Origin of the sequence: Halorubrum lipolyticum DSM 21995, assembly GCF_000337375.1 — an archaeon.
GTDB lineage: Archaea > Halobacteriota > Halobacteria > Halobacteriales > Haloferacaceae > Halorubrum > Halorubrum lipolyticum.
On sequence record NZ_AOJG01000001.1, the window covers coordinates 1 to 53,622 of the forward strand.

The following is a 53,622-nucleotide window of genomic DNA, read 5'->3' on the forward strand; positions in this document are numbered from 1 at the left end:
TGGCCGCCGATGGCGGCCGCTCGCAGGCGCGCCACCGCCGTTCACTTATAAACGATCGTCGCCGTCGCTCACAGTTGTTTAAATACCCTATCGCCGTCACCGATCTGCAATACCCACTCTCGCCATCGATCAGGGGCAGGCTTCAGCGACCGGTTTTCCGCGAGTATCTCCGAACACACGATTACGACGGATCGCTTACGTCTCGAACGAGCGCCGTATACCGTTCCGGAGTCACTCGTCGAGCGAGCGCGCCACCATCTCGCCCCACCGCTCGAAGCCGTGGCGGTCGTAGAAGGCCTTCGCGCGCTCGTTTGCGGGGTCGACGTCGAGCACTATCCGGTCGAGCGGGAGGTTCTGATCGGCGGCGAGCGCGACGGCAGCGTCCATCAGGTCGTCTGCGACGTCGGTACCGCGGTGCGCGGGGGCGACGTAGAGCTCGTTGATCACCGCGGCGTCCCAGATCATCGCGAGGCGCTCGGGGAGAACGAACACGTAGCCGGCGAGGCCCTCATCGTCGACCGCGACCGTCACGCACCGCTCGTCGTCGGCGACGCAGCGGTCCACCCACGCGAGCCACCGTTCGCGGTAGTCGTCGGTGAGCTTCCCCTCGTAGGCGGCCGCCTTCCCCTCGCCGCCGGTCGACGCGCCGAGCCCGCGCTCGAAGGCGGTCTTCAGCTCGCACAGCGCGTCGGCGTCGGTCGCGGGGTCGTACGGTCGGAGGTCGGCAGTCATTCGTCGCCGGCGTGGGGGTGCCCGCCGTCCGCGCCGACGGCGACGTCTCCGTCTTCCCCCTCCAGCACGAACTCCGCGAGCGTGGGGACGAACGTCCCGATGTCGGTGACCATCCCGACCGCCTGCGCCGAGCCGCGGTCGAGCAGCTGGGTGACGGTGGCGGGGTTGATGTCGACGCAGACGGTCTTCGTCGTCGACGGGAGGCAATTCCCGACCGCGACCGAGTGGAGCAGCGTCGCGAGCATGAGCACGATGTCGGCGTCGTGGGCCTGCTCGCGGATCGCGTTCTGCGCCTCCACCGCGTCGGTGATCGTGTCCGGGAGCGGGCCGTCGTCGCGGATCGAGCCCGCGAGCACGGTGTCCACGTCGTTTCGCACGCACTGGTACATCACGCCCTCCGTGACGATCCCGTCCTCGACGGCGGCCTCGATCCCGCCCGCGCGGATGATCTCCGAGATGGTCCAGATGTGGTGTTTGTGTCCCTTCCGGGGGTGTTCGAGCGTCTCCACGTCCATCCCGAGCGAGGTGCCGTACAGCGAGCGCTCCAGGTCGTGGGTGGCGAAGCCGTTCCCGGCAGAGAGCGCGTCGACGTAGCCCGCCTCGACCAGCTTCGCGAGCGCGTCCCCCGCCCCCGAGTGAACGACCGCGGGGCCGGCGACGACCATCACGTTCCCGCCGGCCTCGGTCACCTCCCGGAGCTCTTCGGCGACCTCGCGTATCGTCGACTCGGAGGGGCGCTCGGAGGAGACGCCGCCCTGCATGAAGCCGAACGCGCCGCCCCCGCTCCGCGGGCGCTCGGGGGGTTTCACGCGGATCCCGGACTGGTCGGTCGCGACGAGGTCGCCCTCCTCGACCGCGTTGAGCACCTTCGTGTACGCTCGGGGGGCGCCGTTCGGACCTCCGTCCGGATCCACGATCAGCGCGCAGTCCATCTCGATCCGGTCGACCTCGATCCACTCGCCGTCGTACAGCACTTCAGTCGGGTGGTTCGTGGTGGAGTAGAAGTCCGGCGGGACGACTTTGTCCGCGGGCGCCGCCACGAGCTCCACGTCGGTCGGGTCCTCGAGCACCGCGCCGTTCTGGTGGAGCTCGTGGAGGATCGCCTGGAGGGTCTCCGGGTCGTCGGCCGAGACCGCCATCCGGCAGTACGACTCGGCCTCCTCGTGGGTCCCCACGTCGAACTGCTCGACGTCGAAGGAGCCGCCGAGATCCATCACCGCGCCGAAACAGCGCTGCATCGTCCCGCTGTCGATGATGTGGCCCTCGATCTCGACGGTGCGTGAGTGGCTCATACCTCACGGTTTCGCCCCGCGGAGAAACCCGTTTCCCATTCGGCGAACGTCGCGGAGCCGGATCTCAAGGTCCGAACCCGAACTAGAGCAGCCCGAGCGCTCCGAGGATCTGGTTGCCGAAGATCATCATGACCAGCCCGGCGAGCATGACGAGCCCGGAGGAGACCGTGATCGTCCGGACCGCGGCGTGCCGGTCGGAGACCGGGACCCGGCTGACCACCGCCTCGGCGACCATCCGGAGGATGCGGCCGCCGTCGAGCGGGAACGCCGGCAGGCAGTTGAACAGCGCCAGCTGGATGTTGATCCACCCGGTCCAGAAGAGGAGGTTCGCGAGCAGGAACGTCCCGCCCCCGAGCGCGGCGAACGCGCCCTCGACCGCGTAGAAGTTGGTCACCTCGCCGGTGAATCCCGCGAAGTTGAACGGGAGCCCGAACAGGCTGCCGAGCGGGAGGATGAGCGAGGCGAAGACGAGCCCGAGCGGGGAGTCCGTGAGCCCGCCGATCGCGAGGCCGTCGGACGCCCCCTCGCCGCCGTCGCCGCCGAGCAGCTCGAGGTACGCGCCGGCCGGGTACTCCGAGACGCCGAAGTCGTCGAGCGCGAGTCCGCTGGACCCGGGGAAGACGCTCACGCCGACGAACCCGCCGTCGCGGTTCGGGTGCGGGTCGAGTTCCACGTCGTAGCTGACGCGCTCGTCGTCGGGACCGTACGCGACGACCTCGACGGTCGTCCCGGGGTCACGCTCGCCGAGTACCGCCGAGAGCTCGTCGTTGTTCCGGACGCGCTCGCCGTCGATCGAGACGATCGTCAGCGGCTCACCGAGGGGCGCGCCTTCGGCGTGAAGCGGCCCGTCCTCCTGCGCGCCGAGCGCGTACGCCCCGATCGGGATCTCGGCCGTTTCGGCGTCGACCGTGGCGTTGGCCGCGTCGTCGATGTCGACGGTCACCGTCGCGCGCTCGGCGTCGCCGACGGCGTCGAGGAACTGCCCCTCGGTCGCCACGGGCTCGCCGTTGACCGACGTGATCGCGACCGGCTCCGACTCGATCGTCACGCCGAGCGGGTTCCCGCCGGCGGAGCCGATCACCTGGAGCTCTCGGTCCACCTCGGCGGTCCGCTCTCCGTCGCCGTCGTCGGCCGTGACGCTCACGGTCTCGCCGGCGTCGGCGAGCGCGGCCTCGAACTCCTCGGCGGTGTCGACGGAGGCGCCGTCCACCGCGACCAGCCGGTCGCCGTGCGCGATGTCGGCCGTCGCGGCCGGCGACTCCGGCGTCACCTCGCCGACGGCGTAGCCGGGCGCCGGCGCGATCGCGCCGACGACGGGGCCGAACAGCAGCGCGAAGACGAGGACCGTGAGGACCGTGTTCGCGGTGACGCCCGCGGCGAACATCCGGGCACGGGCGCCGCGGGAGGCCTCCTGTGTCGCCTCCTCGTTCGGCTCGACGAAGGCGCCGACCGGGAGGAGCGTGAAGAAGACGAGCCCCATCGACTCGATGTCGATCCCCTCGACGCGGCACAGCAGGCCGTGTGCGCCCTCGTGGACGACCATCGCGACCGCGAGTCCGGCGACGATTTCCGGCGCGACCGACAGGGGGAGGAAGTCGTTCACGCCGGGGATGATGAGGAAGTTCTGCGGCTGCTGGATCGCGGAGGGCTGGGCGGTGCGGATCGCGGAGAGCGCCGACGAGAGGATGAGGAGGAACGAGCCCACCATCGCGACCAAGGCCCCGCCGAGCCCGAGGTTCGCGACGGCTCGCCAGAGCCGCTTCGGCGCGGCGAGTCGGTTGAGGAAGACGCGGCCGCGGAGGGTGCGAAGGGTCAATACGGGTCCGGAGACGCGGACGGAGTCGGGGAGGACCCCGCGGTTCCGAAGCCAGATCGCGGCCGCGGAGTACGCGAGGACCCCCGTGAGGACCCACAACAGCGTGTTCTCGGCGAACAGGTCCGTCAGGGCGTTCATGACGGACAGGTCCGTGTCGGTCGGGTGTAAGCCGTTCGGTTGTCGGAACCGCGCTCCGGTCGCGACCGCCTTTTCAGCGCGCCCGAGAGACGGCCGCGAACTCAACGCCCAAGTACCCCCCGGTCCAACTGCCGGCCATGATCGCGCTCATCGACGTCGTCTCCCGTCTCGTCGGAGACGTGGGACGATTCGTGGACCTGTTCCTGAACGACCTGATCCTCGGCGCCGGCGACCCGATCTCGGCGCTCCTCGTGGTCATCGGTCAGGTGCTGCTCGTCGGCGCGCTGGCCGCGTTCGGCTACGCGGCGATCGGGGCGCTCCTCCAGGAGATCGGCGTGACGCTCCCCTCGCTCGGCGGTCGCGGCCCGGCGGAATAGCGCAGCCCGGCGGAATAGCGCAGCCCGGCGGAATAGCGCAGCCCGGCGGAATAGCGCAGCCCGGCGGAATAGCGCAGCCCGGCAGAATAGCGCAGGGCGGCCTCGACTCCGTCCTCAGTCGTCGTCCGCGCTCGCGGTCGTCGCTCCGAGGTGTTCCGCTTCCGAGCGCCCGGTCTCGGCGGCGAGGTCGGCGTCGGCGGCGCTCTCGGCGCTCTCGACGCTCTCGACGCTCTCGACGCTCTCGACGTCGCTCCCGGCATCCTCGGGGACCTCGAACTCGTCGAGCGTCGCGAGCAGCTCGTCCGACTGGTCCGAGAGCGCGTGGACCCGGCGGGTGACCTCGGAGACCGTCGCGGTCTGCTCCTCGGCCGCGGCGGCGGCCGTCTCCGCCTCGGCGGCCGTCTGCCGGCTGACCGAGGCGATGTCGTCGACCATGTCGACGACCTCCTGGGTCGTCCGCGCCTGGTCGTCGGTCGCCTCGCTGATCTCCTGGACCGTCTCGTCGACGGTCGTCACGTCCTCGACCACCTCCTCGAACTCCCGGAGCGTCGACTCGATCGTGTCGACGCCGTCCGACACCTGCGACTCCATCGCGTCCACGTCCGCGGCGGTCTCCGCGGACGCCGCCTGCACCTCGTCGATGCGCCCGGAGATCGCGGCGGCCTCCTCGCGGGTCTCCTCGGCGAGCGCCTTCACCTCGTCGGCGACGACCGCGAAGCCGTCACCGGAGCCGTCGGCCCGCGCCGCCTCGATGGAGGCGTTCAGCGCGAGCAGGTTCGTCTCCTCGGCGATCCCGTCGATGACGGAGGCGATCTCGTCGATCTCGCCGACCCGGTCGACGAGGTCCTCGACGGCCGTCGCCGTCTCGGCGATGCTGGCTTCGAGCGCCTCCAGCTCCCCGATCGCCTCGGTCGCCTCCTCGCGGCCGGCCCGTCCGCGTTCCGCCGCGTTTCGGGCGGTCGCCGCGGCGTCGTCTGCCGACGCCGCGATCTCCTCGACGGTCGCCGAGAGGGTGCTCATCTCGCCGGAGACCGACTCCAGCGCCTCGGTCTGCTCGGCCGCGCCGTCGCTGATCTCCTGGACCGAACGCGCGACCTCCTCGCTGGCGTCGTCGACCTCGTCCATGCTCGCGCGCACGTCGCCGCTCGCGTCCGCGACGTCGCCCGTGAACGACGCGACCTCCCCGACCGTCCCGCCGAGCGTGGTCACGAGCCGGTCGTAGTTCTCGACCAGCTCGACGTACCGGTCCCCGTCGGTCGCCAGCGCGTCGTCGTCGATCGTCGCGGTCAGGTCGCCGTCCCGCGCGCGCCCCGCCGCGTCGCCGAAGGCGTCGACGAGCGACTCGAGCTCCGTCGTGTGCGCCTCGAGGTTCCCCGCCATCTCGTCGAGCGAGTCGCCGAACGCGCCCGGCACGTCCTCGTCGAGCGCGGGAGCGTCGAACTCCTGGGCCGCGAGCGCCTCAGCCTGCGCCGAGACGGTCCCGAGGTAGCGCTCGACCTCGACGAACGAGTTCACGAGGCTCCCGATCTCGTCGGGCTGGTCGCTACCGGCCAACAGGGGTTCGGAGCCGTCTGCCGCACCGACCGCGTCGATCTCGCCGGCCGCGATCGCGTCGGCGCCGGTCTCTAACCGTGTGAGGGGCGCCACGAAGTCTCGGCGCACGATGAGGAGGGTGTTGTAGATCGCGACGACGGCGCCGAGAAAGAGGGCTCCGGTGAGGACGTACGAGAGCGTCCCGGACACCAGAAACGGCACGAGGAAGATACCGACGGTGACGAGGAACTGAATCCCGACGGCCGTGACGACCTTGCGCCCTATCGATTCGGAGACTCCCAAGCGGTCCATCGTTCCCCAGAGGAGGGCCTCGTACCGCCCCCGGAGCCCCGGGCGTCGCTGTCGTGTCGTCGACATGCACGGAACTCGACGCAAGCGGCTTATGAAACTCACCCCGGAGTTATCAGGCGCGATTCCCGATTTTCGGACGGCGAGAACCTCGCGAGAGATTTAAAACAGCCCGTCCACGGCCTCGGCGGCGAGATCGACCGCCCGCTCCAGGTCCGGGCCGAGCGGCGAGCCGACCACCAGCCCGTCGGCGTGCTCGGCGACGGCGGCGGCGCGCTCGCGGACGGTCTCGGGGGTGCCCGCCATGCAGAACGCGTCGATCATCTCGGGCGTCACGCGCTCGAAGGCCGCGGAGAACTCGCCGGCCGAGACGCGGTCGCCGATCTCGCCGGCGGCGGTCGGGTCGATCCCGTGCCGCTTCAGGACCGGCGGGGCGGCGCCCCCGGCGATGAACGCGACCGGCGGGCGGGCGGCCTCGCGGGCGGCCGCCTCGTCCTCGGCGACCGAGACCGCGGCGTAGGCGACCAGGTCGAAGTCACCGCGGTGATCGGGCCGATCCGCGAGCCCGTCGTCGACCTGCTCGCGGGCCCACGCGAGGTCCTTCGGGTGCGAGCCGTTGTACAGCAGGCCGTCGGCGTGTTTCGCGGCCATCCGACACATGTGCGGCCCCTCGCCGCCGACGTGGACCGGAATTGAGGCGCCCTGCGGGGGCTCGTAGTTGAGCCCGGCGCCCGCGGCGTCGAAGGTCCCCTCGTGGTCGACGCGCTCGCCGGCCCAGAGCCGCTGGGCGGTCTTGAACGCCTCCAGCACGGAACGGAGCCCGCGCTCCTCCTCGAGCCCGAGGTTCCGGAGCGTCGAGGGGTCGCCGGGTCCGAGCCCGAAGACGGCGCGGCCTTCGGAGAGCTCGTCCAGGGTGGCGACTCGCGAGGCGAGCGTCACGGGGTGGGTCTCGTAGGGGTTGGCGACGCCGGGACCGAGGCGGACGGAGTCGGTGGCGGTCGCGAGCTGCGAGAGGAACGCCCACGGGTCGCGGTTGTTGTAGTGACACGTCGAGTAGACGGCGTCGTAGCCGGCGTCCTCGGCGCGGACGCCGAGGTCGACGAGGCGGTGCAGGTCGTGTTCGGGGGTGAGTTCGATGCCGAGCATGGTTATCCGTCGAAGGTCCACTGCCGGAGGGCCTGCCGGACGAAGTCGCCCTCCGGCTCGCGGAAGTGGTTGTCCGAGCCGTCGTGGTCGCCGAACGCCCAGTCGCGGACGACGACGACCGGGGTGCCGCCGTCGCCCTCGCCGGCGACGAGGTTCGCCGCCGACGCGAGCTCGTCGATCACGTTCTGGACGGTGACGCCCATCTCGCGGCCGTCGCGGTCGCGCTCGCCGCGCCAGTCGCGGCTCGCCGGCATCCCGGCCCAGCCGATCGCGACCCCGCGCTGGCCGTGTCTGAAGGGCCGACCGCAGGTGTCGCTGACCACGACGCGGTCGGCCCCGAGCCCCTCCCGAATTCGCTCCGCGCTCTCGGAGGGGCGCTCCGGGAGCAACAGCAGGTCGCCGCCGGGGACGTTCGACCGGTCGATCCCGGCGTTGACGCCGATGTGGCCGAAGCGCGTCGCGGTGAGGAGGAACGGCGCCTCGGTGATCAGCTCCGTCGACTCCTCGATGACGGCCTGCGCGAAGCGCGGGTCCTTCTCCTCGCCGGCGATCTCGGCGAGCCGGTCGGCGATCGCCTCCGCGCGCTCGCTCGCCGGGAAGTCGTCGAGGTCGAAGACCCGGCCCTCGGCCTTGGAGACGACGGTGCTGGCGACGACGATCACGTCGTCTTCACGGAGGTCGACGCGCTCGTCGATCATGGCCGCCAGATCGTCTCCGTCCCGGATCTCCGGGAGGTCCGGAACGGCGAACAGCTCCATACGATCCACTGCGCGGCGACGAGGAAAAACCCCGCCGGTACCGGGCCGGTTTGACGGTATTCGGACCGACTCGACGGCGTCCGGACGCGGCGCGGAGCGACGGAAGAATCGTCGTCAGACATAACGGTCTGTCGGTCTATTCAGCTATCGCTGTACGATCATATCTAGTTATTCGTATTTAGCAAACATATATTAGGAGATCAGCCAGATAATGACTCTATCAGCCGAAACGTTTTATGCGGTGAAACGCGAGCGACGCCCGCGATGAGCGACCCAGCAACCGACGACGAATCGGCCCCGATCGCGACGCAGACGCGCGTCCCGCCGGAACGAGACGATCCCGAGCCGTTCGCGACGCGGACCCGCGTCGCGTGATCGGGCGCGGACGACGACCCCGAGCATTTTTCCGCTGCGTCCGTCCGCACGGCTTATAAACGGCTCTCGCGAACGCCGGGTGTGGACCTGCACGTCCGGTACGAGGGCGACGACGACCCCGACAAGTGCACGGCCCGGAAGCTCGCGCGGTTCGACCTCGCCGAGCTGCACCGCTCGGACCGCGCCACCCCCTACGGCGTCGTGCTCAATCCCCACGCCGAGCGCGCGCTCTCGCCGGCCGACGCCGACCTCGCCGCCGAGAACGCCTTGGTCGCGCTCGACTGCTCGTGGGAGTCGGCCGGCGAGAAGATGTTCTCGCTGCCGGGCGAGCACCGCGCGCTCCCGTACCTCGTCGCCGGCAACCCCGTGAACTTCGGACGGCCGATGCGGCTCACGACCGTCGAGGCGTTCGCGGCCGCGCTCGCCATCCTCGGCGAGCTCGACCACGCCGAGCGAATCATGGCGAAGTTCACGTGGGGCGAGACGTTCCTCGACCTCAACGAGGAGCCGCTCCGGCGGTACGCCGACTGCGAGGACTCGTCCGAGATCGTCGCGGTCCAACAGGAGTACCTCGACCGGGAGTAGCCCCTCGGGCGTCCCGAGAACGGGGGAGTCGATACCGGAACCGAACGTGAGCGCGACAAGCCTTTTGCGTGACTCGCACGTATCACCGACCGATGGTTTCCACCGGTGACACCGCGCCCGACATTTCGGCAAAGATCGGTACGAGCGACCACGAACCGTTCGAGCTCGACGACCACCTCGGCGACGGCCCGGTCGTGCTCGCGTTCTTCCCCGGCGCGTTCACGCCGCCGTGCACGAACGAGATGGTGGCGTTCCAGGAGCGCGCCGGCGAGTTCGAGGACGCGGGGGCGACGATCTTCGGCGTCAGCGCCGACTCCCCGTTCTCGCAGGGCGCGTTCCGCGAGGAGCACGGGATCGAGTTCGACCTCGTGAGCGACATGGGCGGCGACGCGATCCGGGCGTACGGGCTGGAGATGGACATCGCCGATCTCGGCCTTTACGGGATCGCGAACCGCGCCGTGTTCGTGGTCGACGACGACGGCGAGATCGTCTACGACTGGGTCGCGGACGACCCGACCAACGAGCCCGACTACGACGCCGTCCTCGACGCGGTCGAAAGCGCGTAGGACGTCGCTGATCGAGATTATTTATACGTAGTTGACCGCGGTCCGGTAGTGAACTCCACTGAGACGCTAGCTCTCCGTTTATAAGAATCAGGCAGCGGATCGACAGCGAACACCTCCAAAGCCCCAGCCGCTCGGCTATACGTTGTCGTTGGTGGGGGGGGACGGAAAAGACCTCCAAAGCCCCAGTCGCGAGGACTCGTGCGCCTTGTTGAGCTCCTCGCTCGTTCGCTTCGCTCACTCGCTGCGGTGCTTACTGCGGCGTGCTTCGCCCTCGCGACTGCCCCTTTGAGTCCCACCCGCCCGCAACCGCACCGCCGGAAGACGGTCGCCTCGCTCCGCTCGGCGCTGCGACTTCCGTGCTCCCGCTCGCTCCCTCCGGTCGCTCGCGGGACCGCAGCCTCACACCTCCCCAGCCTCGTCGCCGGCGGCGAAGCCGCCGGCTACCCGTGGCGCTCTGCGCCACGCTGTCACCGGCGCTACGCGCCGGTTGCAAGCGAGAGCTTCGCTCTCGCCCTGTCGGTGGTCCTCCGCTTCGCTCCGGACCACCGACTCCCTCGCGCGGTGCTGCTCGCGGGCCACCGGCCCGCTCGCAGGCACGCGCCGACAGCAGGTACACTCTCACGGAGTCTCCGATATCCAGATGACCTCAGAAAAACCGACTCAGTCCCCGAGCACGCCGCCGATCGCGCCCGCGAGCGCCGAGTCGATGGCGAACAGCAGCGTCAGGAACAGCCCGACGACCAGCACGCCGGCGCCGCCGAGCAGGCTGCCGACGGGACCGCCCGCGAGCCCCACGAGGCCACCGAACGCGGCCAGCAGGAGCGTGACGACGATCCCGCTCACGGAGCCGGCGAGCAGGCCGTGCCACGTCCCCGAGAGCAGCCCGCCGCCGGCGACGTAGCCGGCGACGAACCCCCCGATCAGCCCCGCGCCGATGTGGCCGACGACCGGGACGAACGTCGCGAGGAGCCCGGCGATCAACATCACGATGAACCCGTAGCCGACGGCGCGCCAATCGGTCATACGCCCTCGTACCCGGTCGGGAGGTAAATACTCGCCGCCGCTTCGATTTAAAAACCGACTGCCGAGCGCGACGGCGACGGCGCCGCCGGTCGCCGCCGAGCGGCGAGCACGCCCTCGACGACCGGAATTTAAGCCGTTACTGATCCAACAGCTGTCCATGCCCTCCGAATCCGGCGCGTCGAGCGACGGAGTACAGCCGCAGGCGGATCCGGAGCGTGAGACGGGTCCCGAGGCCGACGCGACCGCGGTTCCCGACTCCGACCCCGAGATGGCTCCCGTCGAGTGGGGGCCGGTCCGCTTCGAGCGCCTGCGGTCGCTGGCGTTCGGCGCGAGCGCGACCGCCGGCGTGCTCGTCCTCGCGGCGCTGCTGTTCGTCGCTGCCGGCGTCGTCGCCTCGGTGCTCGGGGGCGGGGCCTCGCCGTTCGAAGGCGGCGGCCCGCCGGCGTCGACGTGGGCGTTACTCGTCCTCCTCCTCGTCGGCGGCCCGGTGTCGCTGCTGTACTGGATCGTGGCGTACGATCAGACATCCCCGGAGCGGCGTCGCGAGCTCCGGTCGCAGTTCGGCGACTACTCGTTCGATCTCTCTGGGCTCCGGCTCGGCTGGACGCTCGCCGGGGCGGGAGCCGTGCTCGCCGTGCTGGCGGCTGCGGTCGCGTCCGACCCGTTCTCGGCCACGCTGTCGCTGTTCTCCGGGTTCGCCCCGCTGCTCGTCGCGTTCGCCACGCTCTTTCCGGTGCTCGCGGGCTCGCGCGGGACCGACGTGCGCCTCGACCCGGCCGCCGAGACGGTCGAGCGGACCTCCCGGAGCCACGACCGGACGCGCGCGGACGACCTCGGGTCCGCGATCCGGACGCGCCGGATCGACCTCCCGTGGACGACCGTGTTCCTGCTCGCGTACCGCGGGAACGCCTGGTACCGGTCGACGCCGTGGCTGTTCGTCCCGACCGACCTCGCCGACGAGGTCGAGCGGGGGTTAGACGCGACGCTCGCTCGGAGCGACGGCCCGGACCGGGCCAGCGTCCCGGAGCGCGTCATCCTCGCGATCCTCGGCTCCGCCTCGCTCGTCGTCGGCCTCGCGATGGCCCTCGCGGCCGGCGAGGCGGCGGCCGGAGCGCTGCTGGCGCTGCTGACGGCGCCGTTCAGCCTCCTCTTCCTCGCGCTCGCGGCCCGGCTGTGACCTCCCGCCGAGGCGGGGGCGCGGCGGGCTGTCGACACCGGACGTGCCACCCCCTACCACGCGGCTCATATACTTCGGCCTCATAGGTTCGCGCATGGACCGACAGCGTCTGGAGAAGGCCCTGGAGTCGGAGTTCGGCGGGACCGAGGCCGAGCGGCGAGCGGTCGCTCGGGCGGCTCACGACCTCGCCGACTCGGGGCGGCCCTCCCGCGACCGGGGACACGCCCTCACCGTGCCCGGCGTGCTCGACCACCTCGGGGACGCGCCTGACGGCTCCTCGCTCGTCGAGCGCTGGAACTGGTGGCTGGGTGCGCTCGACGCCGCCTACGGCGGCTACGACTACTTCACCGTGCGGTACGTCGAGGGCGACGAGGAGGCGGGGCTCCGACGGTAGGCCGCGGCGCCCCTTCATTCCCGATTTCCCGATCTCGCACCGCCGACGCCTCTACTTTCACTTTCACTCCGCGGATGGCTCGCTTATACGGGCGTTCCGGTCCGAGCCTGCGGTATGAGCGCGACGAGCCGCGATCGACCCCGATACGCGACGCCGACCCGCGTCGACGTCACCGAGTGCCGGACCGACCGGATCGCCGACCGCGTCCGACTGAACCGCGTCCGCGACAGCGAGGTCCACCTCGAACGTCGCGGCGGGCGCACGTTCCTCGTGACGACCCCTGCAGAGTGAGGCGAGGGAGGGATTTGGCGGGAAACGAGTTCGACCGGTCCCGCGAGTCAGTCGTCCGCGGCGACCTGATCGCGGGCGGTCCCGTCATCTGACAGCAGGCTGCCGAGTCCGACGCCGAGCGCCTCGTTCGTCCGCGCCAGCGACTCGGCCCGAGAGGTGTCGGTCACAAGCTCCCGGATCGCGTCGACGTTCTCCGGGACCACGTCGGCCTCCTGGTGGACGTTCTGGAACAGGTACAAGTCCCGGCCCTCGACGCTTATCGACTCCTCCCAGACGCAGTTCTCCCAGAGGTCGCTGCGAGGGCGCCCCACGTCGGCCGCGTAGTCCTTCAGAGCGCCCGCGCCGTCGATTCCGGCGCCCTCGGGGATCAGAAACAGCCGCGTCTCCGCGCGGAGCAGCTCGCGCACCTCCGCCGTGGTCGGCTTCCGCTCAAGCGTGACGTTGACGCTGTGGGTGTGCATGCCGGTGACCGGCGCCTTCAGCGCGGCCGTGTCCACGTCGACGTCCGGGAGGATCGTGTTCACGTCGGGACCGTGGTGAGAGGGGACCGTCTTCGGGTCCGGGACCACGTCGTTTATCGGGCCGCGGTCGGTCTCGCTCGGGTCGCCGCCGCGGCGCACGAGCGTCACGCGGGCCTTTTCGACGCCGTACGCCTCGTCGAGCGGGGCGAGGAGCCGCGAGAGCCCGGTGGTGTTACAGGAGACGACGCGGAGCGAGTCCACGTCACCTATCTCCCCGCTGGCGCGGGCGTTGAAGGAGTCGTCCGCGATCGCGGCGTCCTCGCCGCCCTGATAGATCGCGGGCGTGTCGTGGGCCTCGTAGGTGGCTCGATTGCGTTCGCCGATCCCTGCGGGCGCGCAGTCGACGATCACGTCGACGGCGTCGAGCAGGTCGCGGAGGGTCCCCGCGACGCCGAGGCCGGCGTCCTCGAACGCGGCGGCTCGGTCGTCGATCGCGGCGTACAGGTCGTAGCCGTGACGGAGCGCGGCCTCGGCGCCGTAGTCCGGACTCGTCTTCGTCACGCCGACGAGTTCCATGTCGGGTTGGGCCGCGACCGCGTCCGCGACGCGTTTCCCGATCGTTCCGTACCCGTTGACGCCCACGCGTATCATGGATCCCAGTCGCTCGGCGAACAGTATAATGTTTTCGAGGATTTTGGTGAGAAATTAACTACGCGGAGAGTAATCAGTCGGTTAATTCGCGCGCCGCGAAGATGAAACTGGATTTCGAAACGGAGTAAATTCGTCGCCGATGAGAAGGACTAACGCCCGGCGTCGCGGATCGGCGAGTATGTCGAGCGAACTCGCGGAAGCCGCCGAGACCGCCGTCGAGCAGTGCCTGCGCGTCGCGCCCGAGGAGTCCGTGGTCGTCGTCACGGACGATACGCGCGAACGCATCGGCGAGGCGCTCTACGAGGCCGCGAGCGCCGTCACCGATGACGCGACGATCCTCCGGTACCCGCCGGCCGACCAGCACGGGACCGAGCCGCCCGCGCCGGTCGCGGCGGCGATGGCCGAGAGCGACGTCTTCCTCGCGCCGACGGCGAAGAGCCTGAGTCACACGCGCGCTCGCGGAGCCGCCTGCGACGCCGGGGCGCGCGGCGCGACGCTCCCCGGGATCACGCCCGACGTGTTCACCACCGGGCTCGACGCCGACTACGCCGCGATCGACGCCGCCTGCGACGACGTGCTCGCGCAGGTCGCCGACGCCGACGAGGTCCGGGTGACCTCGCCCGCGGGCACCGACATCGCGTTCGGGATCGGCGACCGCGAGTGGCTCGCCGACACCGGGATGGTACACGAGCCGGGCGACTTCTCGAACCTCCCCGCCGGCGAGGTGTTCGTCGCGCCCGAGACCGCGACCGGCACCTACGTCGTCGACGGGACGATGATGCCTCACGGCCTGCTCGGAAAGGGCAAAGAGCTGGTGTTCGAGGTCGAGGACGGGCTCGTCACGTCGGTCAGCGACGACGCGGTCCGCGCGGAGCTCGAGACCGCCGCGGAGTCGGTGGGCGACGCCGCCTACAACCTCGCGGAGCTGGGGATCGGGACCAACGTCGGCGTCGACGAGCTGGTCGGCTCCGTCCTCCTCGACGAGAAGGCGGGCGGCACGGTCCACATCGCGATCGGCGACAACGCCGGGATCGGCGGCGAGACCGACGCTCCGGTCCACCTCGACGGGATCCTCCGGAACCCCACCGTCTACGCCGACGGCGAAGAGATCGAACTACCGAGCGCGTAGGGGCGGCCGGAGCGATCGACGACTCATTCAACGACCGCGAGCGCGACCCCAGCGACCCCTCGCACGCCGACGACCTGGTGGCGCCAGCCGTCGCCGGCGTCGACGCAGAGCGTGCCGGCGTCGGTGACCGCGACCGACACGCCGGGGCCGTAGCCGAGCGCGATCGGTTCCTCGTCGACCGGGAGCGCCGAGGGCCGCCACGTCTCCGCGTCCCACCCGTCGCCGTCGCGCTCGTGGACGAACAGCTCGCCGTCGACGACCGCCATCGCGTGCCCGTCGCCGTCGGCGGCGACCGCGGTCGCGTCGCCCTCCAGCGCCGTCATCCAGCCGTTACCGAGCCAGTAGACGCCGGCGGCGGTCGCCGCGAGGGGCATCCCGGACCCCGCTACGTCGCGGGCGTCGTCGAGGCCGACCGCGGTGAGCGCGCGGGTCGCACTCGCACTGTCGCCCCCGGAAACCTGATAGACTCCGTCCGCGGCGGCGACGAGGGGACCGTCGATCGCGCGCGGGTCCGACGCGGCTCCGATCGAGGACGCCGTCGGATCGGTATCCCCGTCACTGACCTCGACGCGGTCGATCTCGCCGCCCTCGCGAGCGACGAGGAACGCGCCGTCGTGGACGCCGACCGCGGCGAGCGGCTCCGACCCGACGGGGGCCGCGTCGACGCGCTCGAACTCGGGATCGTCGCCGACGGGCGCGGCCCGGAGCCCGTCCGGCGTCGCGACCCCGACGAGGTCGGGGGCGTCGTCGCGGGGGAGGACCGCCGCGTCGCGGGCCGGGTCGCGAGCGACCATGTCGAACGCGCCGACCTTGTCGGCGGAGAGCGCCACCCGGACGACGCCGCTCTCGGTGGCGACGTACGCGTCGGTGCGGCCCGCCGTCCCGGCGTACACGCGCTTCTCCTCGATCGAGATGTCGTCTTCGGCGGGTGCCATTATCGGGGGTTCGGCCGGGGGTCTCATAAGCCCCGCGCGGCGCGGCGAGGAGGGCGCGGAGCCCCCCTATCGACTCACCCGTTCCGACGCCCATTAGGTCGCCGACCGCGAAGGCCCGGTCGTGCAATCGGTCGCCGCCGACATCGTGGCGCTGCTCGCCGAGGTGGCCCCCCGGCTCGCGCGCATCGCGGCGTTCATCGCGGCCGGCGTCTTCGCCGCCAACGTCGCGGTCGCGTTCGGGCTGATCCGGTACGTCGCCGGGCTCGCCGGGTGGCTCACCCGGCCCGCGAACCTCCCCGACGAGGTCGGCACCGCGATCCTCACGACCGCGGCGTCGACGACCGCGGGCTACGCCACGCTCGCCGAGTACCGCGAGTCTGGCCTGCTCGACGACCGGGCGACGCTGGTCGCCGTGACCATCAACACGTTCTTCGGGTTCGTCCAGCACGTGTTCACCTACTACATCCCCGTGTTGATCCCGATCCTCGGGGTGGAGACGGGGGTCGTCTACGTCTCCGCGCGCGCCGGGATCGCGCTGGCGATCACCGTCACGGGGGTGCTCGCGGGCGGCGTCCTGCTCTCCGAGCGCAACGTGGACCGCTCCGCGCTCGCGGCGGTCGACGCGAGCGGTCCCGACGCCGACGACCGCACGAGCCGGGAGCGCGTCCGCGAGGCCGGCGAGAAGTCGTGGTCCACGCTCCGCCGGATCGTCCCGCGCCTCGCGGTCGTCTACACCCTCGTGATCGGGCTCGTCACCAACGTCGACGTGGATGCCCTGACGAGCGTCGCCGAGCCGATCACCGGGATCCTCGGCCTCCCCGGCGCCGCGGTCCCCGTGATCGCCGTCTACACCCTCGACACGACCGCCGGCGCGGTGACGCTCGCCGGCACGGCCGAGGGGACGTTCACCGTTCGGACCGCGGTCGCGAGCCTGCTCATCGGCGGCATCCTCTCGTTCGCGGTCTCCACCTTCCGGCGCTCGATCCCCTTCCAGTACGGGATCTGGGGCGCCGAGTTCGGCACGAAGGTGATCGCCGTCAACACCGCGCTGAAGCTCGTCTTCATCTCGACCACGGTCGCGCTGCTGCTCGCGCCGGCGTGGTGAGGCGGGATAGCACGGCAGATACTCGGGATTTTGAGAAGTGATTTATAAACCGGTGTGCGGTCGGCGCGTGCCTCCGAGCGCCCAACGGGCGCGAGGAGCGCCGCGCGAGGGAGTCGGTCGCCCGGAGCAACGCGAAGGGCGACCGACGAGGCTGGGGAGGCGTGAGGCTGCGGTGCGGTTGGGTGGGACTCAAAGGGGCAGCCGGTGAGGCGGGCGCAGGCGACGTAAGCACCGCAGCGAAGGAACGTAGTGACTGAGCGAGGAGCGCAGCGAGCGTGCGTCCGCCTCACCGGCTGGGGCTTTGGAGGTGTTCACGGTCGATCTGTTGAGAACCATTTATAAGGAACCGACGGACGAAAATCGCGATCTAACTGCCCATACCCTCGACAGCCGGCAGCTAACGATTCAAAAACGCCGCCCGCAAAAACCGCGACCCGCGTTTAAAGGTCGAAGCGGTCGAGCGTCATGACCTTGCTCCACGCGTCGGCGAAGTCCTGCACGAACTTCTCCTCGCCGTCGGCAGCGCCGTAGACCTCTGCGACGGCGCGGAGGCGGGAGTTCGATCCGAATATCAGGTCGAGCCGCGTCGCCGTCCAGTCGACCTCGTCGGTCTCGGGGTCGCGGAGCTCGAAGACCTCCTCGTCGTCGTCGACCGGCACCCAGTCGCGGTCGAAGTCGAGCAGGTTCGCGAAGAAGTCGTTCGTCAGCGTCTCCGGCTCGTCGGTGAACACGCCGCGGTCGGAGCCGTCGTAGTTCGCGTCGAGGACGCGCATCCCGCCGACGAGCACCGTCATCTCGGGCACGGTCAGCTTCAGCAGTTCGGCCCTGTCGACCATCTCGTGTTCCGGCTCGTGGGGCAGGTCCTCGCCGAGGTAGTTGCGGAAGGCGTCGACCTCGGGTTCGAGCGCCTCGAAGGACTCCGCGTCCGTCTGCTCCGGCGTGGCGTCGACGCGTCCCGGCTCGAACGGGACCTCGACGTCGTGGCCGGCGGCCGCGGCGGCCTCTTCGACGGCGAGGTTACCGCCGAGGACGATGAGGTCGGCGAGCGACACCCGCGTGTCGTCGTCGCGCAGCCCGTTGAACTCGGCCTGGATCTCCTCGTAGGTCTCCAGCACGGACGCCAGCTCCTCGGGGTCGTTGACCTCCCAGCTGCGCTGGGGTTCGAGGCGAATCCGCGCGCCGTTCGCGCCGCCGCGCTTGTCGCTGTGACGGAACGTGGACGCGGACGCCCACGCGGTCTTGACCCGCTCGGAGATCGAGAGGTCGAACTCGGCGATCAGCTCCTCGAGCTCGGCGATCTCCGCCTCGCCGACGACGACGTCGTAGTCGGCCTCCGGGAGCGGGTCCTGCCAGAGCATCGTCTCCTCGGGGACCTCGGGGCCGAGGAACCGCTCCGGCGGGCCCATGTCGCGGTGGATGAGCTTGTACCACGCCTTCGCGAACGACTCCTGGAACTCGTCGGGGTCGTCGCGGAACTCCTCTAACACCGCCCGGAAGTCGTCGTCGTGTTTCAGCGCCACGTCCGTCGTGAGCATCATCACGTCCTCCTTGTCGGATGGGTCCTGCACGCCGGGGGCGGCGTCGTCGAGCTCGTCGTTCTTCGTGGTCCACTGCCAGGCGCCGCCGGGGCCTCTCTCCGGCTCCCACTCGTAGCTGAGCAGGTTGTTGACGTAGCTCAGGTCCCAGACGGTCGGCGTGGCGTTCCACGGCCCTTCGATCCCGCTGGTGATCGTGTCGGGGCCCTTCCCCTCACCGAACTCGTTGTCCCAGCCGAGACCCTGCAGGTCGATCGGGGCGTCCTCGGGTTCCGGGCCGAGGTTGTCGCCGTCGTCGGCGCCGTGGACCTTGCCGAAGGTGTGACCGCCGGCGATGAGCGCGACCGTCTCCTTGTCGTTCATCGCCATGTGGCTGAACGTGTCGCGGATGTTCGCCGCGGACCCCTCCAGGTCGGGTTCGCCGTTCGGGCCCTCGGGGTTCACGTAGATGAGGCCCATGACCGTGTTGCCGAGCTCCTCGCCGAGTCTCCCCTCTTCGTCGAAGCGCTCGGCGGAGGTCGACTCCCACTCGTCTTCGGGACCCCAGTCGACGGCGTCGTCGGGCTTGAAGTCGTCCTCGCGGCCGCCGGCGAAGCCGAACGTCTCGAAGCCCATCGACTCGAGGGCGACGTTCCCGGTGAGGACGATCAGGTCCGCCCACGAGAGCTTGCGGCCGTACTTCTGTTTGACGGGCCAGAGCAGCCGTCGCGCCTTGTCGAGGTTGACGTTGTCCGGCCAGCTGTTGAGCGGCGGGAGCCGCTGTCGCCCGCCGGCCGCGCCGCCGCGGCCGTCGTGCGTACGATACGTGCCGGCGCTGTGCCACGCCATTCGGATGAACAGGGGCCCGTAGGTGCCGTAGTCGGCCGGCCACCAGTCCTGCGAGGTCGTCATTACCTCCTCGATGTCCGCTTTCACCGCGTCGAGGTCGAGCTCCTCGAACGCCTCGGCGTAATCGAACTCCTCTTCGAGCGGACCGGGATTTCCGGCGTGCTCGTCGAGGACGTCTAGGTCCAGCTGGTTCGGCCACCAATCGGAGTTGTCTTTTGACATTGTTGTGGAAGTGTCGCGGGGTCGTCGTTCGCAACCGCACCGAAGGCGTCTGTACGGGGACTCCATCCGTCGAAAACGGAGGCGCCGGAGCCCGCCGCCGGCGCGAGAGGGACCGGCGCGGCGGGGTCGACGCTGCCCGTCTCGGAAGTGGAGTCGTCACGCATTCGGCGTCATCGGTACTTCATCTACCTCGAATAAAAATCTGGCCACTTACCCGTGTGCTATTAGATATACATAACTTTATTTTCAGAACACAAAGAATAGTTTATATATTTAAAAATCTACTACCGGAGAGGTCCGCGGAGCCGGTCTGACGAGCGCTAGTGCGCGGCGTCGATTGGTCGGCGAATACGCGACCCGAACGTATTCGGCTCAAGACGGAATCCGTCAGGAGACTACCTTCCGATCGCATGCCGAAACTCGACGTCCGCGAGATCCCCCCGGTGAACCGCCACGACAAGATCCACGAGGAGTTCGACGGGATGGACCCGGGCGAAACGCTCACCATCGTCAACGACCACGAGCCGAAGCCGCTGTACTACGAGATGGCGGCCGAGGTCCCCGCGTTCGACGAGGAGGCGTACGAGGTGCGACAGAACGCGCCCGACGAGTTCGTCGCAGAGTTTTCGAAATCGGAGGTTTGAGGCGGCTTAGAGGCATTATCGGCGTTTTTTCCGGTTTCGAACACGACTCGTCGAGAGACTCTACATCTCGTCGGACCGGGTCCTGGGTCTCGCCGAGCCGAACGCTACGTCTCGTCGAGGTCGTAGAGCCGACGGATCGCTCGTGCTCGCGCTCGTGCCCCCGTCCCTTCCGTCTGGGCCGCCCGCTCCAGCGCTCGTTCCGGGGCGCCGATCAGTTCCCCGACGAGGGCGGACCCGAGTTCCCGAACGGTCTCGCGCTGCTCCTCGGTGAGGTCGCCGCGCGCTTCGAGCCTCGTAACGGCCTCTTCAAGCTCGCGTCCTCTTATCTCGGCACTCCGGCGGCGGAGCCGTCTCCGGAGCCGGTCCGGATCGATGGGCGGTTCGGTCCGGTCGGAGGCCGTCTCGGTCCGGTCGGAGGCCGTCCCGGTTCGATCGGTGCTCATACCGTCGCATCGGTCGGCGTCGGGGTGCGTGTTCCCCCGAACGTATTCGGGGGCTAAGCGGGCGCCGGGGGCTCCCCCGAACCTGTCCTTTCGGAGGGGCTTTCTGTCGGAACGGGGTCGCTCGACGTGATGTCCGACTCCCGGTCTGTCCACGAATCCATCGGCGGCCGGGAGGCCGTCGAAGCCGTCGTGGTCGGGCAGTAGTGCCTTTGGTCGCCACGTTCGGTATCCGGGAGTCTCGTGCCCTCGCCGCAGGGACCGGGAGATAATTACTTGTGCCATCGTCACACACTACCGTGTATGGGAGGGTCAGAGGAGGGTCCTGCTCGACAGCACCACGCGGCGGCGGGAGATCCACCGCCGCGATTGGCTGACGACCGGTTCTATCGAGCGCTCGCCTCGTCCCACCGCCGACGTCTGCTTTACTATCTGCTCGACCACGAGGAGACCACCGTCGAGGAGCTCGCGTCCGTACTCAGCGGCTGGGAAGCCACCACCGCGGGTACGATGTACGAGACGGAGGACCGATCGGCGCTCCGCCTCCGACTGCTGCACAGCCACCTGCCCCAACTCGCCGAGACGGGGCTGATAACGTACGACTCGAACGCGGGCACCGTCCGGCTCGAACCGCTCCATCCGCGAGTCACGCACGTCATTCAACAGAGCGTCGAGGCCGAGCGACCCGAAGGACTGGGGTGACGCTCGCCTCCCTCCTCGCCGAGTGTCGAGCGCGGCGACACCGAGTCACGGTCTACAGAAGCGGTGGCCGACTCGACCTCGAACGGTGGCTCGCCGACCGCGGCGTCGCCGTCTCGTCGCGATCGCTTCCGGCGGGCGGTCCGAGCCCGTTCATCGAGATCGAGACCGACGGTGAGGTCGCCGGCGTCATCGGAGTCGAGGCGGTCGAGGCGCTGCTCGAACCGCCGATCCGTCGACCCGGCGACCGAGACGGGTTCTCGGAGGGGTATCGAGCGCTCTTCGAGATCTTCGAGCAAACGGTGTTCTCCGGGATGACTCGCCGGGAGCTCCTCGCGGTCAGCCGCGAGATCGAAGATCGGGCCTTCCGCGTCGGGGAAGGGACCCTGTGGGTCAGCTTTCAAAGGCTCTCGGCGTTCAGCTCACAGACGGAGGTCTACCGGGCTCTCGGCGCCGAGACGGACCTCGATATCCGCGTGTACGGCGTCGAAGACTGGACGCCGCCGCCGATTTCCGGGGTCACCTACCACGCCGACGAGGCGGCGGCGTTCGAGCCCTACTGGGCACTCGCGTACGACGGTGGGCCCGAGAGGGAGCAGGCCTGCGGCCTGGTCGCCGAAGAGGGGTCGGACGAGTACACCGGGTTCTGGACGAACGAGCCGGCGACCGTCGAGGCCATCGCGACGGCGTTCCGGGCGGTCTGATTCCGCTCGAGAGTTATCTCGAAGGGGCCGAGTCCGGCCGTCGGGGATCGCGGCCGGCACGCACACTCAAGTTCCCGCCGCGAGACGTGCCGCCATGGACACCGAGCGCTTCCTGTTCGTCTCCGCGGACGCCGCGCTGATCACCGACCTCGCGTGGCAAGTCCACCGCGAGGGCCACGACGTGAAGTACTACATCGAGGCCGAGAGCGACCGGGAGATCGGCGACGGCTTCGTCCCGAAGACCGACGACTGGCGCGCGGAGGTCGACTGGGCCGACGTCATCATTTTCGACGACATCTGGGTCGGGTCGGACATCGGGACCGGGGCGCTCGCGCAGGAGCTCCGCGAGGAGGGGAAGGCCGTCGTCGGTGGCACGCCGAACACCGATCACCTCGAAGAGGATCGGGGATACGCGATGGAGATCCTCGAAGAGCACGGCGTCAACACCGTCGAACACCACATCTTCCACGACTTCGACGCCGGCATCCGGCACGTGCGGGAGAACCCCGCCCCGTACGTCATCAAGCCGCTCGGGGAAGTTCAGAACGTCAAGCGCCTGCTGTACGTCGGGAACGAGGACGACGGCAGCGACGTTGTAGAGGTCCTTCGCGCCTACAAGAAGGCCTGGGGACACCGGATGAAGGGGTTCCAACTCCAGCGGAAAGTCGAGGGCGTCGAGATCGCCATCTGCGGGTTCTTCAACGGCAACGAGTTCATCGATCAGGTCAATTTCAACTTCGAGCACAAGAAATTATTCCCGGGAAACATCGGTCCGCAGACCGGCGAGATGGGGACGTCGATGTTCTGGGCCAGGCAGAACAAACTGTTCACAGAGACGTTCGGGAAGCTCGAAGACTGGCTCGCCGACGAGGGGTACGTCGGGAGCATCGACATCAACTGCATCGTGAACGAGACCGGGATCTACCCGTTGGAGTTCACGCCGCGGTTCGGGTACCCGACGATCGCGTTGCAGGAGGAGTCCATCGAGTCGTCGACCGGGGAGTTCTTCTCCGACCTCGCACACGGCAACGACCCCGAGGTCGAGGTGCACAACGGCTACCAGATCGGCGTTCGAGTCGTCCTACCGCCGTTCCCGTTCGACGACGAGAAGACGTACGACGAGAACTCGCGGAACGCGGCCGTGGTCTTCGAGACGGAGAGCCGCGAGGGAATCCACCTCGAAGACGCGAAGAACATTGACGGCCAGTGGCGGGCCGCCGGCGACAACGGGATGCCCATCGTCGTGACCGGCAAAGGCGACACGATGCACGCCGCACGTGAGCAGGCGTACGACCGGATCGACGACATCGTGATGCCCAACATGTACTACCGCGACGACATCGGCGAGCGGTGGGTCGACGGCGACGGCGACCGACTGCAGGCGTGGGGCTACCTCGGACCCTGATCGATAGCGGGAGTATGTGTCTCAATTCGGTTGGGTTGGTGTTTATCAGTGATCGAGTGGTGTCGCTGTCGGCTGTTTATAAGTGATTAGTGACTTTGCGGTGAACACCTCCAAAGCCCCAGTCGGCGCGACGCGCCGGCGACCTCGTGCGGGCTGCTCGCGCCCGATGGGCGCTCGCAGGCGCACGCCACCGCATCGTTCTTTATGAACGATCGTCGCGATCGCTCATGTGTTTTTAAATACGCTCTTGCCACCATCAATCTGCGATACTCATTCTCAAAGTCGATCACGCCATCTAGAGAAACTGTGACACGAGCGATACCGATCGAACTCCCGTTCGGCGCGCGCCCTCCACGACCTTTTAACGGTCGGGGTCCACTACTCGCGGTATGGCGAAGTACTCGACGGGCGGTGGCGGCGGCGGCGACGACGGCGACGCCTGCGAGCTCTGCGGGCGCGAGACCACGGACCTCCAGCGGGCCACGGTCGCCGGGGCGAAGCTCCTCGTCTGCTCGGACTGTCGTCCCCACGACGACGCCGGCAACGCGCCCAGCGGTCACGGCGGTCGCGGCGGGAGTCAGGGCGGCAGCCCCGGCGGCGCCGGCGCCGACTCGACCGAGACCGAACCGGAAAGCCGGAAGAAGGAACTCGCCCGCAAGCAGGCGAAGATGTACGACTCCGCGACCGGCGACTCAAAGCACTGGGAGGAGGGCGGCACGAACTACGAGTCCGACCGGCTCCCGTACCTCGTCTCCGGCTACGGCGACGACGTGGCGGCGGCTCGGCAGGACGCCGGGCTCACCGTCGAGGAGCTCGCGGCGGAGCTCGATCTCGACGAGGACGACCTGTTCGCGGTCGAGGACGGCCGGGCCGCGACCGCCAACGTGGGCGGCTCCGTCGTCCGCGCGCTCGAAGAGCGGCTCGGCGTCGAGATCGTCGACGAGTGAGCGCGTGAGACGATGAAGGCGATCAAGGACAGCGTCCACGGCCACGTCCGGCTCGGCGACCTCGCGGCCGAGCTGGTCGACACGCCCGCCTTCCAGCGGCTGCGCCACATCAAACAGCTGTCCACCGTCCGACTGGTGTATCCCTCCGCGAACCACACCCGCTTCGAGCACTCGCTCGGCGTCTACCACCTCGCGCGCGGCGCGATAGACGGGCTGGGTCTCGACGACGACACCGCCGCCCACGTCCGCGCCGCAGCGCTCCTCCACGACGTGGGACACGGCCCTTACGGTCACCAGACCGAGGGGATCATCCGGCGCGCGACGGGCCGCGACCACGACGACATCGCGTGGCTCCTGACCGACGCCGACCGCGAGGCCTGTCGGGTCCTCGAACGCAACGGGCTCGACCCGGAGCGCGTCGCCTCGCTGATCGCGGGCGAGGGCGGCCTCGGCGCCCTCGTGTCGGGCGAGCTCGACGTGGACCGGATGGACTACCTCGTGCGCGACGCCCACCACACCGGCGTCCCGTACGGCACGGTCGACACGGGCCGGCTCGTCAACGAGCTCCGGCTCGCCGGGAACGGAGCGAGCGACTCCGGTTCGGCCGACCCCGAGGACGCCGCGCTGGTGCTCGCGGAGGGGAACGTCCCGACCGCCGAGAGCCTGCTCGTCGCCCGGTCGCTGATGAACGCCGTCGTCTACCGCCACCACGTCTCGCGGGTCGCCGGCGCGATGCTGGAGCGCGCCTGCGAGCGCTACCTCGACCGGACCGACACCGACGTGACCGCGTTCCGCCGGATGGCCGACCACGACCTCCTCGTCGCGCTCCGCGAGGAGGTCCCCGCGCTCGGCGAGCGCATCGAGCGCCGCGACCTCTACAAGCGGGCGGTGTGGGTCGGGTTGGCGGACGTGCCGGCGGGCACCGTCGACGCCGGCCACGCCGAGGAGCGCGCGGCCGAACGCGAGATCGCCGAGGCGGTCGGAATCGACCGCGAGGCGGTCGTCGTCGACGTTCCCTCCCGCCCGGGTTTAAAAGAGTCCGGCTCGACCGTCGTCGTCGACGGCGTCCCCCAGCGGCTGGAGGACGCCTCCGAGCTGGTGGCGGGGCTGCGAAGCGCCGAGCGCCGCCGCTGGACGCTCGGCGTCTACTGCCCGGCCGAGCACGTCGACGCGGTCGGCGAGGCGGCGCGCGACGTGCTCGGGCTCCGCGGCGTCGGCGCGCGGACGTAGCGGCTCAGTCGTCTCGCACTCGGTCGCTCACTCGTCTTTCGGCGCCGGCACCGCGAACACCGGGCGGTCGGTCCCCAGAATCACGTCCTGGGTCACGCTCCCGAAGACGGCCTTCCCGGTCGGGCGCCGCTTTCGACCGGAGACGCAGATCGCGTCCGCGTCGACGTCGGTCGCGGCCGCGAGCAGCTCGTCGGCGGGGTCGCCGCTCGCCTCGTAGTGGACGCAGTCGATCCCGGCGTCTTCGAGCGTCTCGCGTGCGCGCCGCACCGCCGAGATCTGGTGGACAGAGGCGCCCTCGGGGTTCTCTTGAAACACGTGACACAGGTGGGCCGTCACCGAGCCGTCCGTCGCCGGCAGGTCCGCGATCGCCTCCGCCTGCGCGACCGCCCGTCGGTCGTCCGCGTTGTCGATCCCGATGAGTACGTCGTACATGGGTAACCGTTCGAGTACTGGACGTATAAATCGTGCCGGCCGTCTCAGCGTCCGGAAACGCGCCGTATTTCGGGTGAGACGGGCCGTCTTCGGCGACGCACGCCGTTTTTATCCCGTGCCGCCGAACGTCGGCGCATGATCACGGTCAAGGACACCGTCCACGACCACATCGAGATCGACGGTGTCGCCGCGGATCTGGTCGACACCCCCGCAGTCCAGCGGCTCAGACACGTCAAACAGCTCGGCACGGTCCAGCTCGTCTACCCCTCCGCGAACCACACCCGATTCGAGCACTCGCTCGGCGTCTACCACCTCGCCAGCCGGGCGCTCGACCACCTCGGGATCGAGGGGAAACGCGCGGACCGGATCGAGGCGGCGGCCATGCTCCACGACGTGGGGCACGGCCCCTTCAGCCACAATCTAGAGTCGCTCACGCACCGCCGCACGGGGAAGTACCACGACGACGTGGACGAGCTGCTCGCGACCGGCGCGGTGGGCGAGACCCTCCGCGACCACGACCTCGCGCCCGAGAAGATCGCCGGGCTCGTCGCCGGTGAGGGCCCGTACGGCGGGCTGGTCTCGGGCGAGCTCGACGTGGACCGGATGGACTACCTCGTGCGCGACGCCTACCACACCGGCGTGCCGTACGGCACCATCGACACCGAGCGGTTCGTCCGGGAGCTGACCTTCGTCGACGACGGCACGGGCGGCGACGCGCTCGTGCTGGACGAGGGGAACGTCCAGACGGCCGAGAGCCTCCTGCTGGCGCGCGCGCTGATGAACCCGGTCGTCTACACCCACCACGTCGCGCGCATCTCGAAGGCGATGTTGCGCCGGGCCGCGAGCGACCTGCTCGACGCGACGGCGACCACCGCGGCCGATCTCCGCCGGATGGACGACCACGACTTCCTCGCCGCGGTCCGGCGCTGCCCGGAGACGGCCGAGCTCTCCCGCCGCTACGACGAGCGCGACCTCTACAAGCTGGCGGTGTGGGCCGAGTACGACGACGTGCCGGAGCGGGTTCACGAGGCCGACCACGACGCCGAGACCGAACTGGAGCGCGAGATCGCCGAGGAGGCCGGCGTCGCCCGCCAGCACGTGATCCTCGACGTGCCTCCGGAGCCGTCGATGCGCGAGTCGACCGCCCGCGTCACCGTCAACGGCGAGGTGCGCCGGCTCGAGCGCCAGTCGCCGCTCGTCTCCGCGCTCCGGACCGCCCAGCGCAACCAGTGGCGCCTCGGCGTCTACGCCCCCCGTCCCGCGACCGACCGCGTCGGGCGCGCCGCCGCGGACGTGCTCGACCTCGACCCCGACGGGCTCGTCGCGGAGGTGCGCGGCGCGATGCCGACGACGCTCGACGAGTTCCGGGACGGAGCGTGATCGGGAGTCGCGGGAGCGTGATCGGCCGGATCGAGCCCCTGTCGTGACCTTTTACTCCCGCGCCGGCGACCGCCGAGTATGAACCTTGAAGGGACCGTTCTGACCGGTCCGGAGTTCGAGCCGGTCGAAGGACGAGTCGTCGTCGACGACGGGGAGATCGCCCGGATCGAGGAGGAGCCGGTCGACAGCGACGACGTGATCCTCCCGGCGTTCGTCAACGCCCACACGCACATCGGCGACTCGATCGCCAAGGAGGCCGGCGAGGGGCTCTCGCTCGACGAGCTGGTCGCGCCGCCGGACGGGCTCAAACACCGGCTCCTGCGCGAGGCGAGCCGCGAGGCGAAGGTCGCCGCGATGGCGCGCACCCTGCGGTACATGGAGTCGACCGGGACCGGCACGTTCCTCGAGTTCCGCGAGGGGGGCGTCGAGGGCGTCGGCGCGCTCCGGGACGCGGTCGCGGGCGAGCGGGTCGACTTCGGCGAGCGCGCGATCGAGCCGGTCGTCTTCGGCCGCGACGACCCCGACGTGCTCTCGGTCGCGGACGGGTACGGCGCGTCCGGCGCCCGCGACGCCGACTTCGACGCGGTGCGCTCGGAGACCCGCGAGGCCGGCAAGCTGTTCGGGATCCACGCCGGCGAGCGCGACGCCGACGACATCAACGCCGCGATGGACCTGGACCCCGACTTCCTCGTCCACATGGTCCACGCCGAGGGGATCCACCTCCAACGGCTCGCCGACCGCGGCACCCCAGTGGTCGTCTGCCCGCGCTCGAACCTCGTGACGAACGTCGGCGTGCCGCCGATCCGCGACCTCGCCGAGCGGACGACGGTCGCGCTCGGCACCGACAACGTCATGCTCGACTCACCCTCGATGTTCCGCGAGATGGAGTTCGCCGCGAAGCTCTCCGACCTCCCGGCCGAGGAGATCCTCCGGATGGCGACGGCGAACGGCGCGGCGATCGCGGGGCTGAACCGCGGCGTGATCGAGCCCGGCGCGGACGCCGACCTGCTGGTCCTCGACGGCGACTCGGACAACCTCGCCGGCGCGCACGACCTCGTCCGCGCGATCGTCAGGCGCGCGGGCGCGGCCGACGTGTCTCGGGTCGTGATCGGCGGCGACGCGATCGGCGCGTCCGACGACTGAGGTCGGCGGGGGGGCCAGAGGCCGGCAATCGGGGGGAGACTGAGACCGACAGCCGGTCGAGAGACTGAAGCCGATCGCGGCCGTCCGATCGGTCGATGGTCACGCTCTCGCTGCTGTCCGGCCTCGTGCTCGGCCCCGTCGTCGGACTGCTCGCGACGCTCGCGATGGACCGCGTGATGCCCCGGCTCTCGGAGGGGACGACGGCTCCCCGGGTCGCCGCGGGCGTACTCACCGACATGCCGGTCGGCCGGGCGCCGGAACGGCTGGCGACGTGGGTCCACTACGTCGCCGGCGGCGGCGCCGGGCTCCTGTTCGTGGGGCTCGTCGCGGCGGTGCAGGCGGCGCTCGGCGTCGGGACCGCCGTCGCGCTGGTGGTCGCGGCCCCCGCGATGGTCGCGCTGATGGTCGGCTTCTTCGCGCTCGTTCCGTTGCCGCGCGCGAGGGGGCTTCCCCGCCAGCGGCTCTCACGGATCCGACGCGATTGGGCGGTCTGCGCCGCGACGTACGTCGCCGCCGCGACCCCGCTCGTCGCGGTCGCGGGCGCGGTCTGACCCCGGCGGCCGACCGGGAGAGAAACGGTTTAGTCGCTGGCTCCGCCCCGTCAGAGCATGCACGCGATCACTCGATCCGGCTGGATCGAGGTCATTTCGGGGTCGATGTTCTCGGGGAAGACGGAGGAGTTGCTCCGGCGGCTCCGGCGCTCGGAGATCGCCGGCCAGTCCGTTGCGGTGTACAAGCCGGCCGTCGACGACCGCTACGGCGAGACGACGATCGGGAGCCACAACGGCCGGCAGTGGGAGGCGACCGTCGTCGACAACGAGGGCGACGGGCCGCTCGCGATCCTCGACGACGAGCCGTACCCGGAGGTCGTCGCGGTCGACGAGGCGAACTTCTTCTCGGACGCGCTGGTGGAGGTGTGTAACGCGTTGGCCGACAACGGCGCCCGCGTGATCGTCTCCGGCACGGACCAGACGTTCCGCGGTGAGCCGTTCGAGCCCCTCCCGGAGCTGATGGCGACCGCCGAGTACGTCGACAAGCTGCAGGCGATCTGCTCGCAGTGCGGCGAGCCCGCCTCCCGGAACCAGCGGCTCATCGAGGGCGAACCGGCCCACGTCGACGACCCGACCATCCTCGTCGGCGCGGAGGAGTCCTACGAGGCGCGGTGTCGCGACTGCCACGTGTTGCGGACCGGCGAGCGCTCGGAGGCCGATCGGGCGTACCTGACCGAGAGCTGACGGGTCTCTCTCCCTCGTACGCGGCCGTCACCCGTTTCCTACGGCTCGTTCGTCGCGTCGCGGTAGGCCCAGAGATGGCCGTATCCGTCCGGGAGGGTGACCGATCGATACGTTCGCAGGAGGACGCGGCCGTCGGCGAGCGCGATCCGCTCGTCGTCGACGGGCCGTCGCGCGTCGACGATCGCGTCGATCCGGTCGACGAACGACGCGGGGTCCGCGAACAGCTCGCTCATCTCGACGGCGAACCGCGCGCAGTCGCGACCCGTCGCCGCGGACGGGTCCCCGTCGAGACCGAGGAGGTCGTACAGGTACCGGTTGACGCGGAGGACTCGCCTGTCCGCGTCCTCGGCGAGCACTCCGACCGGGAGCGCGTCGAGAACCGTCGACAGGACGGCGTTCGTCCGTTCGAGCTCCCGTTTCCGGTTCGTCCGCTCGGTGACGTCCTCGAACTGCGAGAAGACGCGGATCACCTCACCGTCGCCGTCGGTCACCACCTGGTTGTGCCACGCGCAGCGGATCCGCTCGCCGTCCGCGCACACGTTCTCGTTGACGCTCCGGTAGCCGCCCTTGTCCGAGAGGAGCTGCCGTTCGACCTCCGCGACGTGGCGGTGGAGCTCCTCTGGGACGAATCGACCCCAGGTCTCGCCGACCAGCTCCGACTCCGAGTAGCCGAGGATCGCCTCGGCGGCCGGGTTCACCCGGACGATCCGGAACCCCTCGTCGTACTCGATCGTCCCGAGCGGCGACTGCTCGATGAACCGCGAGAGCCGCTCTTGGCTCGCGGCCAGCGCCGCCCGCGAGCGCGCCTGATCGACCGCGTTCCGGACCCGGTTCGCGAGCACCGTGTACTGGTCGGTCCCGGAGCGCTTCTGGATGTAGTCGGTGACGCCCGCGGAGATGGCCTCGCTGGCGATCTCCTCGCTCCCCTTCCCGGTAAACAGGACGAACGGCACCTCCGGGTCGCGCTCGCGGACGCGTTCGAGAAAGCTCAGCCCGTCGGTGCCGGGCATCTCGTAGTCGCTGACGACGCAGTCGATCGGCTCGCTCTCGACGGTCTCGACCGCGGCGTCCACGTCCGTCTCCGACCGGACCTCGAACGCGTCGTCCATCCCTTCGAGGTACGTCGCCACCAGATCGAGGAACGCCGGCTCGTCGTCGACGTGCAGCACTCGGACGACCGGTTCGCGCTTCCCGTGCGGAGGAAGGGCCGGATCCGACATTGCGGGACACTACCACGACACCGTGCAAATACGTTCGGGTGAGTTCCCACTCCCTCTCGCCGCTCCTCGGTCACGTCGCGGCTCGCGGGGCCGTCGCGAGCGCCGCCTACTCGCCGACCGCGTCGATTGCGTCGAGCGCGTCTTCGGCGCCGTCGCCGACCGACTCGTCGTTCTCGGCCGTCGCGACCCGGTACAGGCCGACGAGCGCGGCGAGCACGACGACCGCGCCCTCGGCGCGCGCGGCGACGTACACCCAGTTCCGGGGCTCCGCCTCCCCCGCGTTCCGGTACAGCGCCTCCGTCCACACGCGCACGACCGATCGCGGAGCGAGGGTCTCGATCAGTCCGCCGATCCCGGCGACCAACAGCAGCAGCGCCTTCATACTCCCCCTTCGCGGGGTACGTGCAAAAACGATGCGGCGTTCGCTCACGCCGGCTCGGCGGGAGTTGCCGAGAGCGCTCACGCCGGCTCGGCCGCCGCGAGGTAGCGCCGACAGGTCGCGGCCGCCCACTCCCTGACCGCCGGCGCGTCCGACCACAGCAGCGCCGCGAGCCCTCGCTCGTCGAAGAGCCCGACGACGGCCCGGTCGTCGACGAGGAGCACGCCGATCGGGGAGTCGCCGTCGTGGCGGGACGCCTCGACCCCGCGCTCGGCGAGGACCGACCGGATCACGGCTCCCGACGGCCCGGTAAGCCGGTCCGCCGCCCGCCCGGTGAAGACGAGTCGGACCGTCTCGCCGCCTCCGCTGTCGTCGTCTCCCCCGACGCCCTCCAGCAGCCGTCGCGCGAGGCCGGGATCGGCGCGAGGCACGACCCCGACGACGGTGTCGCCAGCGCCGACGAGCGCGGGGAGCCGGGAGGCCGGATCCGGGTCGCCGCCGCGCTCGGCGAGGCCGGCGTCGTCGAGGAGGGCGTCGCCCCCTTCGACGCCGACCGCCTCCGCGACCAGTTTTCGAAGCACCGCACCGGGCGAGTCGGCGCTACTCACCGGTCCGCTCCGCGGGTCTTCCTCCCGTCAGTCTCGTCGGTCTCGTCCGTCTCGTCCGGGCGAGGCGGGTACGTCTGCCGCCCGCCGCTCGACCGACGCGCGAGCAGCCGAGCGGTCGCGCGGCGGTGGTCGTCGGGACGCTCCTCGGTCGTCTCGTCGTAGTACAACACGGTCAGCCCGAGCCCGGCGCGGAGCAGTTCGTTGGCGGCGAACCGGTAGCGGTCGTCGCTCGGCCCGGAGGGCGTCGCGTCGGCCGACCGGAGGTGCCCCTCGACGAACAGGTAGCCGCCGGGCGCGAGCGACTCGGTCAGGTCGGCGAACCGGTCGAGCGCGTGGAAGAAGCTCATCGTGATCAGCTCGTACGTCTCCGCCGGGAAGCCGTACGTCGAAGCGTCCGCCTGGATCGTCTCGACGCGCTCGGCGACGCCGCGCTCCGCGGCGCGCTCCCGGACGATTGAGAGCCCCTCGCGGGAGGCGTCGAGGGCGTCGACCGCGTAGCCAGCCCCCGCGAGGTAGACGGCGTTTCGGCCGGTGCCGGCGGCCACGTCGAGCGCGCGCCCGTCGGGGATCGCGGGCTCGTACGAGCGCAACACGGCGGACGGCTCGGGGGCGCGGGGGTACTCGCCGGACGCGAAGCGGTCGTCCCAGTCGGTCATGGCGGCGCTTGCGTCGCGGCGAGCGTAAACCCCACGGCGGTGGGGGACACAGCGGGGGTATGGACGAGCGCGGGAGCGGAGACGAAACCGGAAGCGGCGGCGGGATCGGCGGGGGCGACGGGTCGGAGCCGATCGAGGCGACGCTCGGCGCGCTGCTGACCGAGCGCGGGGAGACGCTCGCGACCGCGGAGTCGCTGACCGGCGGGCTGGTCGGGTCGCGCGTGACCGACGTGCCGGGCGCGAGCGCCTACTTCGACCGCGGGTTCGTGACCTACGCCTACGACGCCAAACGCGAGCTGCTCGGGGTGTCCCGCGAGTCGCTCGACGCCGACGGCGCCGTCAGCGCGTCGGTCGCCGAGCAGATGGCGGCGGGCGCGCGCGACCGCGCCGACACGACGTGGGCGGTCGCCGCGACCGGCATCGCGGGACCGGACGGCGGCACGGCGGAGAAGCCGGTGGGACTCGTGTACGTCGGGGTCGCCCACGCCGCGCCGTGGGGGACCGAGGAGTCGTTCGTCCGCACGGAGCGGGTCGTCCTCGACGGCGACCGCGCGGCGGTGAAGCGGAAGGCCGTCGACGCCGCGCTCGAGGCGCTCGTCCGGACGGTCCGCGAGGTCGACGCGGAGGAGTGAGAGACGGGAGCGGTCGGAGATCGAGCGTTCCGCTCAGTCGATGTACGCGTGCCCGACGACCGCAGCGAGCAGCGCGGCGACGACGATCCACGCGAACGGCTCCGCGGCGAGCAACCGGATCGGCCGAGACGCGGACTCGTCGAAGCCGAACAGCGCCCCCGCCGACAGCGCCCCCGCGAACACGAGCGCGGCGACGACGCCGGAAACGCCGAGGATCACGGTGTCGGTCCGGTCCATACGCCGGATCCGCGACGGGCGAATATAAATGGATCTCCGCGACTCTTCGACGCCACGTCGTTCCGTCGGAAGAGCCAGGGCAGGGATTTGAACCCCGGAAGTCTCGATTACAAGTCGAGTGCATGAACCGCCCATGCTCCCCTGGCGCAGGCGGGCGTACTCGGCCCACCTATGAGTGCGTGTCGCTTTCCGCGAAGGTGACGGCGCGGCCGGTGACGGCGCGGTGCCGCGGTCAGCCCCTCCGGTCGTCGTCTCCGTCTTCACCTCCTCGGTCGTCGCCTCCCTCTCCGCCGGCCGCCGCCAGCGACTTCGTCAGCTCCACGCGGTGCGGCTCGTACCCCTGTGCCGCGTAGAACTCGCGGGCGCGGTCGTTGGCCGCGAGCGCCTCCAGCGCGACGGTCTCAGCGCCCGTCTCGCGGAGCGCTCGCTCGGCCCCGTCGAGCAGATCGGCGCCGATTCCCTCGTCGCGGCGCTCGGGGACGACGAACAGGTTGCTCACGACGCCGCGGGTCCGATCGCGCTCGTAGCCGCCGCGATCGAGCGTGAACCCGACGAACCCGATCGGGTCGTCGTCGCCGTCGCGCGCGACGAGGAGCTCGCCGGTGACCACCGAGCGCGCGACCCACTCGCGGACCGCGGCGCGGTTCCCCTCGGCGAGCAGCGCCGACCCGTACGCCCGCTGGCCCTCGGCGAGCGCGACCCACAGGTCGGTCACCGGGTCGACGTCGTCGACGGTGGCGGGCGTGACGCGCACGCGGTCGCTGTCGGCCATTCGTTCGGCCTTCGGCGCGCCGGCCGTTTGAGCCTACCGGCGGGTCGGCGACGGAGCGGGTAGCGGAGAGCCCGAGACCGAACGGGGAGAAAGCGAACGCCGCGGCCTCACACCTCGCGACACTCGGGACAGACCGCCTGTCCGTTCGCGGTCACGAGGTCGGGGACGAGCGCTCCGCAGCTCTCGCAGACGCCCTGCGTCGGCGAGCCGGACGCGTCGGTGGAGGACGCCTCCACGGCGGGGTCGACCCCGCCGTCCGATCCCAGCGTCGCCGCGTCGCCGCGCCGGGGCTCGCCGGTCGCCTCCTCGTCGGGGAGCGGCTCGCGGGCGCCGTTTCCGGTCCGGGGCGCGCCGGCGGCGAGCGCGTCGCCGGCGGTGACGACGCCCACCGCCTCGCCGTTCTCGACGGCGACGACGCGGTCGACCCCCTCCGAGACGAGCCGCTCCTCGACGGCGGCCAGCGCGTCGTCCGGCGCCACCGTCGGGAGCGGCGGACCCATCACCGAGCCGACCGTGAGGCCGCTCTCGCCGTCGGCCGTCGGTCCGTCGCCGGCTCCGACTCCGGCGTCGAGGAGCGCGCCGAGGGCGTCCCGACAGCCCAGTCGACCGACGGGCTCGCCGCCGCGGAGGACGACGAGGCAGTTCGTTCCCTCGTCGACCAACAGCGCCGCCGCGTCGCGCAACGGGTCCGACTCGCTCACGCCGAGGAACTCGCGGTGCATCACGTCGCGAACCGTGGTGTCTGTTCGCATGAGACAGGATTTCGCCGCGAACGATTAAAAGGTGCCTCCGGTATCGTTATACGCATTCCCGGCGTAGGCTGCCGATCGGCCGAGAAACGGCGGGACGTGGCGAGGCGCGCTTTGTCGAACGCGGTCGGGACCGCGCGGACGGCGGCGACGAAAAGGAGGCTTCAAACCCTCCGGCGTCCGAGCGGAGGGCATGACCATTCCCTCGTTCGTGATCGGGATTGCGGGGGGAACCGGCGCGGGGAAGACGACCGTCTCCCGGCTCGTCACCCGCGACCTCGGCGACAGCGTCACCCGCATCCCGCTGGACAACTACTACGAGGACCTCTCGCACCTCGACTTCGAAGAGCGCCAGTCCGTCAACTACGACCACCCCTCAGCGTTCGAGTGGGAACTGCTCAGAGAACACCTCGAAGCCCTGCTGGAGGGGCAGTCCGTCCAGATGCCGCAGTACGACTTCGAGATCCACAACCGGAAAGACGAGCGGATCGAGGTCGAACCCACCGACGTCATCGTGCTCGAAGGGATCTTGGCGCTGTACGACGAGGAGATCAACGACATGATGGACCTCCGGCTGTTCGTCGAGACCGACGCCGACGTGCGGATCCTCCGCCGGATCCGACGGGACGTGATCGAGCGCGGCCGCGACCTGGAGGGCGTCATCGACCAGTACCTCTCGACGGTGAAGCCGATGCACGAGCAGTTCATCGAGCCCTCGAAGAAACACGCCGACGTGATCATCCCGGAGGGCGCCAACAGCGTCGCCGTGAACCTCTTAGAGGAGAAGCTCCGCGCCGAGGTCGAGGGCGACGCCGTCCGGAGCTGGGAGCGCGGCAGCTTGGAGGAGGAGCTCGGGGAGAAGCGCTCGCTCGACATGGACGACGACTGAACGGTCGTCCTCGTACGCAGTCGCTCTCCTCACGATACCGACACAGCTAGCCTGATTCGACGATAATGAGTCCGATCATACCGACCCCCTGGTGTGGGGCACAGACGTACCGAACCTCTTTCGGTTCCGCGAATGTCCGAGAATAAGTAAGGCCATCAGTCGAACTTTCGAAGGAGCCGTCTTCAGCAACAACTTTGTGTACGTTGTCTCCAACCCATTTCCACGAGATGGTTGTGCCGGAGGAAACGCGAATGGCTGGCGGGTCAAACGATAACCCAGCATCTCCAGCGCCAACCTCAATCAGCACTGAACTTTCCCCAGTCCTGTCTTCGATTCCAGAGTAATTGTTCGCGTTCTCGATCCACGATTTCTCGGTCTCTGTTTCGGTGTTCGTGGTGTTGCTCGTGTTTGTACTGGTGTCGTCATCGCTGACGTTATCTCCGCTGTCACCGCCGTCTTCACCGTCTCCACCGTCTTCACGGTCTTCACCGTCTCCACTGTCTTCTGTGGGTTCATCGGAGGGAGTAGTCGACTCCGAGTCGTTCGTTGCGTCGGAGCAACCCGCAAGTGCGAGAGATGCAGTGGTGCCTGTCGTCGCGAGGAACGCGCGCCGTGAATGCGTATCTGCCATTGAGTAGTAGACACGTCTATCTCTACATATAAGACATCTGTGAGATGGCCGTTGAGTCCCTGACCGCGTCGCCGGACTACGTCCGGCTGCAAGCGAGGGACCGACGGTCCCTCTGGCGGCCGGCGCACAGCACCGGCGACCTCGCGCGGTGCCGTTCGGGCCTTCGTCCCGCTCACGGGCACGCGCCGCCATACCGTTCTTTATAAGCGATCACCGCAGTCGCTCGTGTGTATGTATATATAACATTTCGACCGAGTCCGCTCACCGCCGCCGGCTCGCCACCCGCTCTTCCGCGGTCTCCGCGCTGACGACCTCGTAGAGGATCGCTCGCTCGCCGTCCTCCTTGGGTCGGAGCACCCGACCGAGCCGCTGGGTGAACTCCCGCTCGCTGCCCGAGCCGGAGAGCACGACCGCGACGTTCGCGTCGGGCACGTCGACGCCCTCGTCGAGGACGTTGGCGGCGACGACCCGTCCGTAGGTCCCCTCGCGGAAGCGCTCCAGGATTTCGCGACGCTCCTTCGCGCCCGTCTCGGCGGTGATCGCGGGCAGCAGGAACCGCTCGGAGAGGCGGTAGACGAGGTCGGTGTGGGCGGTGAACACGATCACCCGGTCGTCGCGGTGGCGGTCGAGGATCGACTCGAGTCGGTCGACCTTCCGGCGCGCGTTCATCATGATCTCGCGGGCCTCGTTTTTCGCGAGGAGGGCCTCCCGCGCGGCCGGGTCGTTGCCCGAGCGCTTGACGAGCTCCTGGTAATCGCTTCCGCTCGTGAACGTGATCCCCGCGTCCCGGACGTACTCGACGAAGGTGCCCTGCTTCTCGTCGTAGCGCTCGCGTTCGTCCGGCGTCAGCTCGACCTCGATCCGACGGATGTCGTAGGGCGCGAGGTGGTCGCCCGCCAGGTCGTCGACGTCGAGCGCGTACACGCGGTCGCCGATCAGCTCCGCGACGGTCTCATGGGCGCCGTCGGGGCGCTCGAAGGTGGCGGTGAGCCCGAGCCGCGCGGGCGCCGCGAGCAGGCGCGCCACGTCTCGGTACCCCTCGCCGCCGAGGTGGTGGACCTCGTCGAAGACGACGAGCTCGAAGGCGTCGCCGACGCCCTCGGCCTTGAGGTACGCGGAGTCGTACGTCGACACCGTGATCGCCTCCCGGCGCTGCTCGCCGCCGCCGAACCGGCCGATCGGGACGTCGAACTCCGTCTCCAGCTCCCGCTGCCACTGATCGAGGAGGTCGACCGTGGGAACGACGACGAGCGTCGGCACGCCCAGTTCCACCATCGCGCGGATCGCGATCACGGTCTTGCCGGCCCCGGTCGGGAGCTCGAGCACCCCGCGGTCGCCCGCGTCGCGCCACGCGTCGAGCGCCTCGCGCTGGTACTCCCGGAGGTCGTAGTCGGTCGAGAGGCCGCCGTCGAGTCCTCCCTCCGCTCCCGCGCGGTCGCTCGCGTCCAGCACGCGGTCCTCGACGTTCACGCCGGCGACCTCCAGCGCCCGGCGGATCGCGGCGTAGCGGTAGGCCGGCGCACGCCCGGTTCCCGACCGCGGATCGCTCTCGACACCGGGGAGCGGCGGGAGCGACGCGAGCGGATCGGACTCGCCGTCGGCGTCGCCGTCGCCGGTACCGCTCGCGCCGTCGCCGGCACCGCGAGGGACGACTCGGATCGTCCCGTCCTCGTAGGTCAGCCGGACGTCCATCGCCGGACGTTGCCGCCCGATTTATAAATGGGCTCCGCCTCTCGCCGACATGCGCGCGGACGAACTCGACCCCGAGATGGCCGCCGTCGTCGACGAGATCGCGGCGCTCGGTCTCCCGGAGTGGAACGCCCTCTCCGTCGACGCCGCGAGGCGCGTCGAGGACGAGGTGTTCTCCGGCGAGCCCGAACCCCCCGTCGCCGACGTTCGCGACCTCGCGTTCGACGGCCCCCACGGCGAGGTGCCGGTGCGGGTGTACCGACCGGAAGCGGCGGTCGACGCGGCGGGCGATGCCGTCGGCGGCGACGGCAGAGGCGACGCCACCGACGCGGCCGGCGCCCGCATCCTCGTCCACTTCCACGGCGGCGGGTGGACGCTCGGAACCCTCGACTCTATCGACGGCCCGTGCCGGGAGCTCGCGACCCGCGCGGACGCCGTCGTTGTCTCCGTCGACTACCGGCTCGCGCCCGAGCACCCCTTCCCCGTGGCGGTCGACGAGGCGGCCGCGGCCGTCGCGTGGGTCGCGGACAACGCGGCGGCGTTCGGCGGCGACTCCGACCGACTCGGCGTCTCGGGCACCAGCGCGGGCGGAACGCTCGCGCTCGCGGCGAGTCTGTATCAGCGGGAACTCGAGGGCGACCCCGTCGAGATCGGCGGCCAGTTCCTCTGCTACCCGGTCGCGGGCGACGACTTCGAGACCGACTCCTACCGCGAGAACGCCGACGGCCCGCTGCTCACCCGCGCCGACATGCGGTGGTTCTTCGAGCGGTACCTCCGGAGCCCGGTCGACGCGCGCAACCCCTTCGCGGTGCCGCTGCGCGCAGACGACCTCGGCGACCTCCCGCCGGCGACGGTCGTCACCGCGGGCTTCGACCCCCTGAGAGACGACGGCGTGGCGCTCGCGGAGGGGTTCGACCGCGACGGGACCCCGGTCGAGCACCGTCACTATCCCGCGATGGCGCACGGGTTCTGTAGCCTTGCCGACCGCGTCGGCACCGCGGAGGCGGCGCTGTCGGCGGTCGCGGGCGACGTGCGGGAGCGGCTGTAGCGTCCTGCGGGGAGAAGCCTCTCGAGCCGCTGCCGACGACCCCAAGTGTCTCGCCCCTGAACGAGGGGTATGAGCCTCATCGGATCGGCGGTCACGTTCGCGGTCGGTCTGCTCGTCGGCGGGCTGGCCATCTTCATCGCCGCCGCGGTCGTCACCGGCACGCGCGACTACGGCCACGCCGTGTTCACGGCGCTCGTCGGCGCGATCGTCTGGGGGCTCACCGCCTTCTTCCTCTCGTGGGTCCCGCTGATCGGCGACTTCCTCCCGCTTCTCGCGTGGGTCTGGGTCATTCGGGCGCGCTACGGGGCCTCGTGGGTCCACGCGGGGGTCATCGGGTTCATCGCCTGGGCGTCTGCGGTGCTGGTCCTAGCGGTGCTCCCGTTCGCGGGGGTCACCGACGCGGTCGGGGTGCCCTTCGTCCGGTCGCTCGGAGGGGTCTGATCGGTCTCGTCCGGGACGGGGAACGTTTAATCAACGTCTCTGTCGAAGTGGGTGACATGGCTCGAACTCCCGTTCGCGGAGGCCGGTGAGCGTGGCCGGAGCCGTCTTCTGGGCGCTCGTCGTGCTGGCGACGCTCACCAGCCTCGCCACGGCGTGGACGCTCGGCGCGAACAGCAACTCGCCGCCGTTCGCCCCCGCGATCGGTGCCAACGCCATCTCGACGATGCGGGCGGCCTTCCTCATCGGTATCCTCGCCGCGCTCGGGGCGCTCACCCAGGGCGGCGCGATCTCCGAGACCGTCGGAGCGGGGCTCATCGACGGCGTCCAGATAACGTCGCTGGCGGCGACGGCGGGGCTGTTGACCGCGACCGGGTTCATGGCCTTCGGCGTCTACACCGGCTATCCGGTGCCGGCGGCGTTCGCGACGACGGGGGCGATGGTCGGCGTCGGGCTCTCCCTCGGCGGCGACCCGGCCGTCGACACCTACCGCCGGATCGTGCTCTTCTGGCTGCTCGTTCCCCCGGTCTCGGGCGGGCTCGCGTACCTCACCGCCACCGTCCTGCGACGCGACGACATCCCGGAGACGGTCGGCGTCCCGCTGCTCGCGGCGGTCGTCGGCGGCATCATCGCCAACGTCCAACTGGGCATCATCCCCTCGCCGCCCGACGCGGCCCAGAGTTCCGTCGCGGGGTTCATCGCGCGACGGGTCGCGACACCGACGGTCGCCGGTATCGACCCCGTGGCGGTGCTCGTGACGCTGGCAGCCGCCGCGGCGTGGTTCGTCGCCATTCGCCGACGGACGCAGGCGTCGGTCGAGGGGGGGATCCGGACGTTCCTCATCGTCCTCGGGAGCGTCGTCGCCTTCTCCGGCGGCGGCAGTCAGGTCGGGCTGGCGACCGGCCCGCTGGAGAACCTCTACGGGACCGAGCTCGGCCTGCCGAGCATCGTCCTGCTTGCGCTCGGCGCGGTCGGCATCCTCGCCGGCGCGTGGATGGGTGCGCCGAAACTGCTCCAAGCGACCTCCCGCGAGTACGCGCAGCTGGGGGTCAGACGCTCCATCGCCGCGCTGGTCCCCGGGTTCATCATCGCGCAGCTGGCCATCGCGCTCGGGATCCCCATCTCGTTCAACAACATCATCATCTCCGGCGTCATCGGCGGGGGGCTCGCCGGGGGGTCTGCGGGCGTCTCTCGGCGGAAGATCGGGGTCACGCTCGTGTTTTGGCTCATCACGCTCGTCGCCTCGATCGGAATCGGATTCGGGCTCTACCGGGTCTTCGCCGCGGTGCTCGGTGGGTGAGGCGAGACGGGGCGAGTTAAAAAACGACAGATCAGCGGACGACGGTGACGGTCACGGGGGCCTCGCCGACGACGGTCGTCGCCACGGTTCCGAGCAGTCGCCGGGCCAGGTCCCGCCCCTCACCGCCGTGCCCGCCCATCACGACGTGGTCGACGTCGTGGGCGTCGACGTACCCGAGGATGGCCTCGGCCGGGTCGCCGGTCTCGACCGCCGTTTCGATCGGGCGGTCGACCTCGGCCGCCCGCGTCTTCGCTCGTTCGACGACGCGGTCGGCGCGGTCGCGGGCGGCCTCGAGACGCTCCTCGCCGGGCTCGAGCAGGCCTCCTTCGCTCATCGCCGCGTCGATCGGAGTCACGACGTTCAGCACGGTGATCCGACAGTCGAAGAGCTCGAGCGCCCGTGTGAGCGCCTCGTCCGCTAGGGGCGATCCGTCGAGCGGGACGAGGACGTGCGATGGCGCCATACGCCGTGTTGAACCCCCACACACAAATCGACAGTGATCATCGACCGCGGACGGCGACGGGAGGGCGGGTCGGCGACGGTATGGGGACGAGGCGACGACGGGGCGGCGGGGCGGCGACGGGAGGGCGGGGCGGCGAGCGGTCGACACTCGGAGCGATACCGGTCTCCGGATTCACTTCACTCCGAGACGGTCGTCTTCACGATGCTCACGGGCGCGGTCGACTGCCGCGAGACGCGCTCGGTGACGGAGCCGAGCATCCGGCGGTAATCCCCGGACCGGGTCTTCGAGCCCATCACCGTCAGGTCGATGTCCTCGTCGTCGATGTAGCTGAGGATCGCCTCGTGGGGGACGCCGTACACCAACTCGGTCACCGCGTCGACGCCGGCGTCCGCGGCGTGCGAGCTCACCTCCTCGAGCGCCTCGCGGCCGCGCTCCTCCAGCGTCTCCGAGGCGCCCTCCGCGCCGTCGACGAACTCGTCGCCGGAGTACGCGTTGACCACGTCGCTGTCGACGACGTACAGCACGTGGAGGGTCGCGCCGTAGCGCTCGGCGGCGTCGATCGCGTGGTCGATCGCGCGGTCGACGCCCTCGCTGCCGTCCGTGGGGAGCAGTATCCGGTCGTACATACGCGAGGGTTCGTCCCGTCACCGAATAAATCGGTCGCCGTTTCCCGAACGGTTAACACGCTGCCACCCCCGGAATCGGCCATGACCGACGCCGCGGACCGACTGTTCGTGAACGGGGAGGTACACACGCTCGGAACCCCCGAGGGGACCGGCGGCGCCCCCGGCGAGACTCACGAGGCCGTCGCCGTGCGGGACGGCGCGGTCGTCCGCCTCGGCCGGAGCCGCGAGGTGCGGTTCCTCGAGGGCGTCGACACCGACGTGGTCGACCTCGGCGGCCGCGTGCTCCTCCCCGGCTTCGTCGACGCGCACACCCACCTGACGACGGTCGGGCGGTACCTCGTCCACGCCGACCTCTCCGTCGCCGGTTCGCCCGGCGAGGCGGTCGACCTGCTGGCGGAGCGGGCGGCGGCGGTCGGGGACCGCGACTCGGCGGCGTCGGACGACGAGTCCGACGACCCCGCGACCGACTGGGTGCTCGGCTACGGCTACGACGAGTCGACGTGGGACGAGGACCGCTACCTGACCCGGGCAGACCTCGACCGCGTCTCGACCGAGCGCCCGGTCGCCGCCTTCCGCGAGGACATGCACGTCGCCGGGGTCAACGGGGTCGTCCTCGACCGGTTCGCGGGCGACCTGGCGAGCGTCCCCGACGAGACGGTGCCGGCCGACGACGCCGGCGAGCCGACGGGCGTCCTCTTAGAGAGCGCGATCGACCCGGTCTACGAGGCGGTCGAACCGGGGCGGGCGGCGACGCGCGAGCTCGTCGGGGCCGCGCTCGACGACTGCGCCGCCAAGGGGATCACGGCCTTTCACGACATGGTGCGGAACTCGCACGCCCCGCGCGTCTACCGCGACCTCGACGCCGCCGGGGAGCTGACCGCGCGGGTCCGGATCAACTACTGGAGCGACCACGTCGACGCGCTGCGGGAGGTCGGCCTGTCGACGAACGCCGGCAGCGACGCGGTCGAGACGGGCGCGATCAAGTCGTACACCGACGGGAGCTTCGGCGGGCGGACCGCGCGGCTCTCCGAGCCCTACGCGGACGCCCCCGAGGAGACCGGGCAGTGGGTCGTCGACCCGGACGAACTGGCGGCGACGGTCGCGGAGGCGACCGCGGCCGGCTACCAGTTCACCGCCCACGCCATCGGCGACGAGGCGGTCGACGCCGTCCTCGACGCCTACGAGGAAGACTCTCGAACCGATCCCGACGAGGCGCGACACCGGATCGAACACGTCGAGCTCGCCGACGACGCGGCGATCGACCGGCTCGCAGAGGCGGGGGTCGTCGCCAGCGTCCAGCCGAACTTCCTCAAGTGGGCGGGCGAAGACGGGCTCTACGAGGACCGACTCGGGCCGGAACGCACCGCCGAGACGAACCGCTACCGCGACATGCTCGACGCGGGGGTCCGCCTCGCGTTCGGCTCCGACGGGATGCCGATGGACCCCTTACTCGGCGTCCATCACGCCGTCAACGCCCCCGCCGAGGCGCAGCGACTCACGGTGACCGAGGCCCTGCGCGCGTACACCCGCGGGGCGGCGTACGCGGGCTTCGACGAGGACCGGCTCGGCACGGTCGAGCCGGGCAAGCGCGCCGACTTCGCCGTCCTCGACGCGTCGCCGTGGGAGGAGTCGGCGGCGATCCGCGACATCGACGTGGCGATGACGGTCGTCGACGGCGAGGTCGTGTACGGCGGGCGGTGAGAGCGTGTGCGACGGGAGGTAGGTCGCGTACGACGGTCGGTGAGGGCAGATCGCGGCGGCCTCCCGACCGAGAACCTCGCAAGCGCTGCCAGAAGAACGTGTTTATTAATCGTGTAGGATCTATGTGGGGATATGGCCGAGATCGCCATCGAGTACGCCGCCGGCAGTCGCCTCCGATCGGAAGCGGAGACGGCTCGACGCCTGATCGACTCCTACCTCGGCGACCGCTCCGACGTCGACCGAGTCACTCTCTCGCCCTCCAGCGAGTCCGTGTTCTGCGTCAGCGTCGAGGGCGACCGCATCTGGTGTACGGACCCACGCGAGTGGATCGACGCCGTGGAAGCGGTGACCGCGGCCCGACGACGGCTCTCGGAGCTGTCCTGATCGGAGTCGATCAGCCGTCCCGAGCGAGCGGCCGCGGCTCACTCGGTCCGGGCCGCCGCGTGCGACCGCACGAACTCCCGGAGGAGCTTGCCGGCCAGCGCCGCCGCCTGCCCGTCGTCGCGGTCGTTCACCTCGACGACGTCGAACCCGTCGGCGGTGGGCGCGACCGCGCGGACGAGGTCGCGGGCCTCCCGCGGGTCGAGCCCGAACGGCTCTTTCGTCCCGGTTCCCGGCGCGAAGCCGGGGTCGAGCCCGTCGATGTCGACCGAGCAGTACACCGACTCGTCTTTGAAAGTGTCCGCGTCGATCCCGTCGATCCACGTCCGGGCGTCCTCGGGCGGGACGACCGTCACGTCGGCGGCGGCGGCGCGCTCCCACTCCTCCTCGGAGCCGGTGCGCGCGCCGACGATCACGGCGCGGTCGACGCCGAGGTCGTCGAGGGCGCGCCGGGTGACACAGGCGTGGCTCAGCGGGTTCCCGTCGTAGGCGTCGCGCAGGTCGAGGTGGGCGTCGCAGACGACGAGGGCGTCGGGGCCGACCGCCTCGACGCCGGCGTGCGTGACGGTGTGTTCGCCGCCGAGGGTCAGGGGGACAGCGTCGTCGTAGGTGACGCTCCGCAGCTCGGCGGCGAGGTGATCGAGGTACGCCTCCACGTCGTCCCACGGGCGCACGTCGCCGGCGTCGCAGACGCCGAGCGCGGAGAAGTCGCTGTCCGTTCTGCGGTCGTAGTCGTCGTAGGTCTCGGCGAAACGCCGGATCCGGTCCGGTCCGAACCGGGTGCCCGGCTGAAAGGTGGTCGTGGCGTCTAAGGGAGCGCCGACGACCACGTACGAAGCAGCCTCGCGGTCCGTCGTCGCTCCCGGGAACATCGGCCTCGACTACCCGACGACCTTGCGCTGGCCCTCGTACTCGAGGTACTCGATGTTGTCGTCGGAGGCGAAGTCCTCGCCCTCGGGGATGCGCATGGTGAACGTCTCGTAGGTGTCGAGATCCATGACCTGCGCGTCGTTGCCGGAGACGGAGACGACCTGACCCTGCTTCCGCTCGATAATCGGGACCCAGACCTTCGCGTCGACCGGCTGCGAGAGCGAGCGCTTCTTCTCGTCGAAGACGCCTTTGCCCTCGACGCGCGCCTTGGCGCTCCCGTGTTTCCCGGGCTTTGCTGTGCTGTAGTGGTTGATCTTGCAGGGCGAGCTGTCCATCATGACGTAGCTACCCTCCTGCAGTTCGCGAACCTGCTTCTGCTCTCGCGGCATGAGCGCTACTTCCGGAGGCGCGGGTATAAACGGTTTGGAACGCCGTCGCGGGGGATCGGCGGGTCGAAATCGGCCGGCGGGAGCCGTTCCGACCAGCGCCCGATCGGGCGGCCGGTCAGGGGTCCAGCTCGTCGACGTACTCCTCGGGCTCGTCCTCGTCGTCCGCGTCGCCGTCCGGCGGGACGAACTGCCCGGTGAGGAGGTAGCTGGCGACGAAGAGTCCGATGAAGCCGACGCCGACCGCGGCGGTCGTCCGGACCACGAACGGGAAGTCGATCCACCAGAGCGCTCGGTCGGCGACCATCATCACGATCACCGCGACGAACAGCGCCTTCTGCTCGTCGGTCGGGTCGCGGACGAAGCCGACCACGTCCTCCTTGATGTCGCTGAAGAATCCCATTTTCAAACACCTCCCTCCGCGTCGGCCTCGCTCGCGGGCGCTCCCTCGATGACGCGACTCACGCGCCCCAGGCCCTCCTCGAGCTCCGCGGTCGGGAGCCCGAACCCGATCCGGAAGCGGTCCGGGAACCCGAACAGCCCGCCGGGCGCGAGCACGACGCTCTCCGTCTCGACGACCGTTCGACAGAACGCCTCGGCGTCGTCGAAGCCGTCGGGGACCGTGACGAACCCGTTGACGCCGACCGGGGCGTACCAGTCGAGGCCGTGGCGGTCGAGCCAGTCGGCGACGATCGCGCGGTTCGTCGCCGCCAGCTCGCGGTTCTCGTCCAGGATGCGCGGCTCGCGCCGACCGAGCGCCTGCTTCGCGACGTGTTGCCCGAACAGGCTCGGCGAGATGGTGGTGTAATCCTTCCAGCGCCACGCCCGCTCGACGACCGCCTCGGGGCCGGCGATCCAGCCGAACCGGAGCCCGGCGAGCCCGTACGCCTTCGTGAGGCTCGTCGTCGAGATCCCGTGGGACCCGAAGCTCGCGACCGGCGGCTGCGGCTCGTCGGCCAACAGGCGGTACACCTCGTCGCACAGCAGGTACGCGTCGTTGTCGACGGCGACGTCGTAGACCGCCCGCATCGCCGCCTCGTCGTGGTACCGACCGGTGGGGTTGTTCGGGTTGTTGACGACGATCACGGCGGTGTCGTCGCGGGCCGCGTCGGCGACCGCGTCCGGGTCGAGTTCCCACTCCGGCGGCTCCAGCTCGACGCGGGTCACCTCGCCGAACGCCTCGGGGACCGCGTGGAGCGCCTGATAGGTGGGCGTGACGACCACGGCGTGGCCGCCGGCGCCGACCGTCGGGTCGGCGTCCGACCCGTCGGCATCCCCCGCTTCGCCGCCCACGCGCCCGTCGCCGCCCTCCGCGTCGTTGCCCACGCCCCCGTCGTCGCCGAGCAGCGAGAGGAACGCGAGGAAGTTCGCCTCCTGTGTCCCGCAGGTGAACAGCACCTCGTCGGCGCTCCGGCCGTACCGCTCGCCGACCGACGCGCGGAAGTCGGGGTCGCCGTTCGTCGGGATGACGTAATCGATCCGGCCGGGGTCCAGATCGAACCGGCTCGCGTCCAGCGAGCGGATCCCGCTTTCGGCCAACATGATGTCGGCCTCGTGCTCGTACTCCGCGAACCAGCGCTCGAGGCCGAACGGGTCGATGCGCATACCTGACGTGAGAGTGGCGCGAGGTTAGATGCTACGGTCCCTCGTGCGGTCTCGAGAGCGACGCGCTCCGCGGACGGCCGCCGGCGCCGGTCGAACCCCTCCGAGGCGGCGCCACCGCAACGGCTTTCGGCCGCCGTTGCGATTCGGTACCATGTTGCTCAACCGACGGCGGCTGCTGAGCGCGTTGCTCGTCGCGGTGGCCGCGCTCGCGGCGGTCGTGTTGGCGGAGGTGCTGCGGACCGTCGTCTTCGCGGTCACCGTCGCGTACGTCCTGTATCCGGTCCGCAAGCGGCTCGTCGGGCGGGGGGTGTCCCGCCGGATCGCGTGCGTCGTCACCACCGTCGTCGCCTTCGTCGCGGCCGTCCTCCTCGTGGTACCCCTGCTCTACGTGCTGTATCGGCGGCGGGCGGCGCTCATCGAGATCCTCGGGCAGATCCCAGACGTGGTCCCGATAAGCGTGGGCGGGTTCGAGCTGGCCATCGAGCTGGCGCCGTACGTGGCGGCGGCCGAGGTGTGGGTTCGGCAGGTCGCCCTCGCGGTCGCGGCCGCGGCGCCGCGGCTCGTCTTGGAGCTCGTCGTCTTCACCTTCCTCGTGTACGGGATCCTCTACCGACCGGGAGCGGTCGGGACCGCCGTCTTCGGCGTGCTCCCCCCGGAGTACCACGACATCGCGACGCGGCTCCACGAGCGGACGCGGGAGACCCTGTACTCGATCTACGTCCTGCAGGCGGCGACCGCGGCTGCGACGTTCGTGCTCGCGTTCGCGGTGTTCTGGGCGCTCGGGTACGGTTCCCCGGTCCTGCTGGCCGTCATCGCGGCCGTCCTCCAGTTCGTCCCCGTCATCGGTCCGAGCGTGCTCGTCGTCTCGCTGGCCGCTGGAGACCTCCTCGTCGGGGAGACCGGGCGGGCGATCGCCGCGTTGGCGCTCGGCCTCGTCGTCGTCTCCTTCGTCCCCGACGCGGTGATCCGGACGCAGCTCGCCGACTGGACCGGCAGGATCTCCCCGGGGCTGTACTTCGTCGGGTTCGTCGGCGGAATCCTCACCCTCGGCGCCGTCGGGCTCATCGTCGGTCCCCTCGTCGTGTCGCTGCTGCTCGAAGTGATCGACATGCTCTCGGAACGCGACGACGCGCCGGGCCCGACGGGAGACGCCGGGAGTTCGAGGGAGTGACCCTCGGGTTCGACGGGGTGACCTTCGGCCGCGGCTCCGTCCGCACGTCGGAGCCACCAGCACGGCTTTCCCCCGTCCGACCGTCTGTCCCGTATCAGATGTCCTCGACTGACCCCCCCACTGCGCTCGACGACGCTCCGACCCTCGCGGCGCGGCGACTCGACGACCTCGCCGGGCGCGCGGCGGGGCGCTCGGATCCCGCGGACGCCCGCGGGGAGCCGGCCGCCGGTGACGGCGCGCTCGACGTGTTCGCCCCGGCGACCGGCGAGCGGATCGGCTCGGTGCCCGCCTGCGACGCGAGCGACGTCGACGCCGCGGTCGAGCGCGCCCGCGAGGCGCAGGCGGAGTGGGCGGCGACGCCCGCCGAAGAGCGCGCGGCGGTCATCGGCCGGTTCGGCGACCTCGCGGTCGACCGCCGCGACGAGCTGCTCGATCTCCTCCAGCTGGAGACCGGGAAGTCGCGCCGCACCGCGGTGGAGGAGCTGTTCGACGTGCCGACGGGGTGCGGTTACCTCGCGAACGAGGCGCCCGGCGTCCTCGCCGACGAGCGGCGAGCGGGCGTCGCGCCGGGGATCGCGACCGCGACCGTCACCTACGAGCCGGTCGGCGTCGTGGGCGTGATCTCGCCGTGGAACTACCCGCTCACGCTGTCGATGGCGGACGCGCTCCCCGCGCTCGTCGCGGGCAACGCGGTCGTCTGCAAGCCCGACGAGAAGACCCCGTACGGCGCGCTCGCGCTCGGCGAGCTGCTGGAGGTCGCCGGCCTCCCGGACGGCCTGTTCCAGGTCGTCACGGGCGAGGGGCCGACGGTCGGTCCCGCGCTGATCGACGCGGTGGACTACGTCGCGTTCACCGGCAGCACGGAGACCGGTCGGACCGTCGCCGAGCGCGCGGGACGGAACCTGATCGGCTGCTCGCTGGAGCTCGGCGGCAACAACCCCCTCGTCGTCCTCGACGACGCCGACGTCGACGAGACGGCCCGCGGCGCGGTCCAGGCCTGCTTCTCGAACGCCGGCCAGCTCTGTCTGTCGGCGGAGCGGATCTACGTCGAGGAGCCCGCCTACGAGCCGTTCCTCGACGCGTTCGTCCGGGAGACGGAGCGGCTCACTCTGGGGACCGGCTACGACTACGACGCCGACCTCGGTTCGCTGATCGACGCCGCCCAGCTCGACCGCGTGCGGAGCCACGTCGACGACGCGCGGGAGCGCGGCGCGACCGTGCTGACGGGCGGCCGCGCCCGGTCGGACGTGGCCCCGTACTGCTACGAGCCGACGGTCTTGACCGACGTCGACCCGGACGCGACGGTCGCCTGCGAGGAGACGTTCGGGCCGGTGGTCTCCGTCGCGTCCGTGCCCGACGCCGAGACCGCGATCAGGGCCGCCAACGACTCGCCGTACGGGCTCAACGCGAGCGTGTGGACGGGAGACCGCGACCGGGGCGTCGAGGTCGCCCGCCAGGTCGACTGCGGCACCGTCAACGTCAACGACGCCTTCCTCGCGACGTGGGGCGCCGCCGACGCGCCGATGGGAGGGTTCGGCGACTCCGGGTTGGGTCGGCGCCACGGGCCCGAGGGGATCCGGCGGTACGTCGAGTCGCGGACGATCGGCGTCTCGCGCGTCGGTCCCCTCACCTTCCCCGACCGGATCCCGACCGACTGGTTCGTCCGCGGCGCGTTCGCGGCGCTCTCGCTCGGACGGCGGGCGAGTCGTGGCGTTCGGTGGGTGAAACGCCGGTTTCGGCGGCGATAAGCGTCGAATCGTCGCGAACGTCGACGACCGCGGTCTCGTCCCGACCTGCGGATTGAAGGTCGTCGACCGCCACGTGAACGCATGGCAGGACCGGACCCCGCCGAACTCCGGCGAGTCGTCGACGCGTTCCCAGGGACGCCCGACGGCGGTGTCGTCGACCGCGTCAACGACCTCCTCGACGGGACGTACGGCAGGCTGACGCGGGAGTGGTACCCCGAACTCGTGGGGGTGACCGAGGCGTACCGCGACGGCGACGTCCTCCGCGAGGACGTGCTCGAACACGTGGAGGCGGTCCCGTCGTTCCGGCTCTCGGACGGCGCGGCGCCGCTCCCGGCGAAACGGCGGGCGCTCTTCGCGGCCGACGAGGCGGCCGACGAGGTGACCGAGATCGCGGGGTGGTACGCGACCCTCCGGTCGCTCGTCGACGACGATCCGGGCGATCTGACCCGCCTCGAGCGCCTGCTCCACGGGTTCGGGTACGTCTTCGCACACGGCCTCTTCCTCGGCGCCTCGTCGCCGGAGCGCGTCGTTCGCCGGCTCCGACTGGCGTACCGGTCGGTCGGCGTCGACAACGACGACGCCGCCACCGAGGCGGGCGCCGAGCGAACGACGTTCACCTGCCCGTACCGGAACGTGGGCGCCCGGATCTACGGCGAGAAGTGGGTGTGCCACGAGAAGCTCGACCGGGTCGACGACGGCTACGTGACGTACCTCGCGGAGCGGGGGATCGACTACCAGCGGCCGCGGGGCTGCGACGGGAGCGAACAGTGTTACTCCACCGTCGCTCGGGACGGCCCGGAGCCGTGGTGGCCGAAGACCGCTCCCGACGAGATCCGCGCTCGCCCGTGACCCGAGACCGTCGGCGGTCGCGACCGCGACCGCGGGGGCGGGCGAGCGAGACGCGCTCGGAGGGCGCGTCGCCCTCGGCGGCCGCCGACGAGCCCGCGGTGCGCCGGATCCAGCGCGGGTACGCCGCGTGGGCGCGGGTCTACGACTGGTTCGCGCGCGCGACTTCCTCGGTCGGGGGCGTGCGGGCGGGGTGCGTCCGGGCGCTCGACCTCGATCCGGGCGACACGGTCGTCGAGTTCGGCTGCGGCCCCGGCGTCAACGTCCCCGCGCTCCGAGAGGCCGTGGGCCCGACCGGCCGCGTCGTCGGCGTCGACGTCACCGGCGCGATGCTCGACCGGGCGCGGGCGCTGGCCGGGCGAAGGGGGTGGGAGAACGTCGCGTTCGTGCAGGGGGACGCGACCGACCCGCCGATTCGCTCGGCCGACGCGGTCCTCGCGACGTTCGTCACGTCGCTGTTCGGTGACCCGTACGCGGTCGTGAGCGACTGGTGCGACATAGCCGACAGCGTCGTCGTCGCGGCGTTCGCGCCGCGGGGGAGCCGGCCCGCCAACGCGGCCCTCTCCGCGTTCGCCCGACTGAACGGTCGGCTGTTCGACCTGACGGGAGGCGATCCGCTCGACCGGCTCGACGCGCGGACAAGGGCCGCGGGGCGGGCGATCGTCGACAACGCCGCGACGGTGACCGAGGAGCGGTATCTGTTCGGGACGATCACGGTGTGCGCCGGGCACCGCCTCGGAGACGACGGAGACGGGTGAACAGTGGAGCGAAACAGCAACGTTTAGCGCGCCCCCGGACCCACACAGCCCATGAGCTTCTTCGAGACGCTCGCGGCCCGGATCGAGTCGACGGACAGCGTCGTCTCGGTCGGCCTCGACCCGGACCCGAGTCGGCTCCCGGACGGAGTCGCCGACGCCGACCTGCCGCGGTGGGCGTTCAACCGTCGGATCATCGACGCGACTCACGAACACGCCGCGTGCTACAAGCCGAACGCCGCGTTCTACGAGGACCCCGACGGCTGGCGCGCGCTGGCGGAGACGATCGCCTACGCCCACGGCAAGGACGTGCCGGTCCTCTTAGACGCCAAGCGCGCCGACATCGGCAACACCACCCGGCGGTACGCCGCGGCGCTCGACGACGCCGACGCGATCACGGTGAACCCCTATCTCGGCCGCGACTCCCTCCAGCCCTTCCTCGACCGCGAGGAGAAGGGCGTGTTCGTCCTCTGTCGCACCTCGAACCCGGGCGGGAGCGACCTCCAGGACCTCGAACTCGCCTCCGGCGAGCCCCTCTACGAGCGCGTCGCGGCGCTCGCGGACGTGTGGAACGGCAACGGCAACGTCGGCCTCGTGGTCGGCGCGACCGCGCCCGAGGAGCTGGCCGAGGTCCGCGAGATCGTCCCCGAGATCCCCTTCCTCGTCCCCGGCGTCGGCGCGCAGGGCGGCGACGCGGAGGCCGCGGTCGAGCACGGGCTCGCGGCTCGCCCGGACGCCGCCGTCGACGTGGGGCTCGTCAACTCCTCGCGCGGGATCATCTTCGCCGGCGAGGAGTCGAGTCGGCCGGGCGACGAGGCGACCTACTTCGGCGCCGCCGGCGACGCGGCGAAGCGACTGAAAAAGCGGCTGAACCGGTACCGATAGGCGGCTCCTCGAGGCCGGCAGGGGTTCGGGCCCCTACTGCTGACGGCCGCCCAGACACGATGTACAGGCGCCCGCGCCGTCGTTCCAGTGATCGTCGCAGACGGCGTTCCCGCATCGCGGACAGCCATGCCTGGCCTGTGCCGACTCGCACACCTGACAGAGTCCGGCGACGCTCATGCCTCGCTCTCCGGTCGCGTGCCTTATCAGGGTCCGGGTGGATCCGAACGCATGCGCCAGTTCGTCGTCATCGGCCACGACGCGCCCACCGAACCCGACGCGATCTCGCTGTCGGACATCCCCGGCGCGGGCCGGCTCGACCTCCTCTGTCGGTGCGTTTCAGCGGGCGTCTTCCTCTCGCACGGGATCCGCGAGTCCGTGCGCGTCCACCTCGTCGCCGCCGACGAGTTCACGGTCACGTTCGACGCGGACAGCCTCCGGCACCTCCACCCCGACGAGCGCAACGTCGCCGCGCGGATCCGAGACGCGCTCGACGCGCAGGACGACGCCATCGGACACATGCCCGCCGACGTCTCGCCGGGAGTCGAACTCCGGCGGATGGGGCTCGACGCGACGCTGGACCGGCTGCTCGACGGCGGCGCGGGTGCGGCCACAGACCCGACCCTCGTCCAGCTCCACGAGGACGGCGACCCTCTCGTCGAGGCCGCGCCGCCGACCGATCCGGTGTTCGTCCTCTCCGACCACAGCGACTTCGCGCCCGCCGAGCGCGACCTGCTCGCCGACCGCGCGGAGCGCCGCGTGCGCGTCGGTCCCGAACTGCTCCACGCCGACCACACCGTCTCCGTCGTCCACAACTGGCTCGACACCGATGGCTACGCCTCCTACTGACGACCGGCGCACGACGACCGCGCCCGCGACCGACGACCGGTTCGCGGTTCCGCTCCGGGGCGTCGCCGTCGACCCCGAGACGCGGTGTGCCCACTGGGACACCGCCGTCGACGTGGTCGCGCTCCGGCTCAGCTGCTGTGAGACGTACTACCCGTGCGACGCCTGCCACGACGCCGTGACCGGCCACGCGGCCGAGCCGTGGCCCCGCGACCGGTTCGACGAGCCGGCGGCCCTGTGCGGGGCCTGCGGCGCGACCCTGTCCGCCCGCGAGTACCTCGACGGGGACAGCGAGGGACCAAGTCCCTCTGACAGCGAGGGACCAAGTCCCTCGGGCAACCGGGCTTCGCCCGGTGACAGCCGGACGCAGTCCGGCGACAGCGAGGCGCAACGCGCCGCTGGCAGTCGGGCGAAGCCCGACGACGCCTGCCCCCGGTGTGACGCCGGGTTCAACCCC

59 protein-coding genes and 1 tRNA gene (1 of these 60 only partly in view) are annotated in these 53,622 nt (G+C 70.6%); 32 read left to right on the forward strand and 28 right to left on the reverse strand.

Annotation, left to right across the window (positions count from 1 at the left end):
- Positions 1-231 precede the first annotated feature (231 nt).
- The 3 genes from C469_RS00005 to C469_RS00015 form a co-directional block, all read right to left on the reverse strand.
- On the reverse strand, positions 232-732 hold the full coding sequence (locus C469_RS00005) for a GNAT family N-acetyltransferase (RefSeq protein ID WP_008002679.1): 501 nt from the start codon (positions 730-732) through the stop codon (positions 232-234).
- Entirely contained in the window at positions 729-2,024 is a 1,296-nt protein-coding gene (locus C469_RS00010) for an ornithine cyclodeaminase (protein ID WP_008002681.1), read from the reverse strand. The genes C469_RS00005 and C469_RS00010 overlap by 4 nt, the downstream gene beginning before the upstream one ends.
- A gap of 82 nt (positions 2,025-2,106) precedes the next feature.
- Positions 2,107-3,978, reverse strand: a complete 1,872-nt coding sequence (locus C469_RS00015; protein WP_008002683.1) for a site-2 protease family protein — start codon at positions 3,976-3,978, stop codon at positions 2,107-2,109.
- A gap of 137 nt (positions 3,979-4,115) precedes the next feature.
- Between C469_RS00015 and C469_RS00020 the strand changes: the two genes are divergently transcribed.
- Entirely contained in the window at positions 4,116-4,355 is a 240-nt protein-coding gene (locus C469_RS00020; RefSeq protein ID WP_008002686.1) for a hypothetical protein, read from the forward strand.
- Positions 4,356-4,469: 114 nt separating this feature from the next.
- Here C469_RS00020 and C469_RS00025 read toward each other — a convergent pair whose 3' ends face one another.
- From C469_RS00025 to C469_RS00035, 3 genes are all read right to left on the reverse strand, one after another.
- Positions 4,470-6,200, reverse strand: coding sequence for a methyl-accepting chemotaxis protein (locus tag C469_RS00025; RefSeq protein ID WP_008002688.1), 1,731 nt, complete (start codon positions 6,198-6,200; stop codon positions 4,470-4,472).
- Between the two features lie 159 nt (positions 6,201-6,359).
- Positions 6,360-7,343: a 5,10-methylenetetrahydromethanopterin reductase gene (locus C469_RS00030; RefSeq protein WP_008002689.1), complete on the reverse strand. Its 984-nt coding sequence runs from the start codon at positions 7,341-7,343 to the stop codon at positions 6,360-6,362.
- Between the two features lie 2 nt (positions 7,344-7,345).
- Positions 7,346-8,101: a coenzyme F420-0:L-glutamate ligase gene (locus C469_RS00035; protein WP_008002690.1), complete on the reverse strand. Its 756-nt coding sequence runs from the start codon at positions 8,099-8,101 to the stop codon at positions 7,346-7,348.
- Positions 8,102-8,557: 456 nt separating this feature from the next.
- On the opposite strand from C469_RS00035, the gene C469_RS00040 reads away from it, so the two are divergent.
- Both C469_RS00040 and C469_RS00045 read left to right on the forward strand, forming a co-directional pair.
- Positions 8,558-9,061, forward strand: a complete 504-nt coding sequence (locus C469_RS00040) for a DUF367 family protein (protein WP_008002691.1) — start codon at positions 8,558-8,560, stop codon at positions 9,059-9,061.
- Positions 9,062-9,153: 92 nt separating this feature from the next.
- A complete protein-coding gene (locus C469_RS00045) occupies positions 9,154-9,627 on the forward strand; it encodes a redoxin domain-containing protein (RefSeq protein ID WP_008002692.1) in 474 nt (157 codons plus the stop codon).
- A 660-nt stretch (positions 9,628-10,287) separates the two neighbouring features.
- On the opposite strand, the gene C469_RS00050 is transcribed toward C469_RS00045, so the two are convergent.
- Entirely contained in the window at positions 10,288-10,650 is a 363-nt protein-coding gene (locus C469_RS00050; RefSeq protein WP_008002693.1) for a DUF5518 domain-containing protein, read from the reverse strand.
- Positions 10,651-10,807: 157 nt separating this feature from the next.
- Here C469_RS00050 and C469_RS00055 point away from each other — a divergent pair, with 157 nt between their 5' ends.
- The 3 genes from C469_RS00055 to C469_RS17080 all read left to right on the forward strand — a co-directional run bounded on the left by C469_RS00055 (position 10,808) and on the right by C469_RS17080 (position 12,512).
- Positions 10,808-11,827 carry a hypothetical protein gene (locus tag C469_RS00055; protein ID WP_008002694.1) on the forward strand — a complete coding sequence of 340 codons (1,020 nt, stop codon included), beginning with the start codon at positions 10,808-10,810 and terminating at the stop codon, positions 11,825-11,827.
- Positions 11,828-11,921: 94 nt separating this feature from the next.
- Positions 11,922-12,221, forward strand: coding sequence for a hypothetical protein (locus C469_RS00060; RefSeq protein ID WP_008002695.1), 300 nt, complete (start codon positions 11,922-11,924; stop codon positions 12,219-12,221).
- 114 nt (positions 12,222-12,335) lie between these two features.
- Positions 12,336-12,512: a hypothetical protein gene (locus C469_RS17080; protein ID WP_008002697.1), complete on the forward strand. Its 177-nt coding sequence runs from the start codon at positions 12,336-12,338 to the stop codon at positions 12,510-12,512.
- Positions 12,513-12,559: 47 nt separating this feature from the next.
- On the opposite strand, the gene C469_RS00065 is transcribed toward C469_RS17080, so the two are convergent.
- Entirely contained in the window at positions 12,560-13,624 is a 1,065-nt protein-coding gene (locus C469_RS00065) for a type II glyceraldehyde-3-phosphate dehydrogenase (RefSeq protein ID WP_008002698.1), read from the reverse strand.
- 178 nt (positions 13,625-13,802) lie between these two features.
- Here C469_RS00065 and C469_RS00070 point away from each other — a divergent pair, with 178 nt between their 5' ends.
- On the forward strand, positions 13,803-14,753 hold the full coding sequence (locus C469_RS00070; RefSeq protein WP_008002699.1) for an aminopeptidase: 951 nt from the start codon (positions 13,803-13,805) through the stop codon (positions 14,751-14,753).
- A 23-nt stretch (positions 14,754-14,776) separates the two neighbouring features.
- Here the strand turns inward: C469_RS00070 and C469_RS00075 are convergent, their stop codons facing one another.
- Positions 14,777-15,688 (reverse strand): HVO_0234 family beta-propeller protein, encoded by a 912-nt coding sequence (locus C469_RS00075; protein WP_008002700.1) that lies wholly within the window; start codon positions 15,686-15,688, stop codon positions 14,777-14,779.
- Between the two features lie 121 nt (positions 15,689-15,809).
- Here C469_RS00075 and C469_RS00080 point away from each other — a divergent pair, with 121 nt between their 5' ends.
- Positions 15,810-16,793 (forward strand): hypothetical protein, encoded by a 984-nt coding sequence (locus C469_RS00080; RefSeq protein ID WP_008002701.1) that lies wholly within the window; start codon positions 15,810-15,812, stop codon positions 16,791-16,793.
- Positions 16,794-17,233: 440 nt separating this feature from the next.
- Here the strand turns inward: C469_RS00080 and katG are convergent, their stop codons facing one another.
- Positions 17,234-19,444: a catalase/peroxidase HPI gene (katG, locus tag C469_RS00085; RefSeq protein WP_169330823.1), complete on the reverse strand. Its 2,211-nt coding sequence runs from the start codon at positions 19,442-19,444 to the stop codon at positions 17,234-17,236.
- A 344-nt stretch (positions 19,445-19,788) separates the two neighbouring features.
- On the opposite strand from katG, the gene C469_RS00090 reads away from it, so the two are divergent.
- Positions 19,789-20,022 (forward strand): DUF2249 domain-containing protein, encoded by a 234-nt coding sequence (locus tag C469_RS00090; RefSeq protein WP_008002703.1) that lies wholly within the window; start codon positions 19,789-19,791, stop codon positions 20,020-20,022.
- 104 nt (positions 20,023-20,126) lie between these two features.
- On the opposite strand, the gene C469_RS00095 is transcribed toward C469_RS00090, so the two are convergent.
- Positions 20,127-20,465 (reverse strand): glutamyl-tRNA reductase, encoded by a 339-nt coding sequence (locus C469_RS00095; protein WP_008002705.1) that lies wholly within the window; start codon positions 20,463-20,465, stop codon positions 20,127-20,129.
- Between the two features lie 366 nt (positions 20,466-20,831).
- Between C469_RS00095 and C469_RS00100 the strand changes: the two genes are divergently transcribed.
- From C469_RS00100 to C469_RS00120, 5 genes are all read left to right on the forward strand, one after another.
- Complete coding sequence (locus tag C469_RS00100) at positions 20,832-21,164, forward strand: DUF7344 domain-containing protein (protein WP_008002707.1); 333 nt, start codon at positions 20,832-20,834, stop codon at positions 21,162-21,164.
- Positions 21,161-21,865, forward strand: coding sequence for a DICT sensory domain-containing protein (locus C469_RS00105; RefSeq protein WP_008002709.1), 705 nt, complete (start codon positions 21,161-21,163; stop codon positions 21,863-21,865). The genes C469_RS00100 and C469_RS00105 overlap by 4 nt, the downstream gene beginning before the upstream one ends.
- A gap of 94 nt (positions 21,866-21,959) precedes the next feature.
- Positions 21,960-23,270: a phosphoribosylamine--glycine ligase gene (locus C469_RS00110; RefSeq protein WP_008002710.1), complete on the forward strand. Its 1,311-nt coding sequence runs from the start codon at positions 21,960-21,962 to the stop codon at positions 23,268-23,270.
- Positions 23,271-23,659: 389 nt separating this feature from the next.
- Positions 23,660-24,217, forward strand: coding sequence for a helix-turn-helix domain-containing protein (locus C469_RS00115; protein ID WP_008002711.1), 558 nt, complete (start codon positions 23,660-23,662; stop codon positions 24,215-24,217).
- Positions 24,218-24,229: 12 nt separating this feature from the next.
- Positions 24,230-25,447, forward strand: a complete 1,218-nt coding sequence (locus C469_RS00120; protein WP_008002712.1) for an HD domain-containing protein — start codon at positions 24,230-24,232, stop codon at positions 25,445-25,447.
- 27 nt (positions 25,448-25,474) lie between these two features.
- Here the strand turns inward: C469_RS00120 and C469_RS00125 are convergent, their stop codons facing one another.
- Entirely contained in the window at positions 25,475-25,879 is a 405-nt protein-coding gene (locus C469_RS00125) for a universal stress protein (protein ID WP_008002713.1), read from the reverse strand.
- 135 nt (positions 25,880-26,014) lie between these two features.
- On the opposite strand from C469_RS00125, the gene C469_RS00130 reads away from it, so the two are divergent.
- The 4 genes from C469_RS00130 (at position 26,015) to C469_RS00145 (ending at position 29,637) form a co-directional block, all read left to right on the forward strand.
- Positions 26,015-27,259: an HD domain-containing protein gene (locus tag C469_RS00130; protein ID WP_008002714.1), complete on the forward strand. Its 1,245-nt coding sequence runs from the start codon at positions 26,015-26,017 to the stop codon at positions 27,257-27,259.
- 78 nt (positions 27,260-27,337) lie between these two features.
- Entirely contained in the window at positions 27,338-28,402 is a 1,065-nt protein-coding gene (locus C469_RS00135) for an amidohydrolase family protein (RefSeq protein WP_008002715.1), read from the forward strand.
- Positions 28,403-28,497: 95 nt separating this feature from the next.
- Positions 28,498-28,953 carry a hypothetical protein gene (locus C469_RS00140; RefSeq protein ID WP_008002716.1) on the forward strand — a complete coding sequence of 152 codons (456 nt, stop codon included), beginning with the start codon at positions 28,498-28,500 and terminating at the stop codon, positions 28,951-28,953.
- Positions 28,954-29,010: 57 nt separating this feature from the next.
- Positions 29,011-29,637, forward strand: coding sequence for a thymidine kinase (locus tag C469_RS00145; RefSeq protein WP_008002718.1), 627 nt, complete (start codon positions 29,011-29,013; stop codon positions 29,635-29,637).
- A 38-nt stretch (positions 29,638-29,675) separates the two neighbouring features.
- Here C469_RS00145 and C469_RS00150 read toward each other — a convergent pair whose 3' ends face one another.
- The 4 genes from C469_RS00150 to C469_RS00165 form a co-directional block, all read right to left on the reverse strand.
- Positions 29,676-30,857 (reverse strand): PAS domain-containing response regulator, encoded by a 1,182-nt coding sequence (locus C469_RS00150; RefSeq protein WP_008002720.1) that lies wholly within the window; start codon positions 30,855-30,857, stop codon positions 29,676-29,678.
- Positions 30,858-30,963: 106 nt separating this feature from the next.
- Positions 30,964-31,239: a hypothetical protein gene (locus tag C469_RS00155; protein WP_008002722.1), complete on the reverse strand. Its 276-nt coding sequence runs from the start codon at positions 31,237-31,239 to the stop codon at positions 30,964-30,966.
- 77 nt (positions 31,240-31,316) lie between these two features.
- On the reverse strand, positions 31,317-31,844 hold the full coding sequence (locus tag C469_RS00160; protein ID WP_049910845.1) for a transcriptional regulator FilR1 domain-containing protein: 528 nt from the start codon (positions 31,842-31,844) through the stop codon (positions 31,317-31,319).
- A complete protein-coding gene (locus C469_RS00165; RefSeq protein WP_008002725.1) occupies positions 31,841-32,500 on the reverse strand; it encodes a class I SAM-dependent methyltransferase in 660 nt (219 codons plus the stop codon). Before C469_RS00165 ends, C469_RS00160 begins: the two co-directional genes overlap by 4 nt.
- Before the next feature lie 59 nt (positions 32,501-32,559).
- Here C469_RS00165 and C469_RS00170 point away from each other — a divergent pair, with 59 nt between their 5' ends.
- Entirely contained in the window at positions 32,560-33,132 is a 573-nt protein-coding gene (locus C469_RS00170; RefSeq protein WP_008002727.1) for a CinA family protein, read from the forward strand.
- A gap of 33 nt (positions 33,133-33,165) precedes the next feature.
- Here the strand turns inward: C469_RS00170 and C469_RS00175 are convergent, their stop codons facing one another.
- The 4 genes from C469_RS00175 to C469_RS00190 all read right to left on the reverse strand — a co-directional run bounded on the left by C469_RS00175 (position 33,166) and on the right by C469_RS00190 (position 34,893).
- The gene (locus C469_RS00175) at positions 33,166-33,369 is read right to left on the reverse strand and encodes a hypothetical protein (protein ID WP_008002730.1); all 204 of its coding nucleotides are present in this window, start codon (positions 33,367-33,369) and stop codon (positions 33,166-33,168) included.
- A gap of 72 nt (positions 33,370-33,441) precedes the next feature.
- Positions 33,442-33,515 (reverse strand) — tRNA-Thr (locus tag C469_RS00180).
- 86 nt (positions 33,516-33,601) lie between these two features.
- Positions 33,602-34,141, reverse strand: a complete 540-nt coding sequence (locus C469_RS00185) for a GNAT family N-acetyltransferase (RefSeq protein ID WP_008002732.1) — start codon at positions 34,139-34,141, stop codon at positions 33,602-33,604.
- A 107-nt stretch (positions 34,142-34,248) separates the two neighbouring features.
- The gene (locus tag C469_RS00190) at positions 34,249-34,893 is read right to left on the reverse strand and encodes a CBS domain-containing protein (protein WP_008002734.1); all 645 of its coding nucleotides are present in this window, start codon (positions 34,891-34,893) and stop codon (positions 34,249-34,251) included.
- Positions 34,894-35,083: 190 nt separating this feature from the next.
- Between C469_RS00190 and udk the strand changes: the two genes are divergently transcribed.
- A complete protein-coding gene (udk, locus tag C469_RS00195) occupies positions 35,084-35,779 on the forward strand; it encodes a uridine kinase (protein WP_008002736.1) in 696 nt (231 codons plus the stop codon).
- Positions 35,780-35,825: 46 nt separating this feature from the next.
- Here the strand turns inward: udk and C469_RS16125 are convergent, their stop codons facing one another.
- Both C469_RS16125 and C469_RS00200 read right to left on the reverse strand, forming a co-directional pair.
- Positions 35,826-36,410: a halocyanin domain-containing protein gene (locus C469_RS16125; RefSeq protein ID WP_008002738.1), complete on the reverse strand. Its 585-nt coding sequence runs from the start codon at positions 36,408-36,410 to the stop codon at positions 35,826-35,828.
- A 261-nt stretch (positions 36,411-36,671) separates the two neighbouring features.
- The gene (locus C469_RS00200; protein ID WP_008002740.1) at positions 36,672-38,102 is read right to left on the reverse strand and encodes a DEAD/DEAH box helicase family protein; all 1,431 of its coding nucleotides are present in this window, start codon (positions 38,100-38,102) and stop codon (positions 36,672-36,674) included.
- 49 nt (positions 38,103-38,151) lie between these two features.
- Here C469_RS00200 and C469_RS00205 point away from each other — a divergent pair, with 49 nt between their 5' ends.
- From C469_RS00205 to C469_RS00215, 3 genes are all read left to right on the forward strand, one after another.
- Positions 38,152-39,147, forward strand: a complete 996-nt coding sequence (locus C469_RS00205) for an alpha/beta hydrolase (RefSeq protein WP_008002742.1) — start codon at positions 38,152-38,154, stop codon at positions 39,145-39,147.
- A 69-nt stretch (positions 39,148-39,216) separates the two neighbouring features.
- A complete protein-coding gene (locus C469_RS00210) occupies positions 39,217-39,588 on the forward strand; it encodes a hypothetical protein (protein ID WP_008002744.1) in 372 nt (123 codons plus the stop codon).
- 91 nt (positions 39,589-39,679) lie between these two features.
- Positions 39,680-40,885 (forward strand): inorganic phosphate transporter, encoded by a 1,206-nt coding sequence (locus C469_RS00215; RefSeq protein ID WP_049910866.1) that lies wholly within the window; start codon positions 39,680-39,682, stop codon positions 40,883-40,885.
- Between the two features lie 31 nt (positions 40,886-40,916).
- Here the strand turns inward: C469_RS00215 and C469_RS00220 are convergent, their stop codons facing one another.
- Both C469_RS00220 and C469_RS00225 read right to left on the reverse strand, forming a co-directional pair.
- On the reverse strand, positions 40,917-41,348 hold the full coding sequence (locus C469_RS00220; RefSeq protein ID WP_008002747.1) for a universal stress protein: 432 nt from the start codon (positions 41,346-41,348) through the stop codon (positions 40,917-40,919).
- Between the two features lie 176 nt (positions 41,349-41,524).
- Positions 41,525-41,974 (reverse strand): universal stress protein, encoded by a 450-nt coding sequence (locus C469_RS00225; protein ID WP_008002750.1) that lies wholly within the window; start codon positions 41,972-41,974, stop codon positions 41,525-41,527.
- Between the two features lie 81 nt (positions 41,975-42,055).
- Between C469_RS00225 and C469_RS00230 the strand changes: the two genes are divergently transcribed.
- Positions 42,056-43,675 carry an amidohydrolase gene (locus C469_RS00230; RefSeq protein WP_008002752.1) on the forward strand — a complete coding sequence of 540 codons (1,620 nt, stop codon included), beginning with the start codon at positions 42,056-42,058 and terminating at the stop codon, positions 43,673-43,675.
- A 132-nt stretch (positions 43,676-43,807) separates the two neighbouring features.
- Positions 43,808-44,059: a hypothetical protein gene (locus tag C469_RS00235; RefSeq protein WP_008002755.1), complete on the forward strand. Its 252-nt coding sequence runs from the start codon at positions 43,808-43,810 to the stop codon at positions 44,057-44,059.
- Positions 44,060-44,097: 38 nt separating this feature from the next.
- Here the strand turns inward: C469_RS00235 and speB are convergent, their stop codons facing one another.
- The 4 genes from speB to C469_RS00255 all read right to left on the reverse strand — a co-directional run bounded on the left by speB (position 44,098) and on the right by C469_RS00255 (position 46,917).
- Positions 44,098-44,928, reverse strand: a complete 831-nt coding sequence (gene speB / locus C469_RS00240) for an agmatinase (RefSeq protein ID WP_008002757.1) — start codon at positions 44,926-44,928, stop codon at positions 44,098-44,100.
- A gap of 9 nt (positions 44,929-44,937) precedes the next feature.
- Positions 44,938-45,315 carry a translation initiation factor IF-5A gene (locus C469_RS00245; protein WP_008002759.1) on the reverse strand — a complete coding sequence of 126 codons (378 nt, stop codon included), beginning with the start codon at positions 45,313-45,315 and terminating at the stop codon, positions 44,938-44,940.
- Between the two features lie 115 nt (positions 45,316-45,430).
- On the reverse strand, positions 45,431-45,715 hold the full coding sequence (locus tag C469_RS00250) for a hypothetical protein (RefSeq protein WP_008002760.1): 285 nt from the start codon (positions 45,713-45,715) through the stop codon (positions 45,431-45,433).
- A gap of 2 nt (positions 45,716-45,717) precedes the next feature.
- Positions 45,718-46,917 (reverse strand): aminotransferase class I/II-fold pyridoxal phosphate-dependent enzyme, encoded by a 1,200-nt coding sequence (locus tag C469_RS00255; protein WP_008002762.1) that lies wholly within the window; start codon positions 46,915-46,917, stop codon positions 45,718-45,720.
- Between the two features lie 151 nt (positions 46,918-47,068).
- Between C469_RS00255 and C469_RS00260 the strand changes: the two genes are divergently transcribed.
- The 7 genes from C469_RS00260 to C469_RS00290 all read left to right on the forward strand — a co-directional run.
- Positions 47,069-48,088 (forward strand): AI-2E family transporter, encoded by a 1,020-nt coding sequence (locus C469_RS00260; RefSeq protein ID WP_008002764.1) that lies wholly within the window; start codon positions 47,069-47,071, stop codon positions 48,086-48,088.
- 98 nt (positions 48,089-48,186) lie between these two features.
- Entirely contained in the window at positions 48,187-49,836 is a 1,650-nt protein-coding gene (locus C469_RS00265; RefSeq protein WP_008002766.1) for a succinic semialdehyde dehydrogenase, read from the forward strand.
- 81 nt (positions 49,837-49,917) lie between these two features.
- Entirely contained in the window at positions 49,918-50,685 is a 768-nt protein-coding gene (locus C469_RS00270; protein ID WP_008002768.1) for a hypothetical protein, read from the forward strand.
- Positions 50,643-51,440, forward strand: a complete 798-nt coding sequence (locus C469_RS00275) for a class I SAM-dependent methyltransferase (RefSeq protein ID WP_049910868.1) — start codon at positions 50,643-50,645, stop codon at positions 51,438-51,440. The genes C469_RS00270 and C469_RS00275 overlap by 43 nt, the downstream gene beginning before the upstream one ends.
- A 51-nt stretch (positions 51,441-51,491) precedes the next feature.
- Positions 51,492-52,322 (forward strand): orotidine-5'-phosphate decarboxylase, encoded by an 831-nt coding sequence (gene pyrF, locus C469_RS00280; RefSeq protein WP_008002771.1) that lies wholly within the window; start codon positions 51,492-51,494, stop codon positions 52,320-52,322.
- A 228-nt stretch (positions 52,323-52,550) separates the two neighbouring features.
- Positions 52,551-53,168: a tRNA (pseudouridine(54)-N(1))-methyltransferase TrmY gene (trmY, locus tag C469_RS00285; protein WP_008002773.1), complete on the forward strand. Its 618-nt coding sequence runs from the start codon at positions 52,551-52,553 to the stop codon at positions 53,166-53,168.
- On the forward strand, positions 53,149-53,622 hold the 5' portion of the coding sequence (locus C469_RS00290; protein WP_008002774.1) for a CHY zinc finger protein. The gene runs 39 nt beyond the window's last position; 474 of the gene's 513 nt are visible here — the first part of the coding sequence; its start codon is at positions 53,149-53,151; its stop codon lies beyond the right edge, outside the window. Before trmY ends, C469_RS00290 begins: the two co-directional genes overlap by 20 nt.

Excerpts from the sequence above, each read along its gene's own strand:
- C469_RS00005 (WP_008002679.1), bottom strand. The coding sequence starts at position 732 with ATGACTGCCGACCTCCGACCGTACGACCCCGCGACCGACGCCGACGCG.
- C469_RS00010 (WP_008002681.1), bottom strand. The coding sequence starts at position 2,024 with ATGAGCCACTCACGCACCGTCGAGATCGAGGGCCACATCATCGACAGC.
- C469_RS00015 (WP_008002683.1), bottom strand. The coding sequence starts at position 3,978 with ATGAACGCCCTGACGGACCTGTTCGCCGAGAACACGCTGTTGTGGGTC.
- C469_RS00020 (WP_008002686.1), top strand. The coding sequence starts at position 4,116 with ATGATCGCGCTCATCGACGTCGTCTCCCGTCTCGTCGGAGACGTGGGA.
- C469_RS00025 (WP_008002688.1), bottom strand. The coding sequence starts at position 6,200 with ATGGACCGCTTGGGAGTCTCCGAATCGATAGGGCGCAAGGTCGTCACG.
- C469_RS00030 (WP_008002689.1), bottom strand. The coding sequence starts at position 7,343 with ATGCTCGGCATCGAACTCACCCCCGAACACGACCTGCACCGCCTCGTC.
- C469_RS00035 (WP_008002690.1), bottom strand. The coding sequence starts at position 8,101 with ATGGAGCTGTTCGCCGTTCCGGACCTCCCGGAGATCCGGGACGGAGAC.
- C469_RS00045 (WP_008002692.1), top strand. The coding sequence starts at position 9,154 with ATGGTTTCCACCGGTGACACCGCGCCCGACATTTCGGCAAAGATCGGT.
- C469_RS00050 (WP_008002693.1), bottom strand. The coding sequence starts at position 10,650 with ATGACCGATTGGCGCGCCGTCGGCTACGGGTTCATCGTGATGTTGATC.
- C469_RS00055 (WP_008002694.1), top strand. The coding sequence starts at position 10,808 with ATGCCCTCCGAATCCGGCGCGTCGAGCGACGGAGTACAGCCGCAGGCG.
- C469_RS00060 (WP_008002695.1), top strand. The coding sequence starts at position 11,922 with ATGGACCGACAGCGTCTGGAGAAGGCCCTGGAGTCGGAGTTCGGCGGG.
- C469_RS17080 (WP_008002697.1), top strand. The coding sequence starts at position 12,336 with ATGAGCGCGACGAGCCGCGATCGACCCCGATACGCGACGCCGACCCGC.
- C469_RS00065 (WP_008002698.1), bottom strand. The coding sequence starts at position 13,624 with ATGATACGCGTGGGCGTCAACGGGTACGGAACGATCGGGAAACGCGTC.
- C469_RS00070 (WP_008002699.1), top strand. The coding sequence starts at position 13,803 with ATGTCGAGCGAACTCGCGGAAGCCGCCGAGACCGCCGTCGAGCAGTGC.
- C469_RS00075 (WP_008002700.1), bottom strand. The coding sequence starts at position 15,688 with ATGGCACCCGCCGAAGACGACATCTCGATCGAGGAGAAGCGCGTGTAC.
- katG (WP_169330823.1), bottom strand. The coding sequence starts at position 19,444 with ATGGAGTCCCCGTACAGACGCCTTCGGTGCGGTTGCGAACGACGACCC.
- C469_RS00090 (WP_008002703.1), top strand. The coding sequence starts at position 19,789 with ATGCCGAAACTCGACGTCCGCGAGATCCCCCCGGTGAACCGCCACGAC.
- C469_RS00095 (WP_008002705.1), bottom strand. The coding sequence starts at position 20,465 with ATGAGCACCGATCGAACCGGGACGGCCTCCGACCGGACCGAGACGGCC.
- C469_RS00110 (WP_008002710.1), top strand. The coding sequence starts at position 21,960 with ATGGACACCGAGCGCTTCCTGTTCGTCTCCGCGGACGCCGCGCTGATC.
- C469_RS00115 (WP_008002711.1), top strand. The coding sequence starts at position 23,660 with ATGGCGAAGTACTCGACGGGCGGTGGCGGCGGCGGCGACGACGGCGAC.
- C469_RS00120 (WP_008002712.1), top strand. The coding sequence starts at position 24,230 with ATGAAGGCGATCAAGGACAGCGTCCACGGCCACGTCCGGCTCGGCGAC.
- C469_RS00125 (WP_008002713.1), bottom strand. The coding sequence starts at position 25,879 with ATGTACGACGTACTCATCGGGATCGACAACGCGGACGACCGACGGGCG.
- C469_RS00130 (WP_008002714.1), top strand. The coding sequence starts at position 26,015 with ATGATCACGGTCAAGGACACCGTCCACGACCACATCGAGATCGACGGT.
- C469_RS00135 (WP_008002715.1), top strand. The coding sequence starts at position 27,338 with ATGAACCTTGAAGGGACCGTTCTGACCGGTCCGGAGTTCGAGCCGGTC.
- C469_RS00140 (WP_008002716.1), top strand. The coding sequence starts at position 28,498 with ATGGTCACGCTCTCGCTGCTGTCCGGCCTCGTGCTCGGCCCCGTCGTC.
- C469_RS00145 (WP_008002718.1), top strand. The coding sequence starts at position 29,011 with ATGCACGCGATCACTCGATCCGGCTGGATCGAGGTCATTTCGGGGTCG.
- C469_RS00150 (WP_008002720.1), bottom strand. The coding sequence starts at position 30,857 with ATGTCGGATCCGGCCCTTCCTCCGCACGGGAAGCGCGAACCGGTCGTC.
- C469_RS00155 (WP_008002722.1), bottom strand. The coding sequence starts at position 31,239 with ATGAAGGCGCTGCTGCTGTTGGTCGCCGGGATCGGCGGACTGATCGAG.
- C469_RS00165 (WP_008002725.1), bottom strand. The coding sequence starts at position 32,500 with ATGACCGACTGGGACGACCGCTTCGCGTCCGGCGAGTACCCCCGCGCC.
- C469_RS00170 (WP_008002727.1), top strand. The coding sequence starts at position 32,560 with ATGGACGAGCGCGGGAGCGGAGACGAAACCGGAAGCGGCGGCGGGATC.
- C469_RS00175 (WP_008002730.1), bottom strand. The coding sequence starts at position 33,369 with ATGGACCGGACCGACACCGTGATCCTCGGCGTTTCCGGCGTCGTCGCC.
- C469_RS00185 (WP_008002732.1), bottom strand. The coding sequence starts at position 34,141 with ATGGCCGACAGCGACCGCGTGCGCGTCACGCCCGCCACCGTCGACGAC.
- C469_RS00190 (WP_008002734.1), bottom strand. The coding sequence starts at position 34,893 with ATGCGAACAGACACCACGGTTCGCGACGTGATGCACCGCGAGTTCCTC.
- udk (WP_008002736.1), top strand. The coding sequence starts at position 35,084 with ATGACCATTCCCTCGTTCGTGATCGGGATTGCGGGGGGAACCGGCGCG.
- C469_RS16125 (WP_008002738.1), bottom strand. The coding sequence starts at position 36,410 with ATGGCAGATACGCATTCACGGCGCGCGTTCCTCGCGACGACAGGCACC.
- C469_RS00200 (WP_008002740.1), bottom strand. The coding sequence starts at position 38,102 with ATGGACGTCCGGCTGACCTACGAGGACGGGACGATCCGAGTCGTCCCT.
- C469_RS00205 (WP_008002742.1), top strand. The coding sequence starts at position 38,152 with ATGCGCGCGGACGAACTCGACCCCGAGATGGCCGCCGTCGTCGACGAG.
- C469_RS00210 (WP_008002744.1), top strand. The coding sequence starts at position 39,217 with ATGAGCCTCATCGGATCGGCGGTCACGTTCGCGGTCGGTCTGCTCGTC.
- C469_RS00220 (WP_008002747.1), bottom strand. The coding sequence starts at position 41,348 with ATGGCGCCATCGCACGTCCTCGTCCCGCTCGACGGATCGCCCCTAGCG.
- C469_RS00225 (WP_008002750.1), bottom strand. The coding sequence starts at position 41,974 with ATGTACGACCGGATACTGCTCCCCACGGACGGCAGCGAGGGCGTCGAC.
- C469_RS00230 (WP_008002752.1), top strand. The coding sequence starts at position 42,056 with ATGACCGACGCCGCGGACCGACTGTTCGTGAACGGGGAGGTACACACG.
- C469_RS00235 (WP_008002755.1), top strand. The coding sequence starts at position 43,808 with ATGGCCGAGATCGCCATCGAGTACGCCGCCGGCAGTCGCCTCCGATCG.
- speB (WP_008002757.1), bottom strand. The coding sequence starts at position 44,928 with ATGTTCCCGGGAGCGACGACGGACCGCGAGGCTGCTTCGTACGTGGTC.
- C469_RS00245 (WP_008002759.1), bottom strand. The coding sequence starts at position 45,315 with ATGCCGCGAGAGCAGAAGCAGGTTCGCGAACTGCAGGAGGGTAGCTAC.
- C469_RS00250 (WP_008002760.1), bottom strand. The coding sequence starts at position 45,715 with ATGGGATTCTTCAGCGACATCAAGGAGGACGTGGTCGGCTTCGTCCGC.
- C469_RS00255 (WP_008002762.1), bottom strand. The coding sequence starts at position 46,917 with ATGCGCATCGACCCGTTCGGCCTCGAGCGCTGGTTCGCGGAGTACGAG.
- C469_RS00260 (WP_008002764.1), top strand. The coding sequence starts at position 47,069 with ATGTTGCTCAACCGACGGCGGCTGCTGAGCGCGTTGCTCGTCGCGGTG.
- C469_RS00265 (WP_008002766.1), top strand. The coding sequence starts at position 48,187 with ATGTCCTCGACTGACCCCCCCACTGCGCTCGACGACGCTCCGACCCTC.
- C469_RS00270 (WP_008002768.1), top strand. The coding sequence starts at position 49,918 with ATGGCAGGACCGGACCCCGCCGAACTCCGGCGAGTCGTCGACGCGTTC.
- pyrF (WP_008002771.1), top strand. The coding sequence starts at position 51,492 with ATGAGCTTCTTCGAGACGCTCGCGGCCCGGATCGAGTCGACGGACAGC.
- trmY (WP_008002773.1), top strand. The coding sequence starts at position 52,551 with ATGCGCCAGTTCGTCGTCATCGGCCACGACGCGCCCACCGAACCCGAC.